Consider the following 55,800-nt stretch of genomic DNA (forward strand, 5'->3'; position numbering starts at 1 on the left):
TTAGCGGGAACTGCTGCTTTAAATCATGCATTACTTGGCGCCAAAAGGCCTCTGGCAGGGCATCGTCACGCGCAATGCCGAGCTGGCTTTCAACACCCTGCAGATGCTGGTGGCAGTGCTTTTTGATCCTGCTGGCGCTGGTTAATAGGCGGTAGCAGTCGGGCAGTACGCTGTCTCCAACGGCGCTAAGCGTTAAGCTATTACCTGAACGCTCAAAGAGCGCCACGCCGAGGCTGTCTTCCAAGGCATTGACCGCGGCGCTCAGCGTACTTCGCTTTACTCCCGTGTGTCGGGCCGCAGCGGCAAAAGATCCATGTTCGGTAACATCAACAAAGGCCTGCACCTGTTCAGCACGCATAATCGTCTCGTTTAAAGGTGTTAGCGCCAATAAAGCTAGCGCTGAGCGATTGGTTATTCATACAGCCTCCTTCTATTATGGCGCAAAATTTGCCCAATGTGATGGAGTTATCCGCGTGACCCCCTTTGTAGCCGAGCGCCGTGCGCTAAGATTTTCAGCCGTTTCAGCCAGCCTCTTTGCATCCACTGGCCTTGTTTTAGGGATCGCCAGTGGCTCGATAACGATTCTTTTTGACAGCGGCTATTCCTTACTAAGCCTATTGCTAGCATCGCTATCGCTCTATGCGCTTCACCAAGCGCGTAAGCCTGCTGATGATCACTACCCCTTTGGGCGGCTAACGGTTGAGCCGCTAGCGGTGCTGCTCAAAGGCGTAGTGATCGCCATGGTATGTGTCGTGTCGCTTGTGTCAGCACTTTGGAGCCTATCGGCAGGAGGGCGGTTAGTGACGCTAGATTTAGCCTTAATGTTTGGCGTGGTCAACGTGACCGGCTGCTTGTTGACCTGGTGGTGGCTGGCCCGCTATGCCCGCGTGGCACGCTCGTCGCTGCTAGCCGCGGAATTGCGTCAGTGGCAGATGGATACTTGGTTAAGTGCTGCAGTGATGCTGGGCTTTGTGCTCACTTGGGGGGTAATGCAAACGCCATGGGCGAGCTACGCACGCTTTGCCGATCCGATCATGGTGCTGGTGATTGCAGGCTACTTCCTACCGATGCCAATTCGCATGGTGAAAGGCGCTCTACGTGAGCTGATGTTCGGTGTGCCGAGTAACTGCGTGCGTCGCGATGTCATGAAAGACGTTGCTGATTTTGATGTCACCGATGACGATGTGCGCCTGGCACAGGTAGGCAGTTTCTTGATGGTAGACATCCAGCTCGATAAGCAGCAATTTCACGATGCCCAGGAAATAGTTGATAGCGTGGAGCAGCGCTGCAAGCGATTAAATCTGCGCCCAATCACCAGTCTTACCCTGATTGCCGGCTAAGCGGCGTTAAAAAAGATTGACGTTATTTGTACAGCGGTGCTATTTAGCGCTACCGACAAAAAGTGTCGGGCTAATGATCGCTACGTTGAGGGTTGTAATAACATGCCATTGTGCCGCTGTTTACCCGCACTGCTGCTGACTGTTCTGGTCGCTGGCTGTGCAAGCTCTACCATTGCTCCCCGCTATACTTCCGATAACCCAGACGTGATGCGTATTGGCGGAGAGCGTCCGGCTAATCGCGATACAAGCGTTGAAAGTGCCGGTTCTTTCTGCTTGGAAACAGCCGAGCGCTGGAACGAGCACGGACGTACGCCCGATGGGCAAACCCTTTGGGCGAAAGACATCATGCGTAAAGTAGTGTCTTGTCAGTAAGCGCTGATATTTTAACTGTATAAACACTAACGCCAGCTTTGTTAAGCTGGCGTTAGTGTTTTAGTTCCTAGCAAAAAAAGAGAGCGACATGACGCCGGCGATTAATAGCGCAAAACATGCAGGGGTTGCCTTCCAAGTTCATGAGTATCATCACGATGTTGCCGCGCAATCCTATGGTTTAGAAGCCGCTGAAAAGCTGGGTGTGTCTGCCGAGCAGGTTTTTAAAACGTTAGTTGTGAAGTTGGATGGCAAGCAGCTGGCAGTCGGCATCGTGCCTGTTACGGGGCAGCTAAGCTTAAAGAAAATTGCCAAAGCGGCCGACGTTAAAAAAGCCGTCATGGCCTCGCCAGAAGAAGTAGAGCGCACCACAGGCTATGTGTTGGGCGGGGTGAGCCCGCTAGGCCAGAAAAAGCGCCTAGTCACGTTTGTGGATTCGTCAGCTGAAGCATTCGCTACTGTGTATGTCAGCGCGGGCCGACGAGGGCTTGAAATTGAACTGACGCCGAGAGACCTGGCCACCCTGAGTGAGGCCACTTTTGTATCCCTGGCAACGTGATGGCGGCGCAGATCGAGGCACTTTCTGGTATGGTGCGGTAACGTTTGTGTGCGTCGACTGCCCTCCAGAGGGCGCGCACTGTATTTATGATGGCCGCACACCTGTGGCCCAAGCAAGGTAATATCGTGTCTGACTCTTCTTTCTCCTCGTTAGCGTTGCCGAAAGCTTTGCTGAGCAACCTTGCATCTCTTGGCTACCATGAAATGTCGCCGGTGCAGGCACAAAGCCTGCCGCCGATGCTGGCCGGGCGCGATGTGCTAGCGCAGGCGAAAACGGGTTCAGGTAAGACGGCGGCATTCGGTTTGGCGCTGCTGGCGGCGTTGAAAGTAGAAAGCTTTGCTGTGCAGGGGTTAGTGCTGTGCCCAACCCGTGAGCTCGCTGACCAAGTGGCAGAAGAGCTACGTCGGTTGGCCCGCGGTATGGCTAATGTGAAAGTGCTGACGCTTTGTGGTGGTGCGCCGTTCGGTCCCCAGCTTGGCTCTTTAGAACACGGCGCGCACATCGTGGTGGGTACGCCCGGACGCATTGATGAGCACTTGCGCAAAGGCTCGCTGACGCTGGATTCCCTTGCCATGCTGGTGCTGGATGAAGCGGATCGGATGTTGGATATGGGCTTCCAGGCAACCATCGATGACATCATTGCGGACACGCCCGCTTCGCGCCAAACGCTGCTATTTAGCGCGACGTTCCCGGACGAGCAGGCGTCCGGCGGCTTAACCGAGATGACCCGTGGCATTATGCGCGACCCGGTGACGGTGAAAATCGCCGAGGTGCACGATGCGCGCACGATTCATCAGCACTTTTATACGGTGGCAAATGAAGAGGCGCGATTTGATGCGCTTCGCCAGCTGCTGCTGACCTATCGACCCACCACCAGCGTTGTGTTTTGCAATACCAAGCGCGAGACTCAGGCAGTGGCTGAGCAGTTGACGGACGCCGGGTTTAGCGCGGTAGCTCTCAACGGTGATTTAGAGCAAAAAGACCGCGATCGCATACTGATTTTGTTTGCCAATCAAAGTGCTTCTATCCTGGTGGCCACTGACGTGGCCGCTCGTGGCTTAGACATTGCACAGCTGGACGCCGTATTTAACTACCAAATTGCTCGTGAGCTTGATGTGCATGTGCATCGAGTTGGACGCACCGGGCGCGCCGGTGCCAGCGGCATTGCCTGCACGCTGGTGACCCCGAAAGAAAGCTACCGGCTGGAAAAGCTGGAAGTGTTACTGCAGCAACCGCTTGCCACTGAGCCACTCCCCAAACCTCAGCTGTCGGTGCCGTTTGAGCCGCTGATGGCGACGCTGCAGCTAGCTGGTGGCAAGAAAGATAAGCTTCGCCCTGGCGATATTCTGGGCGCTTTGACCAGTGAGGGTGGGCTGCGCGGTGATCAAGTGGGTAAAATTAAAGTGCTCGCCCGCAGTGCCTATGTCGCGGTTGAGCGCAATGTGATTCAACAAGCTCAGGCCAAGCTTGAGCGTGATAAATTAAAAGGGCGGGCTTTCCGCGTTCGTCGTATTCGTTATTGAGCCAATAATCACTGAACGTAGATGGCAACGATACAGAGAGTAAAGAGGAGCCGACGCAGCTAACCATGAAAATCCCTAAACGATTACAGCCGCTGGTCGATGATGGAATGATCGATGAGGTGCTGGTGCAGTTAATGAGCGGCAAAGAGGCGCAGGTTTACGTAGTGCGCTGCGGTGACGATGTGCGCTGTGCGAAAGTGTTTAAAGAGGCCAAGCAGCGTAGCTTTAAACAGGCGGTACAGTACCAAGAAGGGCGTAAAGAGCGTAACAGCCGCCGCTCAAGAGCGATGGCGAAGAAAACACGTTACGGTCAGAAAGAGCAGGAACAGGCATGGCTTAACGCGGAAGTTGACGCGCTTTATCGCCTGGCGTCAGCGGGCGTGCGCGTACCCGAGCCCCACGGCTTTGTAGACGGTGTGCTGCTGATGGAAATGATCAGCGATGCCGACGGTAACGTTGCCCCGCGCTTAGATGAAGTCACGCTGACTCCAGAGCAGGCCGAAACCTACTACGCCAAGGTTATTCAAGACGTAGTACGCATGCTGTGTGCGGGCTTAATTCATGGCGACTTGTCGGAATTTAACGTGCTAGTGGATGCCACCGGCCCGGTGATTATCGATTTGCCTCAAGCCGTTGACGCCGCCAGTAACAACAGTGCCGCTGCCATGCTTTATCGCGATGTCGATAATATGCGCAACTATTTTGGTCAGTATGCCCCCGCGCTACTGAATACCCATTATGGCAAAGAGATGTGGGCACTGTATGAATCAGGCGAGCTGCATCCCGATAGCAAGCTGACCGGCCACTTTGATTTCGATAATCACATTGCCAACGTGGATGAATTGATGGAAGTGATAGACGATGCCAAAGAGGAAGAGGCCGAGCGTCAAGAACGTATGCGTGATGACGATGATGACGAGTATTGAGTGATCATATTTACAGAGCTAAGACGTAACAGAGCTAAGACGTTGAAGTGGGCAGCCCTATAAGGCTGCCCAGCGTTTTCAGGCCAGAATGTTAATAGGCGCTGTGTCCTACGCTAGCTCATGAATTTTGCGATGATTATTGAGCGTCATCACCACTGCATCAGCTGCTTCCTTTCCTTTGGCGCGGAAGTGGGAGTGGAAAAAGTCGTAGTGGGTGGCGTGCTCATGAAAATGATGCGGCGTCAGCACAACAGAAAGAATTGGTATTTCAGTTTCCAGCTGCGCGTGCATCATGCCTTCGACTACGGCTTGAGCGACGAAGTCGTGGCGGTAGATACCCCCATCAATAACAAATCCCGCGCCTACGATGGCCGCGTAGCGCTTCGTTTTGGCTAATAGTTTTGCCTGCAGCGGAATTTCATAAGCGCCTGCGACTTGGAAGGTCTCTACTTGCTCTGCGGCAAAACCATGCTGGCTCGACAGCTGAGCAATAAATGCGTCTCGGGCTTGGCTGACAATATCGTGATGCCAGGAGGCTTCGATAAAGGCAATGCGAGGTGATGAAAAAACACGGGTCTGATTCATGGTTATCCTTTTGGATTGTTTACCAGAATCAAGGCATTAGGAATCCAACGGCACACGTCCAGGCCTATTAAAAATAGGCACTGTCATACGCACAGCATGGAAACCTTCTCTTTTATCCGGACTATGACCGTCGGCTCCGGAATCTCACCGAATCTGCTGACCTCAGCCACTAAAAGCGATTAGCTGGCTGAGCGCTCGTGGGCTTATCCGCAATGACGATTGAAGCGGCATTACCACCGGTGGGGACTTGCACCCCGCCCTGAGAAAGTTTGCCATTAATGGCAGCTGCTTATTATACGCGTGCTGCACGGTGTGTGTAGATGGCATCGCCAAAAATTACGTTTTGCATCCGCTTATGCGGGCGTAAAAGGGTGGTTCACGCGCGATCCTGAAGCCCAAAATGGCCTTGTCGGTGGTAAACTGGCGGTTACGCTTAGCAGGTTAATGATTGCGTAGCGATGAGTAACGTTTTGGAACCAAGGGAGTTGGCGTGAAGGATATCCAGATAAATGCAGGGAGCGTCAAAGGGCTGGCAGTATCGTTAGCGGTTGGCGCGGTCGGCGGCACCGCCTTTCAACTGACAGGGCTACCCCTAGCCTGGATGCTGGGCCCGCTTATTGCCAATTTACTGGTCTCATCTCAAGGTGTGAAAGTCGCAGTACCTGAGCCGGTCCGCAATATTTTCTTAGCTGTCATGGGCATGGTGCTAGGCAGCCAAGTAACGCCGCAGTTGGCGCATCGGGTGGTCGATTGGCCAGTGTCCGCTGGGCTACTGCTATTGGGAGTCGCGGCTTCTACGGCAGTGGCTGCCGCCTGGTATAGGCGCTGTGGATTTGATCCTGTCAGTGCGTGGTTTGGAGCTGCCCCCGGCGCTATGACGGCGATGATACTATTGGGTGAAAAATGCGGTGGAGACCCTCAGCGTATCGCGGTCTCGCAGTCGCTGCGTATGATCCTGGTTATTCTTTTTTTACCGCCACTGTTTTGGGCCTCTGGCGATGGCGGGGAGGGCGTTGGTCCAGTCCATAGCGGCTTAGAACATGGCTGGATGCTATTGACGATACCGCTTGTGCTGCCGCTAGGTCGCTTTCTGCGAATCCCTAGTTCAGCGCTGCTGGCACCGCTGCTGCTGGCTGCTCTATTGTCCGGTTTTGATATCGCCAGCCTTGTGTTACCGGGCTGGGGAATGAATGTAATGCTCTGGGTGCTGGGCAGTGCTATTGGCTCGCGCTTTCAAGGCATGACGCGCAAGTTGCTAGCGCGCTATTTGTGGCAGTCGGGCATTGCAACCCTACTAGCATTAGCCGTACTGGCATTATTTGCCGAGCTGATTCATCAAATATTGGGTGTGGGACGCGACGTAGCGCTGTTAGCGCTGGCGCCGGGGGGAATTGGCGAAATGGCGATTTTGGCCTTCGCGCTCAATATTGATCCAGTATTCGTTGCTTTCCACCATCTGCTGAGAATGGTGACCCTAATGATCATTGCACCCTTTTGGGCGCGCTGGTTAATGCGCCGATCCGCTTCTTAAGACATCAGCAAAGACCGTTAAAATCAACGTCAGTAACGTAAGGAAGACTCATGCTATCGCGTGTTTTAAAACCGCTATTTCGCTACTTCGAAACGCGGATTAATCCCTATCCTGAAGGCGACGTTAAAACACCGCCCAAGGGCTTAATGCCCTTTATTGTGCATTTTTCGCGCCCAATGCTGCCGCTGCTGCTGCTGATGACACTGTTTACGGCGCTGGTGTCGGGTGCCGAAGTGGTTTTTTTCAGCTACATGGGCCAGCTAGTGGATTGGCTGGGTAACGTTGAGCGAGCGGGCTTTTGGGCCGAAAATGGCCTGTGGTTGGCAGGCTTAGGGCTTTTAATGCTGGTCGGTTTGCCGCTGCTCGTGCTGCTGCAGTCGCTGGTGACTCATCAAAGTATTTTCGGGAACTACCCGATGATTGGCCGCTGGCTTTCGCATCGCCATATGCTTAGCCAAAGCCTAGCGTTTTATCAGGATGAGTTTTCTGGGCGGGTGTCGCAAAAAGTCATGCAAACAGCGCTGGCGATCCGTGAAACGGTCACAAAGGTGATGGGCCTGCTGGTCTATGCCATTGTGTATTTCACCGGCGCCGCCTTTTTGCTCGGGCGGGCAGACCTTTTGCTGCTGATACCGCTTGGCCTTTGGCTAGTCGGCTACTTAGCGATTATGCGTTTCTTCGTGCCCCGCCTGCGCGACATTTCGATGGCTCAGGCCGATGCTCGCGCGCAAATGACCGGCCGTGTGGTCGACAGCTACAGCAATATTCAAACCATCAAACTGTTTGCCGACACTCAGCGCGAGCAGCGCTACGCGCGTGATGCGATGGAAGGCTTTATGGTGACGGTGCATGATCAAATGCGCCTGGTCACGATTATGAGTGTCGGGCTGACGCTACTGAACACAGCACTTTTGGTGGGCACGGCGGCCATGGCTATTAGTGCCTGGTACATGGAAGCTATTTCCCTGGGGGTGCTGACGATCGCGATTGCGCTGGTGATGCGTATTCGCTTTATGTCTGATTGGATTTTATGGGAAGTGGCGGGGCTGTTTGAAAATATCGGCACCGTACAAGATGGCATGAATACTATCGCCCAGGAACCAACGGTGCGCGACGCGCCTGATGCACCGTTATTAGTAGTCCCCCAAGGTGAGATTCGCTTTGAAGTGATGCGGTTTGGCTACGACCAAGCTAAAGGTGAAAGTAAAACCGTGTTTGATGGGCTAAATCTCACCATTGCTCCGGGTGAAAAAATCGGCTTGATTGGCCGCTCCGGTGCGGGCAAGTCAACGCTTGCTAACCTGCTGCTGCGTTTTTATGACGTACAGGGTGGGCGTATTTTAATTGATGGGCAGGATATTGCCCAAGTAACCCAGACGTCTTTGCGCCATCAGATTGGCATGGTGACACAGGACACCTCGCTGCTACACCGCTCGCTGCGCGACAATATTCGCTACGGCAGTCCGCAGGCTAACGATGAAGATGTTTGGAACGCGGTATGCCGCGCCCATGCCGATTCCTTTATTGATCAGCTGGTCGATCCGAAAGGGCGTCGAGGGTTAGATGCCCACGTGGGTGAGCGGGGCGTTAAGCTGTCAGGAGGCCAGCGTCAGCGGATTGCTATTGCCCGAGTGCTGCTTAAAAATGCGCCGATTCTGGTCCTTGACGAGGCAACTTCTGCATTGGACTCAGAAGTGGAGGCCGCCATTCAAGAGCAGCTGGATACGCTGATGGAGGGTAAAACGGTCATTGCCATTGCCCATCGCCTGTCCACGATTGCCATGCTTGATCGATTGATCGTCGTGGATGAAGGGTGCATTGTCGAAACCGGCACGCATCAGGAACTCCTGGAGAAAGACGGCATCTATGCAAGCTTATGGCAACGTCAGTCCGGTGGCTTTTTAGGCCTAGACGTGTCGGAAAGTGATGCGTCTTAACGTGTGCTTTACATCAAATCACTAGCAGCGAGCGCTGCAAGGGAGGTAGACGATGCAAGTCATTACACTGCAGCAGCCCGGTGGGTTAGATAACCTCAACGTACAGCAGATGGATGCGCCCGGTGAGCCGATGGCAGGTGAGATTCGCGTGCGTCTGCACGCAAGTTCGCTGAATTTTCATGACTACGCGGTTGTCGCTGGCATGATTCCCACCGAAGATCAGCGCATTCCCATGTCGGATGGTGCGGGCGTTGTTGAGGCGGTCGGCGAGGGCGTGACGGAGTTTGCCGCGGGCGACCACGTGGTGTCTACCTTCTTCCCTTACTGGCTGGAAGGCCCCGCGCGAGTCGGCGATTTCCGTACGACGCCAGGCGACGGCGTGGACGGCTATGCGCGAGAGCAGGTTGTACGCCCCTTTGAGTGGTTCACTCACCAGCCTAAGGGCTATAGCCATGCTGAATCGGCTACCTTGACCACCGCAGGTTTAACCGCTTGGCGGGCACTGGTGGTCGATGGCAATATCAAAGCGGGTGATAGCGTTCTGGTGCTTGGTACCGGCGGCGTATCAATCTTTGCCCTGCAGTTCGCGCGCATGATGGGCGCGCGGGTCATCGCCACCTCATCGTCCAACGAAAAACTGGCACGGCTGAAGGAAATGGGCGCTGAACACACTATCAACTATAAAGAGACACCTGACTGGGGTAAGCGCGTTAAAGAGCTCACCGACGGGGAAGGCGTTGACCATATCGTTGAAGTGGGGGGTGCCGGTACGTTGTCTCAGTCGATCGATGCGGTAAAAATTGGAGGCAAGATTGCGCTGATTGGCATATTGACCGGCCGTGAAGGTGAGGTTCCGACCGCCAAGTTAATGGCCAAGCAAGCCAGTCTTAAAGGGCTGATCGTAGGCAGTCGTCGGCATCAAATTGAGATGATTCGTGCGCTGGAAGCCCTGGATATGCACCCTGTGATTGATCGCGAGTTTCCGCTGGCTGACATCGCTGACGCCTTTCGACATCAGGCATCAGGAAAACACTTTGGGAAAATTTGCCTGACGTTTTAAGATATTCTGATGTTTTAAAACATGCTGATGTTTCAAAACAGTAAGGCTCGCTGAGATCCTGCACGCCTTGCTACTGGCTCAAGGCGTGCAGGAACGGGTATTAATCTAATAAACGGCTGTAAACGACGCCTTTTACTTCAAGCTCAAGTATGTCTTCATAGGCCACTGTCATCCCTTCCACATCGCCGGATGACTTGTGGCTATTTTTGATCTCGGTGTCTGGGATCACCTTCACGCCTGCTGCCGTAGCGTGCTGTATTCGGGCACTAAACCGATTGCCATTCTGCTCAATCAGTAGCCGTTCCCCAGCAATACACTTGCCTATTTTATCGTGCAGCTCTTCTTCACTGACATGAACGACACTCATCGCTTGCTCCTTTAGCTCGCAATCGCTATGGCAAAACACATCCGTACGCTAGGTACCTTAATGGCCTGTCTATGAAGACTTTATTTTAGACCATAAGTTCGTGTGCCGTTAGAAGCTGAGTGCATCGTGCTAAAGTGATGACTTACGCAGCCATAGGGAAAGTGTCATGGGGGAGTACTCATCAACAGGCGTCTCGCCACTGTGGGAAGTGGTCGCGCTGGATCAGTTTTGTCCCCCCGAAAAGACGCAGGCGAGCCAGTGGCGACGTAGTTGGCGTTCCGCTTCAAAGTGGTTAATCGGTAAAAAAGCCTCAGAACAGCAGGTAAAAGAGGAGCATGAGCTGCGCTCCTTACCCGAGATTAGGCTGGCTCATTTAGTGCCTCCGGTCGACTGGGCGCCCGCTGCTAGCATGTTAGCGCAGGCACTTGACGCTCAGGACGCGCCGGTCACGTTTTTTATTACGCCGCCACATGGCGGTCACGCCTCTGTGGTCACCCATTGGGCTAAGCAGCATCATGCCGTTTGCGTCGAGCCTCCAACGCTTAGTGAGCTTGCCAAAGGCGATACGCAGTGGATAGCGCATTGCGTGAACCAGAAAAGCTGGGCAGTGCCTGCATTAGAACGGCATTTTTTACGCCACACGCAGGGTATTCAAAGTATTCGTGAATTTCTTGAGCGTGCCTTAAGTGGTCGCTTAGGACACGGTGTGATTGGGTGCGATAGCTGGACCTATGCCTATCTTCAGCAGGTGATCGGGATCGACGGGGCGCCGGTATTTACGCTGCAGTCGCTGCAAGGCGAGCAGCTAACACGCTATTTTTCCAATATCAGCGCAAGCGATGGCCAGTATCCGTCTGTCTACAGCACTCGGACCGGCAAGCAGATATTGCCGGCGCTAGAAACAAAGCGCCACCAGGCTGCGCATAAAGAGCTACAGCGCTTGGCAGCCCATTGCCGCGGGCATTTAGGCATTGCTTGGCACTACTGGCACGAACGGCTGCGTGAGCCATCGTCAGGTGAGACACAGGCGCTGTGGCTGGTGGATGCGCTGGCCGATGCGGAGCTGCCTGCGGATACTGGCGATATCGCAACGCTCGTGCTGCATGCGCTATTGATTCACGGTGGTCTGGATGATCAGTCATTGGGAGAGGTGCTGCCGTTCTCACATCACGAAGCGCTGAATGCACGGCTGGCGCTGCAGCGTAAAGGGATCGTTTCAAGCTGGGAAGGGCGTTGGCAGATCGCCCCACTTAGCTACGCTAGCGTTCGCCAATTATTAGAATCGCGCAATTATCTGGTCGATTCGCTTTAAGCCGGCTCTCGCTAAGCGGCAGGCCCACGGAGGGCTCCATGGACGACCAAAAAAAGTACGCAAGACTGTTTAACGATATCGATAGCCAAGCATTAATTACCGTTGGGCTAGTGCTGTTAAGTGCCATTGTGCTGATTATTGTCAGCCAGCGTGGGCTCAACTGGCTGGCTTCGCGCTTACACGGACAGGTCCGCTTTCGAATATTTGCATTAGTGCCGCTAACGCGCCTGTTTGTGCTGATCACTGCGCTGGCGATTGTCACGCCGATTATTATCGAGCCGTCATTACGCAACATGGTAACGCTGCTGGGTGCGCTGGGTTTAGCCATTGGCTTTGCTATGAAGGACTACGTCAGTAGCCTAATTGCGGGAGTCGTTTCGGCCATTGAGCTACCTTATCGCCCTGGGGATTGGGTCAACATTGAAGGCACCTATGGCGAGGTCAAGCACGTAGGGCTGCGCACTGTCGAGATCCAAACGCCCGATGATGATTTAGTCGCGGTGCCGCACTTAAAGCTATGGGATCACGCCATTTATAATGCCAATAACGGCGGCACCAGTTTGCAGTGCGTGGCGAGTTTTTATCTTCATCCTGAGCATGAGGCGGGCTGGGTGCGCAAAGCGTTGCGCGATGTAGCGCTCACCAGCGCCTACTTGAAGTTCGACCAACCGATCATCGTCGTGGCTGAAGAGAAGCCCTGGGGCACCCACTACCGGATACGCGCCTACCCGGTAGACCCACGTCAGCAGTTTCTGTTTATTACCGACCTAACCGTGCGCGGTAAGACAGTGCTCAGTGCGGCAGGCGTCCGGTCAGCATTGTTACCACCTGATGCTACCCTGGATGCCCGCAACGCTGCGCAGTCAACGTATTGACTGGCTGGCTAACGCTTAAGCTTCGGTGGGCTCTGGCAGCTCGCCGCTGTGGAAGACATTTTGGACATCATCCAGCTCGTTCAACATGCCTAAGAACTTTTCAAACAGCGCCACGTCGTCGCCTTCAACCGGCGTGGTGGTTTGCGGCAGAAATTGAATTTCGTCAACTTCAAAGTCAATCTCACCGAAAGCGTCTAACAGCGCCTGTTTGGCCTTGGCATAATCAGTGTGCGGGGCAAAGACGGTAATGCGTTCGGCTTCTTGCTCAATGTCAGTGACATCAACATCTGCTTCCATAAGCGCTTCCAGTACGGCTTCTTCATCGCTACCGCTAAACGAGAAAATAGCGCAGTGGTCGAACATGTGGCTCACGCTGCCGGGCGTGCCAATTTTGCTCTTGGTTTTGGTAAAGCAGCCGCGAACATCGCCAAAGGTGCGGTTAGGATTGTCGGTCAGGCAGTCAACGATCACCATGACATTGCCTGGCCCGAAACCTTCATAGCGCGCGGTAGAGAAATCTTCGCCGCCTGCACCGCTGGCTTTGTCGAGCGCTTTATCAATAACGTGGGAAGGAACCTGATCTTTTTTGGCACGCTCCATCAAGCCGCGCAGTGCAAGGTTGCCATTAGGATCGCTGCCACCCGCTTTAGCGCAAACGTAAATTTCACGTCCATATTTGCTATAGACCTTGGTCTTCGCATCGGCCGTTTTGGCCATGGATTCCTTACGGTTCTGAAAAGCCCTACCCATGTTGCCGTCCTGTGTTAGCCATACCACGCGCATTGAACGGGCGGTATTTTGAAATGTGAAAAGAGCTCAAAGAGCAAATTTTACCCAACAGCGTACCATGCTAACAGCGTTATTTAAGCCGCTCGCCAAAGAGCAGGCCTCACCTGTCGTATACTCGTGGTTTGCCCCCATGGGCTGACATTTGATCTCAGGAATAAAACGGTATGCCGCTGACACTCTGGTTATCATTAGCCGCTATCTGCGCCATGGGGGCGATGTCGCCAGGACCAAGTTTGGCATTAGTGCTACGCCATACGCTAGGCGGCGGGCGGTTGTTTGGCGTGATCGCGGCCATCTTTCATACGCTCGGCGTGGGGTTTTACGCACTGCTGACAGTATGGGGGCTAGGCGCGTTGATTGCCGGTTTTCCGATGCTGTTCCAATTGATCACCTGGTGCGGCGCCGCTTACTTAGCCTGGCTAGGGTTTCAAGCGCTGCGCGCCGGAAAAGCAGGCGCTTTGCATCCGGCTGCCATGGCTACGAGCAGAGGGCAGGCGGCTAAAGAGGGCGTGCTAGTCGCGTTAGGAAACCCTAAGCTGATCCTGTTTTTTGTTGCGCTGCTCAGTCAGTTTGTTAGCCCAGACATGAGTGCGTTGGCGAAAGCGATTATTGTGCTGACCGCGATGGTGATTGACGGTGGCTGGTACGTACTTGTTGCGGTGGTGCTTTCGCATTCAAGGATTCTGCCTTGGCTGCAAAAGAACGCCCACTGGATTAATCGTATTACCGGCGTTCTGCTCATCGTGCTGGCGCTGAGAGTGGTTGCCGGGCCGCTGGTGTAAACAGAATAGCCGTGGCATGGTAATCGCTATGCCGTTTAAGGTGTTTGTAGGGCCTATTTAATGACGATTTACGACCAAGACTGTTATACCCACCAAGGGAAGCCGTTCAATCTGCGGGCGTTGCGTGGCCAAGTGTTATTGGTGGTCAACGTGGCTAGCCAATGTGGCTTCACGCCACAGCTGAAAGAGTTGGAAACCTTTTATCAGCGCTATCGTGATCGTGGTTTTACCGTGCTGGGATTTCCATGCAATCAATTTGGGCGCCAATCCCCGGAGAATGCCCAGGCGTTCTGTCAGTTTGGCGAACAGCAGTATGGGATCAATTTTCCGCTACTAGAGAAGGTGCATGTGAATGGCGGTCGTGCTCATCCGCTGTTTGTGTGGCTAAAACATCAGGCGCCAGGCGTACTGGGGACGCCAATGATCAAGTGGAATTTCACTAAGTTCTTGATTGGTCGCGATGGAAACGTCATTGCTCGCTTTGGCCCGCGTGACCACGGGCGCCCATTGCGGTTGGCGTTGGAAAAAGCCTTAGATGAATCTTACCCGTAGCGTGGCGGTATAAATGCGTTAAACCTGTTCGCCCCGTACAACGGCAAGTCGGTTCATTAGCGCATTCAGGCGGTGGCGCACCATCATGGTGGTCAATCCTGAAAACAACGCCCAGCTTTTACGCCGCCAGCCTTTTAGGCGCAAGTTGTGGTTGACCAGCTGCTGCATGAGCTTGCGGTCGTTAAATTGGCGCCATTCGCTAGCAATGGAAAGCTGATGACGCGACATGACCGGCGCCATTTCCAAACGAAACATCCACTCCAATTCTTTAAGCGACATCTCGTAGCGTTGCACGACGTCCAGCATGCGCGAGTAGTCCCGTTCGCTGGGCTCACGGTCAAGCCACAGCGGCGCTAACGCTAGCCAAAGATCGCCGCGTTCGTCTACTAGCTGCTGTGCATTCATGGTGGCCTCGTATGGGGAGTCGTTGCTGGCATAAGGACGTTAACTGATATCGTGACGCGAAACTCTGGTGATCTCAAGCGCGGACAATAGCGCAAGAGCGGACAGCGCGCACGGAGACAGCTAGAATAACCCCATCAAGCCACGACATCGCGATGTCGATAGCCAAATTAATCTGATAACGAGGTTCGAGATGATTATTAAACCCAAGGTGCGCGGCTTTATTTGTACGACTACCCACCCGGTGGGCTGTGAGAAAAATGTTCTTGAGCAGATTGAGGCTACCCGTGCCCGTGGTTTAGATAAAAGCGCCGGCCCGAAAAAGGTGCTCGTGATTGGTGCATCGAGTGGCTATGGTTTGGCCGCGCGTATTACCGCAGCGTTTGGCTATGGTGCTGACACGCTGGGCGTGTTCTTTGAAAAGCCTGCTACTGATGTCAAGCCTGGCACCGCGGGTTGGTACAACAGTGCTGCCTTCGATAAATTCGCTAAACAAGAAGGCCTGTACAGCAATTCCATCAATGGCGATGCGTTCTCACACGAAGCGCGGGAAAAAGCCATTGAGTTGATTAAGCAAGATATGGGCGAGATTGATCTGGTGGTGTACTCGCTGGCATCGCCCGTTCGTAAAATGCCGGATACCGGTGAGCTGAAACGCTCCAGCCTTAAGCCGATTGGCGAAACCTACCGCGCTACGGCTATCGATACCAATAAAGATGCGATCATCGAAGCAGAAGTGGAACCGGCAACACAGGAAGAGATTGACGACACCATTACCGTCATGGGTGGCGAAGATTGGGAACTGTGGATGAGCGCGCTAGATAAAGCGGGCGTGCTGGCGAAAGGCGCTCGCAGCGTCGCGTTTAGCTATATTGGCACCGAAATCACTTGGCCGATTTACTGGCACGGTGCGCTGGGTAAAGCTAAGGAAGACCTGGATCGCGCCGCGACGGCTATTGATAGCCACTTGAAGGCCAGCGGCGGCGGTGCCAATGTTGCGGTGCTCAAATCAGTAGTCACTCAGGCGAGCGCGGCGATTCCGGTTATGCCACTGTATATCGCGATGGTCTATCGCATTATGAAAGAACAGGGCCTGCATGAAGGCACCATTGACCAGTTGAATCGACTGTTCGGTGAGCAGCTTTACTCCGAGCAAGGTAAGCGCGGCGAGTTTGCCACCGATGAGGTCGGCCGCCTGCGGCTAGATGATTGGGAGCTGCGTGACGATGTGCAGCAAGCCTGCCAGGACCTTTGGCCGGAAGTGACGACCGACAACCTATTCGACATTACCGACTATGCGGGTTACAAACACGAATTCTTGAAGCTGTTTGGATTTGAGCGTAGCGATGTCGATTACGACGCCGATGTCAGCCCGGCAGTTAAGTTTGATGTCGTCAGTCTGTAAGCCTTAGGCCTTGTGACGTGTTTGCTTGATGCTGTTATTGCCGGGCCCTGTGCCCGGCAATTTGCATTGATGCGTCACTTTTTTGCAATAGGGGGCAGAACGCTGCTCTCCACTGCGTAATTGCGTAAGATAGACATTTCATCCAGTTGATGGCGGTTCTTCATGCAGCTCAGTGACTTATCATGCAGCCTAGCGCGCTAATGGCGCAGCCTAATGTGATCCGCAGGCGGGTCGCATTTCTGCTGCTGCCGGGCTTTTCGTTATTGGCCCACGCCAGCGCTATTGAACCACTGCAAATGGCTAACCAGTTGAGCGGCCAAATGCTTTACCACACCGCCACCTTAAGCATGGATAGTCAGCCGGTGCGCAGCGGTGCTCAACTTTCGCTGCTGGCTCAGCATGCGTTAAGCGAGGCGCCGGGCCCTATCGATCTGCTCTTGATCTGCGCGCCTACGCCGCTGCCCTATACCTTGCCCGCTAAGCTCAACGAATGGCTGCGAGGCCATCAAGGCCGTGGCGTATCTTTAGGCGGTTTGGCCGGTGGCACGGAAGTGCTGGCGCGCTGCGGGTTGCTAGAAGGATACCGAGCAACGCTTCCATGGCAGCGTTTTGAGGCTTTTTCCCAGGCATACCCACAGGTAACGCTCTCCCAGCAGCTGTTTGAAATTGACCGCGACCGGTTGACCTGTGCGGGCGGCACGGCTGCCATGGATATGATGCTCACGCTGATTGGCCAGCATCACGGGGCGCGACTGGCAGAACAGGTGTCTGAGCAGTTTGTTTGCGACCGCATTCGCTTAGCCGATGAGCGCCAGCACGTGCCGCTTCGCAGCCGCTTAGGGCATGCCCCGCAAAGTTTGGTCGATGCCGTGACGCTAATGGAAGCCAATATCGAGGAGCCGCTTTCGACTCTTGAACTGGCTGAGCATTTGGGTATTTCTCGCCGCCAGTTAGAGCGGCTATTTAAGAAATATCTCCAGGCAGTGCCCAGCCGCTATTATCTGGATTTGCGTTTGCAAGAGGCACGCAAGCAACTGCGCGAAACCGATCGCGCGATTGGCGATATCGCCTTTGCCACAGGATTTTCATCCGGCGCACACTTCTCAACCGCCTATCGCAACCATTTTGGCATGACGCCAAGAGAAGAGCGTTTGGCTTAGCGTGCATAAAACCAAGCGTGGTTATTCATAATTCCCTGTCACATTGCTGAAAGCAGATAACCACGTCAGCGCCTTATACTGTTTTTACCCCATTATTCTATTGGAGAGTTTGCCCCATGAGCACCATCCCAACTCGGCAGGATTTTGATCAATACATGACGCCTAACTATGCACCGCAGCAGATTATTCCGGTGCGTGGCGAAGGTAGCCGACTATGGGATCAGCAGGGGCGTGAATACATCGATTTTGCCGGCGGTATTGCGGTGAACTCGTTAGGCCACTGTCATCCTGTGCTGGTTAACGCGCTTAAAGAGCAGGGTGAAAAACTTTGGCATCTCTCCAATATCTATACCAATGAGCCAGCCCTTAAGCTTGCTAAAAAACTGGTAGAACGCACGTTTGCTGACAAAGTCTACCTTTGCTCTTCAGGAGGGGAGGCGAACGAGGCCGCGCTGAAGCTGGCTCGTCGCTACGCGGTAGATCACCACGGCGAAAAGAAAGACAAAATCATTTCCTTCAATCAGTCCTTTCATGGCCGCACTCTCTTTACGGTTAGCGTTGGCGGTCAACCCAAATACTCGCAGGGCTTTGGCCCGATTCCTGGCGGCATTTTGCACGCTGAATTTAATGACCTGGAAAGCGTTCGCGCCTTAATGGGCGACGATACCTGCGCGGTGATGGTTGAGCCAATGCAGGGCGAGGGTGGCATTCTGCCGGCGAGCCCCGCATTTTTGAAAGGCCTGCGCGAACTGTGCGATCAGCACAACGCCCTGCTGATTTTTGATGAAGTGCAAACCGGCGTTGGTCGTTGCGGGACACTTTACGCCTACGAGCGCTATGACGTGACACCGGACATTCTCACTAGTGCTAAGTCGCTAGGCGGTGGTTTTCCGGTAGGAGCGATGCTGGCAACTGATAAAGTCGCCAAGTCATTAGCCTTTGGCACCCATGGCTCAACCTACGGCGGTAATGCGCTGGGGTCTGCCATCGCGTTGGCGGCAGTTGAATTTATCGATACTCCAGACGTTCTAGCAGGCGTGCAAGCGCGCCACGATCTTTTCCGTGAGCATTTAGAAACCATTAATCGCAAGCATGGCGTGTTTAAAGAAATACGCGGCATGGGGCTGTTGATCGGCGCCCAAATGTCGGATGCTTTTGAGGGCCGCGCTAAAGAGATTCTGCCGCTGGCCATTGAAGAAGGCTTAATGGCGCTAATCGCTGGGCCTAACGTACTGCGTATGGCGCCTTCGCTGGTGATTCCTGAGGCAGATATTGTTGAAGGTATGGCGCGCTTAGAGCGTGCCATTGAGCGGCTTGTTACCACAGCATGAGTGAGCCACAGGCCGCGTTAACCGAGGGGGCGTCGAGAATGCTGGTAGTGCGACCCGTTAAGGCGACGGATCTCAACGCATTGGAGCAGTTAGCTGAGCAAGCCGTGCCTAAGCTAACCAACCTGCCTGCTAACCGTGAGCGACTTGAGGAGCGCATTGCGCGCTCTTTGGATGCGTTTAGTGGTGACGTTGAGTTTCCTGAAAATGAGCACTATACCTTTGTGTTAGCGGACGATAGCCGGGAGGAGGTGCTGGGTACGGCCACTATTCGCGCCCAGGCTGGCGCCAGTGAAGCCTATTACACTTATCGTCAAGAAACGCTGATTCACGCCTCCCAGCAGCTCAACGTGCGCCGTGAAGTGCAGACACTCGCGCTCTCTCATGAAGTGTCAGATGCCACCTTGCTGTGTGCTTTTTCGCTTAACCCACGCTACAAGGGCACCAGTGCAGAAAGCCTGCTACGCCGGGCGCGGTTGATGTTTATTGCTCAGTACCCCGAACGCTTTTCGCGCATTCTAGCCGTGGCATTTCCAGGCTATTTGGATACCCACAGCGAATCGCCCTTTTGGGAGAGTGTAGGACGGCACTTTTTTGCCCGTAGTTTTCAAGATATTAATCACGTGGCGGGAGTGCGCTCGAAAAGCTTTATCGCTGAGGTGATGCCTCAATTTCCACTTTATTTGCCGCTGCTTACGCCTCAAGCGAGGGCCGCGATTGGTCGCGAACATCCGGCTCATGAAGAGGCGCTACAGGAGATGTTGGCGGAAGGCTTTGTGCGCTCTCGTCACGTGGACATTTTCGACGCCGGGCCGATTGTAAAAGCGGAGCGCGAGCGGCTGGAAACCTTTCGTAGCGCCGCTTGGCACCCGGTACGCATTCGCCCTGAACATGCGCTGCCCGATGCTGAGCCGGCGATGGTCGCCAATCAAAAACTCGGCGAGTTCCGCTGCATTGTGTCGCGCTATGCGCTCTCGCCGACGGGTCAGCTAATGCTGTCTCCTGAGCACGCTGAGCGGCTGGGTGTCACCGAAGGGCGAGCGGTGCTTGCCGCGCCGTTGACATTACCCACCGCGGTAGACGCGCTTGATGAAGGAGAAATGTAATGCGCATTCGACCCATTGCCCGTGAAGATTTGGATGGGCTTCAGGCGCTTGCGCAGCAGGCAGGCGTTGGCTTTACCTCATTACCGGATAATCGTGAATTCCTCGCCGGTAAAATTGAAGCCGCCGCCAGCGCATTTGAAGAACGCACGCCGGTAGACGATCGGCTCTACTTCTTTGTATTAGAAGACGAAGAAAATGGCGAACTCGCCGGCTGTTGCGCGATTGAGGGTCAGGTGGGTCGTGAAGTGCCGTTTTATAACTATCGCCTAGGTGCGTTGGCACACTCATCCATCCAGCTTGATTTGCATCGCACTATCGATACGCTGTTTTTAAGCTCCGACCACACTGGCGATGCAGAGGTTTGCTCACTGTTTCTGCGTCCTGAGTATCGTGGCGAAGCGAATCGTCACTTACGCAATGGCGCGCTGCTTTCCAAGGCTCGGTGGCTGTTTATCGCTCAATTTCGTGACCGCTTCCCGCAAAAAGTGCTGGCGGAAATGCGCGGCGTGTTCGATGAGAACAATACCAGCCCTTTCTGGGAGAGCCTGGGTAAGCACTTTTTCCCGATGGACTTCAGTGAAGCTGACCGCTTAACCGGTTTGGGCCAGAAGAGCTTTATCGGCGAGCTGATGCCACGGTTTCCTATCTATACAACGTTCATGGCCGAAGAGGCGCGAGCCTGCATTGGCCAGGTGCATCGCCATACTCGACCTGCGCTAGAAATGCTCAACAAAGAAGGGCTGCGCTGGGAAGGCTATATCGATATTTTTGATGGTGGCCCGACGGTAGAGGCGTATATCGACGACGTGCGAGCGGTCCGCAACTCGCGGCTGTGCCAGGTAGACGTTTCATCTGGCGCCCCGCAAGAGAGCGTCAGCCGCTGGCTGGCGTCGACTATCCAAATGCTCAATTTTACTGCCAGCTGGATAGGCCGTGCGCCCACGCATGACAACATCATTGTGCTTAGTGAGCAGGAAGCAAGACGACTAGGCGTCACCACCGGTGACTTCGTTCGCTTACTGGAAACCTAAATCCTACAAAAATAAGCACGGCATAAGTTTGGTAACGTTAGGAGAGAACGATGCACGCTCAACAGCAGCAATTGATCAACGGCGCCTGGGTAGCCGGTGAAGCAGACACGTTCGCCAAGCATGATCCCATCTCGGCTAAGCAGCTGTGGCAGGGCGCATCGGCATCTAGTGAGCAGGTTGGCGCCGCGATTAACGCCGCACGGGGAGCGTTTCCTAGCTGGGCGCGCACGCCCGTTACTGAGCGTCAGGCACTGGTCGAGCGGTTTGCCGAGATTTTAAAAGCGCGTGGTGAAGATCTTGCCCTGGCGATTGCCTCTGAAACCGGCAAGCCGCTCTGGGAGGCCCGCACCGAGGCCGGAGCGATGGTGGGTAAGATTGCCCTGTCGATCAGCGCATACCACGAACGCACCGGTGAGCGTGAAAAATCAGTGGGTAGCGCTAAAGCCGTTCTACGCCATCGCCCCCACGGTGTCATGGCAGTATTTGGCCCGTACAATTTCCCCGGTCATTTACCTAACGGCCATATGGTGCCTGCGCTGCTAGCGGGTAACTGCATCGTTTTTAAACCTAGTGACCAAACCCCGCTAACGGCTGATCTCACGCTGCAGTGCTGGCTAGAAGCCGGGCTGCCTGCGGGCGTTATAAACTTGGTGCAGGGTGGCGTGGCAGTCGGACAAGCGCTGGCTGCGCATCCCGGCATTGATGGCCTGCTGTTTACCGGCAGTGCCAACGTTGGGGGCATGCTACACAAGCAGTTCGCCGGGCAGTTGGATAAAATTCTCGCGCTGGAGCTAGGCGGTAATAATCCCCTGGTGGTTAAGGATGTGCCCGATCAGCGCGCCGCCGTGCTGGCTATTCTACAGTCGGCCTACCTTTCCGGTGGCCAGCGCTGTACGTGTGCTCGTCGATTGGTGGTGCCCTTGGGTGACGTTGGCGACCGCTTAATCGAAGCGCTCTCAGAGGCTATTACCAAGCTGCACGTGGCGGGCCAGTTTGACGAAAATCCTGCGCCATTTTACGCCGGTTTGGTTAGCGTGGCTGCCGCGGACGGGCTGCTAAAAGCTCAGGACGCGCTGGAAGCACTGGGCGCCACGGTCATCAATCGTATGCAGCGGCTTCAGGAGGGCACCAGCTTGCTGAGCCCTGCGCTTATCGACGTGACGGGACTGGACGTTCCTGATGAGGAGCACTTCGGGCCGCTACTCAAGATCCATCGTTACCACGATTGGGATGAGGCACTTGAGCTTGCTAATAATACCCGTTATGGGCTCTCTGCCGGTCTGATTGGCGGTGATAAAGCCGATTGGGACGACTTTTTACTGCGTATCCGTGCCGGGATTGTGAACTGGAATCGCCAAACGACCGGGGCTTCTGGCGATGCACCTTTTGGAGGCGTGGGCGACAGCGGCAATCATCGCCCCAGTGCTTACTATGCGGCGGACTACTGCGCCTACCCCGTCGCGTCCATGGAAGCTGACACCTTGGAGATGCCCGATACCCTGCCGCCGGGAGTCATCCTATGAGCACCGCTGCCATCAGCAATGTCAGAGAAGTCAATTTCGACGGTTTGGTTGGCCCTACCCACAATTACTCTGGGCTTGCGGTAGGTAACGTTGCCTCGATGAGCCATGGCGGCTTGGTGTCGAACCCCAAAGAGGGCGCGCTGCAGGGCCTGCTGAAAATGAAGTCGCTGATGGATGCAGGCTACGCTCAGGGCGTATTGCCACCTCAGCAGCGGCCTGATATCGGCGCGCTGCGTGATTTAGGCTTTAAGGGTAGCCACCGTGAAGTGTTGGCTCGCGCCGCCACCGAGGCCCCGCATTTGCTGCGCGCCGTTTGCTCCGCTTCCAGCATGTGGACGGCTAACGCAGGCACTATTACGCCCAGCCGGGATGCATGGGACAGCCGAGTACATTTCACTCCGGCGAATCTGCAGTCCAGCTTTCATCGTTACCTCGAACCACAAACCACGGGCCGCGTACTGCGGGCGATTTTTCACGATGAGCAGTATTTCGCCCATCACCCGGTGTTGCCCGCCACGCCTGATTTTTCCGATGAAGGCGCGGCCAACCATACGCGCCTTTGCGGCGAGCATGGCGAGCCGGGCGTTCATCTGTTTGTCTATGGCCGCCAGGCGTTTGGTGGCGAGCGTCAGCCAGCACGCTTTCCGGCAAGACAGACGTTAGAAGCTAGCCAAGCGGTGGCTCGCCAGCACGGCCTGACGGAAGCTCAAACGGTGTTTGCTCAGCAGCACCCGGACGCCATCGACGCAGGCGTTTTTCACAATGACGTGATTGCCGTCGGCAATGGCCCTGTACTGCTGTATCACGAAATGGCGTTTTTGGACGAAGAGGGGACGCTAGATGAGCTGCGCGCCAAAATGTCGACGCCCTTGATTCCCATACGCGTACCTCTCGATGCCGTCAGCATGGAAGATGCGGTAGCTTCCTATCTGTTCAACTCACAGCTGCTGTCTAATCCAGACGGTACTATGACGCTGGTCGTACCCAGCGAGTGCCAGGAGCGAGAAGCGGTCTGGTGCACGCTGCAAGGTTACCTGCTGGCGGGCAATAACCCGATCAGTGACGTGATCGTGAAAGACGTCAAGCAAAGTATGCGCAACGGCGGCGGACCTGCCTGCCTGCGTCTGCGCGTGGTGTTATCAGAAGCAGAGCGAGCAGCGCTTACCAGCCGCGTGCTGCTGACCGATGCGCTGTACGGCGACCTTACTGCTTGGGTCAATTGTCATTACCGCGACCGATTAGCGCCCGATGATCTTGCCGACCCGCAGCTTGCAGAAGAATCGCTAACGGCATTGGATGAACTGACGCAACTGTTGCAAATTGGCTCGGTTTATCCATTTCAGTTGGGGTAGGAAGAACGCTGTTAACAGCAAGCCGAAACGCCAAGGCGCTGCCTTGGCGTTTTTTATTGATGTACTTGGATACGGTTAAAATACTGCTTTTAGGTAACCGTTTTTTGTAAATAAAGAGTTGATTTTGTTTGTTTAATAATAGATATTGCGCATAAAATTTTTAGCAGAAAAGCACTGACGAATCTTGGGCTAAAACCCTTTCTACTCTATTTTGTCTGGGGCTGTATCCCAGCTGGAGTTGGGGCGCTAATCTCGTGCGCTTTACAGCTCTCATATTGCGTATGTTCACGCACTCATCGCCAGAATACATTGATCCTCTGAGCTAACGTCACTCGCTGCTCGAAAGAGCCTCGCGCTGCGTACACGATATGCTTTCAATCCATTAGGAGAAGAATAATATGGAAAATATGGGGTTCATTTCTCTCATTCCTCCAATACTGTCCATTGTGCTAGCCGTCCTGTTTAGAAATGTCATCGTCTCCCTTTCTGTAGGCATCTTTGCGGGATTAATGATGCTTTCTGGTGGAAACCCGATTGCTGCCACAACAAGCACCATTCGTGATTACGTAACGCCTCAGCTTACCGATAGCTACAATGCTGCTGTTATTGTCCTGTTATTTTTCATCGGAGGATTCGTTTCACTAGTCGAGCATTCGGGGGGCGGCGCAGCTCTTGCTAGCCGGACTATTCACTATATTAATACCAAGGCAAAAACTCAGATCTCAGCGTGGATGGGGGGGTTAATAATATTCTTCTCAGATATGGGTACACCTTTAATTGTGGGCCCTGTTTTCGAAAAAATATTTGATAAAGTCAAAGTCTCACGAGAAAAACTGGCCTGGATTCTTGACTCTACTTCCTCCCCAGTCGCCATCTTGATTCCCTTTATTGGCTGGGGAGTTTACGTTATGGGGCTCATTCGGGAAGAGTTTAATCATCTCGGGATTAATACCTCTGAATTTACAGCATTCGTGCAAACGATACCCTTCCAGTTCTATGCAATTTTGACGGTACTGGCCGTTCCGACGGTTGCTCTCGCGCGTATTGATTTCGGTGCCATGAGACAGGCGGATCAGCGCGTTAGAGAGACAGGCCAACTATATTGGCCCGGTTCAACTCCCTTACGTAAAATTGATGCTCAGCTTAATAGTACGGGTGTAGAAAGCCACCCATCTCTTATCTGGCTTCCTCTCAGCGTACTGTTCGTGACTCTATTTAGCCTTTTGGTGTCAGCTGGATTTCCTTTCGAGTCGGTCCCTGGCAGTGACTTTAGAGTCGCGCTGAGCACGGCCTATTTGTTTGCCGCTGTCGTGCTTATGAGTTTGATGATTTATTTCAAGGTAAAACGTCTTGGCGATATTTTTGATATCTATATTTCAGGTATGCAGAAAATGGTCAGTGTAGTACTAATTCTAGTGCTTGCATGGGCACTAGGATCGCTACTCAAAGAGATGGGAACCGCCAACTATATCGTTGATCTTATGAAAGGCAACGTACCGCCCTTTATTGTTCCGGCTGTTATTTTTCTCTCGGCCGCAGGCATGTCCTTCGCTACTGGAAGCTCTTGGGGAACCTTCGCTATTATGCTTCCCCTGGCGATTCCTATGGCAGCTGGTTTAGAAGCACCCATTATCGTAAGTATTGCTGCCGTCTTGTCAGGAGGCATCTTTGGCGATCACTGTTCGCCCATTTCGGACTCGACCATTTTGGCATCAACGGGCGCTGGTTGTGATCATATCGACCATGTCAGAACACAGCTTCCCTACGCATTAACTAATGGTGGTATTGCCCTGGTTTCATTTGTAATAGCAGGTCTCACTGAGAGCAGCTTGACCGTATTAATCAGCGTGTTTGCAATGATTGCTACCTTTTATACGTTATCTCGGGTTCAAAAAAATCTTGTGCTAAAGCATTAAGCCAATAGGTCGTGCCGCTAATTGGCCAATACACGCTACTGCGCTGACAATAAGTCTTGGCTCAGGTGCGCTCTAAAGTGGATGGTGACTTCGAGGTTACTGCCTGACCTTGCCAATATTAAGCAGGGCAATTCCGGTACCAATCAATACAATGCCTAACAGCAAGCCTTCGGGGGCAGTTTCGCCTTGCAAAAAAATTGCGACCGGTACGCCTACTACGGCACCCACCGAACCCAGTAAACTGAGTAGCACCGGTCCGCCGCTTTTCTGAAGCAAAAAGAGCAGTAAGAACTGGCCTGCGAACACTACGGATTGAAGCGCGATCAGTAGAAACGGAAGGCTTTGCTCGGTGGGTATGCTAAGCGAGAAGCCGGGCAGCAAACCGACACCGAATAGGATAACAACTGCGGCGATTAACATGCCGGGGGCCAGCGCATCGCCAGAGACACCCGCTGGCCAGCGCAGTGTCCTATAAAGATTGCCGATCGCCAACAGTACTGGCCCCGCTAGCGCCAGGAGAATCCAGAGATAATCGGCATCCGGCGTGGAAAGCTTGTGAGCCGCTAAGGTGACGGCGCCTGCAAGGGCTGACAGCACGCCCGCCGCCCGCATTACCTGAAAGCGTTCCAGCTTTAAAATCAGTGCGCCAATGTAGGTGAGCAGTGGCGGCAGAGTAATGGTTAAGGCAACGAATCCTGCGCCGATATGCGGAATGGCGGAGAAAAAGATCAGGTTAGACCCCGCTACCCCCACAAACCCGGCCACGAAGTAATACTCAAGGGTGCGTCCCGTGATAGGTGGCAAGTTGCGGCGGAGTGCGGAGATTGTAATTAATATCAGCGCTGCGCCGATGATCGACCAAAATAAAAAAGCGAGTGCTGATAGCTGCCTTTCACCCGCCAGCTTGGCTAAATTGGTCGATAGGCCCAGCAAGGCACCGCCGGACAATAGGTATGCCAGTGGGGCTAGCCAAGCTTTTTTGGATTGAGTCTTGGGATCTGTAGGTGATGTCATTCGCATATTCTCAACGTTATATCTTGATATCAAGATATTTGTGAAGAGTCTTGACGTCAAGATAAAAAAGCGCAAAATGCAGACATGGATCATGTAGACAGCATTCTCAAACAGTGGCAGAAAGAGCGCCCCGATCTCGACGTGGTGCCAATGGGTACGCTTGGGCGGATTAAGCGGCTGAATCACTACTTAATGCGTGCCATGGAAAAGACATGGTCGAGATACGATCTGAATGGTGCCAGTTTCGATGTAATGGCAACGCTTCGCCGTGCGGGCGCGCCCTACGCGCTATCCCCCGGGGATTTGATGGCGTCCACGATGGTGACATCGGGCACCATGACGCACCGTATTAACGTGTTGGAAAAAGCTGGATTAATAAAACGGGTCAAAAACCCCGACGACGGGCGAGGGTTTTTGATCTCGCTTTCCCGGCAAGGGCTCGAAGTGATCGATGAGGCCGTGACTGCCCACGTAGAGACGCAGGCACAGCTAGCCGCTGCCTTAACCGATGAGCAGATCGCTCAACTTGATCGCTTATTGAAGCAGTTCTTAGTGGGTTTTGAGCAGCAGTAATAGCCAACATATTCGTATGCTAATCGTTATTTAATGTGAGCGTTAAAGTAACAACTTCTATCACGCTCCATTGCTTTTAAGTGCCTAAAGATGGCGTCGCTTTACCTCGACGATGGCGGCTAAGCTGACCTCGTGTAGACTCTTCACTGTCTACACAATCGATCAGCAAAAGGCCCGACCAGCGCCATGACCCATTCGAACCACCATTTTTCCGATGCTGAGCAGCGTGGGCTGTACCGCGCTATACATGAGCGGCGCGATGTACGCTCGCAGTTCCTGCCTGATCCTATCCCACCAGAAATACTCGCGCGTCTTCTTAAGGCCGCCCACCATGCGCCTTCAGTGGGATTTATGCAGCCTTGGGATTTCATCGTGATTGAAAGCCGAGACGTTAGAAAATCGGTACTGGCGATGTTTGAGCAGGAGAATCAGAAGGCTGCCGAGCAGTTTGAGGGGGAGCGCAATGAACGTTACCGCGGTCTTAAGCTACAGGGCATTATGGAGAGTCCGCTTAATCTTTGTATTACCTGCGACCGCAGTCGGGGCGGCCCTAATGTGTTAGGACGCAATAGCATTCTAGAAACCGACTTATTTAGCACCTGTTTAGCCGTGCAAAACCTTTGGTTGGCGGCGCGGGCCGAAGGGGTTGGCGTCGGTTGGGTGAGTATCCTCGATCAAACGCAGCTGAGTGCTGCCCTCAAACTTCCTGATCATGTGTATCCAGTGGCGTACCTTTGCCTTGGCTATGTGAGCGAGTTTTTAGATCAGCCAGAACTTGAAGCGAAAGGGTGGCGCTCGCGACTGCCGTTAAGCGAGTTAGTGCACAGCGATAGCTGGGGCCAGCCGCTGACGGATAGCCAACTTGACGCAGCGCTGAGTGAACCGTGATAGCGCTGGTGATCGCTGCTTGGCTCTCTCTGTACTCTGACCTTGGCTTCCTATAGCGGGGTGTCTCATTAGCCGCTATTGTATTCGTTCTTGCTTAATAAGGTAGAGGCAGCTAATGCACGATATTACTCTTCAGCGTCTCAGCGCCGACGACCCCAATATTCCGATCGTGGCAAGGTGGACCTTTGGCGCCTGGGGGCATTTGCACCCAGGGCTTACGTTGGAAGAGGCTATCGAGCTGACAAAAGCTGAATGCGGTAGCGCAGCGGTACCTTCTATTTTCGTCGCGATGAATGGGGAGTTGCCTGTCGGCACGGCCAGTCTGGTTGCCGATGATATGAGCATTCGCAGTGAACTGACTCCGTGGCTAGCCTCCGTATTTGTGGTACCCGAATGGCGGGGTAAGGGGATTGCTTCTGCCTTAGTGCAACGCGTAGAAGCCGAGGTGCTTGAGAGCGGTATGGAGCACTTTTATCTGTATACCCCTGATCAGCAGGCGCTTTATCGGCGTTTGGCTTGGCAAGAGGAAGAAACGCTTGAGTATCGAGGTGAAACCGTCACGCTGATGTCACGGCAGCTTGCGCAGTGACATCGCGACAGTTTTATAACAACAGCAATAGGTGATGCTATGCCTGAATTACATCAACTGACGGCGACGCAACTTTTGGACGGCTACCGAGCCCGTTCCTTCTCCCCAAGCGACGTGGCGGGTGCACTGATTGAACATATCGCCACGTGGGAGCCGCACATTAATGCGCTCTATGCTTATCAACCTGATGCATTCATTCGCGCCGCCAAGGCTTCTACTCAGCGCTGGGCCAAAGGCCAGCCAAGTGGGCATCTGGATGGTGTGCCAGTCACCTTAAAAGAATTAATTGCAACGCAAGGCATGCCCGTGCCCGGAGGCACAGGGCTTGGCGAGCAGGCGATAGCTACCGAGGATGCGCCAGCAGCGACACGCTTAAATGAAGACAATGCTCTGCTGCTGGCAAAAACGACATGTCCTGACTTTGGCATGCTCTCATCAGGTCTTTCGTCATTTCATGGTTTAACCCGCAACCCATGGGATTTAGCCTGCAATACCGGCGGTTCTAGCTCAGGTGCCGGGGCAGCCGCTGCCGCGGGGTTTGGCCCGCTGCATGTGGGGACTGATATCGGTGGCTCCATACGCCTGCCTGCAGCCTGGTGCGGCGTAGTGGGGTTTAAGCCCACGCTAGGCCGTGTGCCCATTGATCCGTATTATGTGGGCCGCTGTGCAGGGCCAATGACGCGCAGCGTAGAGGACGCCGCGCTAATGATGACTGTGCTCGCTCGCACAGACCGTCGCGATGCAATGCGCTTGCCCCCAGAAAAGATCGATTGGGCCGACTTAGCGTTAGACCTTCATGGCCTGCGCGTGGGTGTAATGATGGAGGCGGGCGGTGGGCTGCCTCTGGATGAAGAAATTCGCAACTACGTAGAGCAGGCTGCAAAGCAATTAGAAGCCGCTGGCGCAACGCTGGTTCCCCTCGCGCCAGTGCTGACACGTGAAATGCTGGATGGACTAAATCACTTTTGGCAGGGTCGTCAGTGGGGCGAGTTGATGAAGCTCTCGGCTAAAGAACGTGAGCAGGTGCTGCCCTCGATTCTCGCCTGGGCAGAGGGAGGGGCTCGCTTAACGGGTGTCGACGCGGTGCAAGGTTTTCAGCAAACCATGGTGATGCGCCGCGCGACAGAAGCCGTGTTTGATAAGGTAGATGCGGTGATTTCACCCACGACGCCCAATATCGCATTTCCAGCAGAGTGGTCATCGCCTACGAATGATCCATCCCAGCCGTTTGAACACATTTTCTACACCGTGCCATGGAATATGGGCGAGCAGCCGGCGATCTCACTTAATGCCGGGTTTAGCCGGGCAACGACTTCCTTCAATATGCCTATTGGCGTTCAACTGATGGGCCCCCGTTTTGCTGATCATTTTGTTTTAAAGCTAGCGAAACAGTTGGAAGACCGATTAGCGTTACCCATGCGGTGGCCAACACTGCCGGCCGTGAATTGATGTCATTCAATAATGAATAAGGGGATATCGATGAGACGCTTGATTGTGCTGCCTACCTCCAGGGCGGGCTGGTGGCTGTTAGTCGCTTTTGTGGCGCTGGTGTTAGCGGGCACATGGCCAGTGATTGGCTGGGTGAACCGCGCAACGCTGGTGATGGGGTTGCCGCTCATGGTGGTGTGGAGCTACCTGATTATTTTTGCCTGCGTGGCCGTCATGCTCGTTGGCAATCATATTGTAGAGAGAGACGATCATGAATAGCGTTTGGCCTCTGCTGATTACCTTAACGTATGTGGCTATCGCGATGATCATTGGCCTGCGTGCTCGCAATGGGTGTGCCAACAATGCCGATATGAACAGCCTAGAAGAGTGGGGCGTGGCAGGACGCAGCATGGGGCCGGTCACGTTATATCTGCTGATTGCCGCCGGGAGTGTCAGTGCTTACACCTTCATGGGCGCGCCAGGATGGGCCTATTCCAAAGGCGTGGCGGTGTTTTACGTAGCGATCTACCTCGCTTATTTGGCGCTGATAGCCTGGTATTTCGGGCCCAAGGTGTGGCAGTTCGGTGAGCAGTTTGGCCACGTAACCCAGGCAAGCGCGATTGCTGACCGTTATCAAAGCCCAGCGCTGGGCGCTTTAGCGGCGTTAGTGATGGCGATTGGCTCTGTCGCTTATGCGGTACTGCAAACGATCGGTTCGGCGTACATTTTGTTCGTAATGAGCGGAGGGATGATCCCCATTTGGCTGGGTGTGCTGTCAGTGCTGGCCTGTATTGCGGTCTACCTTTACGCCAGCGGACAGCGGGCGATTGGCCGTACCAATGCGTTTCAGGGCGTGCTCATGCTAATCGTTGCCTGGGCGGTTGGTTTGTGGGCGGTTCATAGCGCTACCGGAGGGCTGAGCTTTGCGGGCGTATTCGAGCGCATTCAAACTGAACACGGTGAGTTTTTAACGCTGCCGGGGGCGGGCGGCGATATGAGCTTTAGTTTTTGGACGACCTCAATCATCGTTTCAATGTTCTCGTTTATGCCGCCGGTATGGACCCAGTGGATGAGTGCTTCATCAGCGCGCACTATCCGCCGTAGCGCGACCTGGCTGCCGACCTATTATGTGGTGATATTGCCCATGGTAGTGGTGGGCTTTATCGGTATTTTCTCGCTGCCAGAGTTGGCCCGCGCTGATACGGTTGCCCTGGAATACGCGATGCAGCACCTGCCCGTTGTACTAGTCGGATTACTGGGGGCAGGCACCTTGGCGGCATCGATGTCTTCAAGCGAGCCGTTTATTCACTCGGTGTCGCTGTCACTTAGTAAAGATGTGCTTCAACCGGTGTTAAAACTCTCTGAAGGGGCGACTGGCAAGCTCGCACGGCTATTAATTCTACCCATCATGTTTCTGGTGGTTGCCCCATTGGCTATTGCTGAGCCGGGTAGTTTGGTGATGATTCTGTTAGTGGGGCTAGGGTTTGCCTCCCAGGTATTACCGGCGTTCATTGGTATGTTTTTCTGGCCGCGGGCTTCTCGTCTGGGTGTGATGGCTGGCATTGTGGCGGGATTTTTAGTCACCGTTGCGTTTACAACGCTATGGCCGCATCCGCTGGGCATTCATGCAGGCTTCTGGGGGCTAATGATCAACCTGCCAGTCTTTGTGGCTGTGTCTTTAATCACCCCAGCGACCAATGCCGAGATAGTTGAGCGCTTTTTTCGTATTGCTGCGCCGCGTGGTTTTACTAGGCTTGGGGGCGCGAAAAAATAGCCACGGGCAATGGCATTTACCATGATGAATGCATCCGTCAAATGATGGCGCCAAAGTCTCACCGGTTTGGCTATAACCCTTCATACTACCAACAAAAAGCCGGTTCACTCGTGAACCGGCTTTGCAGTATTTCTAAAGGATTTTTTTAATCATCTCGTGATGCAAAAATCAATTAACGCCTGCCGCGCCGCCGACTATGCCGCTACGAAAGTCGTTGTTACTGCCACTGCGGTTTTTGAGATGATTAGACACGGTGTCTTCAGGTGAGCCTGCCATTTCCCGGAACATGCCCATCGAGCCCAGCAGCGCCGACGATTCATAGGGTACGAATACTCGCTCGCCGTCTTTTGCCATGTTGGGTAATACTTTGATGTAACTCTGGCCGAGTAGATAGCCTACTACGGTCCGCTTGTTTTCTTCACTGTCGCCAATGGCGCTAAGTACCAGCTTGATCGACTCCTGCTCGCCCTGGGCGCGCAAAATTGCTGACTCTTTATCACCCTGAGCATTGAGGATGGAGGACTCTCGCTGCCCCTGAGCCATGGCAATCGCCGCTGATTTTTCACCCTCAGCTTCGGTGACGGTAGCACGGCGTTTACGCTCAGCGGCCATTTGCAGGCGCATGGCGGTTTCAACTTCTTCCGGCATGGCGATATCCTGCACTTCAACACGAGATATTTTTATACCCCACTTAGAAGCGGGTTCTTCCATTGCCGCTTGAATCTCATTGTTCACTTCCGCGCGGGATTCGAACAGCTTATCCAGCTCCATCTTGCCGACGACTGAACGCAGCGTTGTCTTGGCCAGTACCTCAACCGCCTGGCTCATATTGACAACCTCGTAGACGGCCCGTTTAGGGTCGATAATCTGGTAGTAGAGCGCGCCATTAATACGCACCGTCACGTTATCTGTCGTCACCACCGGCTGGCCTGGGAAATCCATGACCGTTTCGCGGCGGTCGATCCGGATTTCGTCGGTGGTGATCGCGGTGTATTCATCACCGAGTTTGCGATAGCGCAGCATAGTGATGGCGCGGGGTTGTTCGATAAACGGGATAATAATGTTAATACCACTTTCCAATACGCGATTGAACGACCCAAGCCGTTCCACCACCATTACTTCAGATTGGCGGATAATGATTAAGCCTTTAGAAATAATCACGACCGCGATCGCAACAACAATTAGGCTTATTAATAAACCTGGGCTAATAGGTAAATCCATTGTTAGGGTTCCTTGCGTTGTGAGTTGTCTTCTTGAGGGGCAATGTCTGCAGGCTGATATAGCGTGACCAAAGCGGTAGTACCTTCAAAGCGCCTAAATACTACCGTTGTGCCGTTGGGGAACTCGATTTCACCAGTATCAAGATCGCGTAACCGGTAGAAATCGCCGTTTACTTTAATGCCGGTGGCATCATCAAAATCACGGCGCAGGGTCGTATAGTGATTGCCTTTCTCTACGCCAGTTCCTGTTGTCCCGTAGGCGACTCCGCGGGGTGAAAAGCGCGGACGAATGACCATAACGCATAGCGGTAGCAGCACCCCGGTAAAAATAGCCATGCTAAGCAGTTGCCAGGGGAGCGTTAATCCCAGTGCTGTAACGGCCGCCGTTAGCGCCGCGGCAATACCCAGTGCAAGCAGCACCATCGCGCCAGAAGTAAGCTCTGCCAAACTTAATAGTAGGGCGAGTACTAGCCAGCTGTAAGCCGGGTTCCAGTCCATGTGCTCTCCAATGCTATTTATCGGTAATGCTATACAGGGTAACCCACTTGGCACATATTGACCTGTGGGCAGCCTTTAGGTTTTAAACTTTAATTACCACTATTGCCCAAAAGAGCATTGCTATGCCGATTTATGCGAACACCCCATCGTCCACATCACGACCAGTCTCTGCCTTCAAAATGGTTCCAAGCCTATGTGTTGTAGCCGGGGTGCTGATGGCGCCGTCTATTTATGCCCAAGAGCTAGGTCACCATGGAGGCCACGGCGACCAAAGAGATGCTGCTCACGCCCATCAGGACAATCCTGCTATAGCTGCTTATAAAGCCGCCAATGATCAAATGCATGAAGATATGGCTATGTCGTTTACTGGCGACCCAGATGTGGATTTCGCACAAGGCATGATTCCCCACCACGAAGGCGCGATCGCCATGGCTGAAATTGTGCTGGAGTACGGCGAAGATGAAGAGATTCGTCAACTGGCCGAGGAAATTATTGCCGCTCAAGAGAGTGAAATTGCGTTCTTAAAAGAGTGGCTTGAGGAAAACGGGCAGCAGTAACAGGCACTTTAAACATCGCGGCAGATCGTTAATTCAGCCATGTTGCTATCAGATGTCTTTGGCGGCCTGGGCTACTTCATCCAGCGCCCAGGCCGAAGGCAATAACAGCGTAGCGAGTGTCAGTCCTACCAGTGTGGTCAGTAGATTTGGTCGTTTTTAATACCGTTAGGGCCCAAAGAACTTCATTGGAAAATAGGAGAGAGGTGGTTCGCGATTGAGCCACTCTCCCATCATGCGTTCACCTTCTTCGCGCTGTTCCGGGGTTATCTCATCACTGTCGCCGAAATAGCTTAGTGCGTTCTCGATATGTATGTTCGGCGCTTCTTCATTAACGGCAAGAAGAATGGCCCAGCCTTTAGCGGGATTTCTCTCCGTCTGGCACATGCCGTTTTTCTCTTCATCAGGCTCTATATAGCAATAAGCAAGCCATTGTCTAGCATTGATATGCCCAGCCTCAGAAGCCCTCACCATCCACTGCCAAGCCTCGTCATCATGGCCCTGGTCATGTAGAAAACGCGCCAAGCTACTCATGGCACGTGGATAACCCAATTCCGCTGCCCTACGATATAACTGCTCTGCTGCGTTCAGGCGCTCAGTATCGTCTGGATAGCCTGCACGGCCATCGCGGACTCGCCCTGCCAGCTTGAATTGTGCTTCCACGTTTCCTGCTTCAGCCGCTTTTTCCAGCCAATACTGAGGCTCAGCATCGTACCCTTGGGTGGCATAAAGCGGGTAGAGCGCAAACATTGCATTTGTGTTGCCTGCTTCTGCTAGAGGCAGGGCATCTGCAATTGCTGCTTCGACCCAGTCATCACCATCGTCTGGGCATATTTGTTGCTTTTCACATGCATCATGTAAGAGCAGCATGGAGTAGAGTTCGCCCTGCTGCGCGGCACGGTAGTACCACTCCTGCGAGTGGCTCGCTTCACCAAGATAAAACATTGCGTCTATGTCGCCCGCTTCTGCCGCTATTTCTAAATAAGGAATGCTCTCTTCGCGCTGAAGGGCATTGTAGAGCCTCATACCTTCATCTTTAGCAGCTTGCGCTTCTTTGTCCAATGCCCAGGCGGAAGATAACGTTAGCGTAGTTAACGTTAATCCTACCAGCTTAGCTAGCGTAGTTAGTCGCATAGTTAACACCATCATGCCTTCACCCTTCTTCACGTTGTTCAGACTCGATTAATAGAGCGCTTGCTATTTAATTTAATCTTGTGGGTGAATCCAGTATGAAATAATCCGGTCTTCTTCATAATCATAACTTAATTTCATTTCATAGATTCTGTGAAATCTGTCTAATGACCAAAACCATACCTTATTTGAATATTCACATGTCAATTTTTGTCTAGATTGGTAAGATTCTTTACACTCCTTTATATGCATTTTTTTCCAGTTAATGCGAAGGTTTTTGGCCATCCAGTTAAGCTGTATTATTTCATCTTCAATCCACTCTCTTGGGTCAGTGGTAGTTCGGCTAGTTTCCGAATAAGATGGCCATGCACCATCAAAATCCATTTGGAAAGGCTGATCGTTTTCATCGAATTCGTTTTGTTCCAAATAAGCCTGACGATATATCTCCCTATTGTGAGATGAAAGCAAGTACAATGTCGCTTGCTCATGATCCTGATCCTTAATGGCTTCTATGAAACTGACCATGGTGGGGGGCGGGGGAGGTCCTTTCGGTTGCATGTATAAAAATATTGATACCAAAAACGCCGCTAATATGGAAAAAGTAATGGCTTTGACTTTCATGTTTTAAAGAGCTCGCTTGTTAAGCGCCAATCAGAAGTGGTTAGCGCAAGATGCTTTACGGTGTTATGATGAATAAAGTTCTATTCTAAATCGACGTAATTCAGTCTCTACAAGCCTTTTTCTTGCTTCCTCATTATCACAGCTTACTGTACTGCATATATTCTCATTTAAATTATACTGAGAAATTTTGTCATGAGCTTCTAATGAGATGCTTTTGGAGGCTTCGATATCGTCTTCATGATAATATGCTTTAGCAATTTCAAGCTGGACGATTGCTTTGCTGAGAGAGTTAAGGAGATCAGGAAGGATTGCCTTTGCTTCTTCAATATTCCCTTGTCTAGCCAGAGAAATTCCATGACTTTCCAAGCGATGATTTCGAATTTCTGGTGTAGAAATAGCACTAATTATAATAAGTTTTACTTGGTTTTCAGAGAGCTCTTCAGATGCTCTATCCTCTAGTGAAAGTGCCTCTGAAAGTATATCTTCGGCCGATTGACCAGACGAAAAAGTAGGATTTTCGAGAATCTCTTTCCCTTTCTTCGTAGCCGCATACCGCGTACGAATTCTTTCAAGCTTGTACCTCGCTTGGCTATAAACAGCAAGTTTGTCGCTGATAGAAGCGTCATTTTCCAGCGCGTCTATTTCCGTTATATCCTCCATTAAAGACTTATAAAGACGGTTTGCTTCACGCTCCTCCTTTGAGCATCCTGACAAAAGTAAAAAAAGAAATAACATGATGATAAATTTTATCGAAGCTTTCATTTATTTCACATCCTTGATGCTGTCTATGTTTAGAGAGTTTTAAGTAACAATTGACATCTCAACATGTCCTTGCTCAGGTTCAGTTTGTGTATACTTGCATGCTTTCAATACTTATATTGCTGCTGTGGATTCTGGGGGGGGTTATAAACCCGCCTCTACAATTCGTCGAAGCGATACTTCAGCAGAACACAAATACCCACTTCATCACCGTTTTCTGCTGCGATCTCAAGCGGAGGTTGCATCTTTTCCCACTGGTGGATACCTCACAGTTGCATGCCTTCCTCTTTGGCGGCTTGTGCCTCTTAATCCAGCGCCCAAGCCGCAGGCAATAACAGCGTCGCGAGTGTTAGTCCTGACAGTGTGGGCAGTAGGTTTGATCTTTTCGGTAACATTACGGGCCAAACTTCTCGGGGAACTGCGATAGCGAAGGCTCTTTTGTTAACCACTCTTCTTTAATAGCTTCGGCTTCATCTAATTGATCTTTGCTAAGTTTAGACTTAAAGTTATCTAGAAGTCCTTTCACCATTTCAAGATTCGCTTGTTGCCTTAAAGCAGACAAAATCCCTACACCTTTGACAATGTCTTTATTATTCTGACATAGCGCATCCCTTTCAGGCTCTAGATAGCACCAGCCAACTCCTAAACGTGCATCAACATGTCCTTTATCGGATGCTAGCTGCATCCATCTCCATGCCTGCTCAGGTTGTCCTAACTCCATAAAATTAAGAGAAAGGTTGTGAATGGCGGGCACGTAACCAAGCTCAGCTCCTTGGTTAAACCAATACTCCGCAGCTTCCAGGCGCTCAGTATCGCTGGTGTAACCCTCTTCGTCGTTGCGGGCTATCTCTCCGAGCAAGTTCATGGATTCCACATGGCCCGCCTCGGCGGCGCGCCGTAGCCATTTCATCGCTTCGTCTTCATCGGGGTCTTCAACGTAGTAATAAATATCGTACAGCGCGGCCATGGCGTCGGGGTCGTCTGCTTCGGCCTTGGGCAGCGTGAGCTCCAATGCCGCCTGGGGCCAGTCATCGCCATTTTCCGGGCAGACGTCACCCAGCTCGCAGGCCCCACCATCAAACAGGCGCAGCATGGCGTGGGGGTCACCATGTTGGGCGGCTTGGTGATACCACTCTAAAGCTGCTTGGTTCATCCCCATATGCCGTAAACGGTTCACTTCGCCTAGGTAGTACATCGCTTCGACATCACCCGCTTCTGCTGCTTGCTCTAAAAAAGGCGTACTGATAGAGCGTTGATGAGTATTGTATAAGCGCATCCCTTCATCTTTGGCGGCTTGTGCCTCTTCGTCCAGTGCCCACGCAGAAGGTATCATAAGCGCTGTGAGTGTCAGTCCTGCCAGTGTGACCAGTAAGTTTGATCGCATAATCTCATTCCTTATTTAGCGGCTTTCTGCAGTAGCACACACTTCCGTTGCAAGTCCTGCGACGTAGCCGCGGTAGTTAACTTTTGCTAAAGCAGCTTGCTGACTCCTTGTGCCAACCCGCTCCATAAATCCCTCCAAGTCACGTTTACGGCGCTGGTAGGCATGGCTCGGGTCGTCATGCCATGGCTTGCCGGTCTCGCTCATACAAATAAGCGCTTTGGCAAACAGATATTGTGAGGGCGTGGGGGCTTCTCTGCTAAAGCGACACAGTGTCCCATAAACGCCGGTCGTGACACCCTCTACAATCCAGCCTAAGCAGTTAGCAATGGCGATTTGCTGATAGTCCAATGCTTCATGAGCATTAAAGCTTTGGCTGTTGCCACCACTTCTTCCTCTACCGGGCTCTTCTACCTCAAACCTTCTTGGATCGCTAACGAGCAGGTATAGCAGTGCTCCCAGCGAATCAGGAGTGAGCTGCTGCACCCAAGCTTTCATCTGATCTAAATCCTCGCCATCGCGCGTTGCGAGTACATATGCAATCGGCCCCGCGTTCTGCCCACCGATCATGGCACTATAGAGCCGCTCGATACCTGCTTGGCCGCGAGCGGCAAGCAGACCGACATTCAGCAGGGTGGTGGTGGCGAGATAGCCCAGCCGGCCCATGCTTTGGTAGGCGTCATCATCGATCCAATCGGGTTGGACGTAGTTGTTATCCACCATGGCGCGATGGAGCATCACTAGCCACAAATCCAGGCTGTCGATATCCAGTTCGACGGAAAAACTGCCCCCAGCTCCTTTGCCGATCACGACGCGTGCGGCCATACGTAACACGAACTTGCCGTTCTGCATCCCCAGTGCTAAGCCAAGCCTTCCCCCTAAGCCTTCAGCCACTTCCATCGCAAGGGTGGCGGTGCCAAGTTTGCGCCACCCCGTCAGTGACTGACTGGCGCGCTGCATGTTCATCTCGGAGCGCGCCGCCCGGTTGGGGAGGATGCGTTCTAGGTTAGCGGGTGGCTCCCAGCTTAATGCGCAGCGGGTTTCGATACTCAGCCGGGCACCGGCAAAGGCCTCGATGGTTGCGCCTTCGGCTTCCCGTTTTGCCCAATCGACACCGCTCACGCTGAGGCCTTCCTCGCCAAGGGAGATGCCCGTCTCGGCCGCCAGTGCTAGGCTGGCACCCGCAAACCCTTTGGCAACTGCGTCCACGACTAAGACATAGCGGCCTAATGCGCGCTGTTCATCAACCTCGGAGAGAGTGGCGACCACCTGCTGAGCCTGCTCTTCTCGCGGCAGGACTAGTCGCCCCAGTGGCAGCTCCCCCCGCGCCAGGCTAAAGGTGCCCTTGGTTTCCCAGCGATAGGTGGCCTCGGCAGAACTCTTGTTTGAATCACTATCATCGAGTTGCCACATACCATTGGAAGGCCGCTTGATGGCAAGCTCGTCGCGCCGTGTGGTCTTCAGCCCGTTACTTCCGCCACTGCTCATTTCCAGTTCGCCGTCTAAGAACGTCAGTGTGGATTGCTGGGCGACGACATCCCAGGGGGTATCGCGGTCGCCGTCACTGCGTGGTTCGTTGAGATCAAACCTGGCCATGCCGACCAGCCGCATCATCTGGGCCTGAGCGCTGGCGTCGAACAAGCGCAGCCGTTCACGGCTCGGGCCGGTGAACAGAATTTTCTGCAGCGCGGCTCCCCACTGTTCTTTACTGGCGCCGTCGAGAGAGTCAACTTCATGCCCCTGCTCCTCAAGGTAGGCGAAAAAGCTTTCAGGCTGGAAAAAACCCAACGGCTCTTCATGCCAGTCGAAACGATGCTCTATTGGCTCACAGCCACGCCCTTGCAGCCATTGGGAGAGCGCGCTTTCAGGCGCCTCCCATAACTTTGCAGGCAATACCCCGTCCGCGCCCATGGAATTATCCAGCCGTTGCCGCTCGGTTCGGGTCATGGCGGGCATCAACTGATAAAGGCTGAGGTGACTGAGCGACTGGCCTGCCTGGGGGGAGCTAAACTCGCGTAATGGGAAATCACGGCGAACCAGCAGCTCGATCTCGCGCTTCTGGTAGCCCATAGCATGGCGGTCGTCTTCTATATCGGTATGCCAGATAAGGACGCGACCGGGCTCCATCTTGCTGACGGCGTCATCGGTCCGTGTGAACAGATCGCTTAGCGTCTCCTGGAGGTTTTCATAATGTTGCCGTTCTTGTTCGAACAAAAAGATAGGCAGTTTGGCATTGCCGGCGGTGCCGCTTTCCCATTCGCTGAGTTTTTCCTCAACCGCCTGGTGTAACTCGACGCTTTGCTTGAGCACTTTGCAGTAAGTGTCGAAGGCACTGACACCCTCGTCCAGCGCCTCTGTTTCGACGTTGGCTGCCGATAGCGCCAGTTCGGGGGTGGCGATACCGAGCGAAGCAAGGGTGAGGATACTCTCCAGATAGTCGCTATACTTGCTTTCCTGCTGCTCAGAGAGCTGCTGGACGTGGCCCACAAAGTTACATTGCTGCGCTGCCTCGTCAGGCGGCATGGATTCGCACAAACCAATGAAGGTTTGATACTCGGCGAGCACCTCTTGCAGCGAGAAGGGAGTGGCTTCTCCTTCGCTTCCAGGGTTGAAGTGATACTCGCGCTGAGCCAAGGCCCGGCACGAACGGTAGGTTTCCAACGCCTGCTCGATTTCTGTTTCCCAGGGACCATAGTAGTTTTCACCTTCGATACTATAGCCCGCTTCCTGCGCGCGATTTAGGCCCGCTTGGTAAAGGTCACGCAGTTCGTCTTCCAGGCGCACAGCGCTGGGGTCTCTGAAATGTCGCGCTAAGTGATCCAATAACGCGGGCGTCGTGAATTGCCAGAGCAAAGAGCGTTGGCGCGCAATGCGATCTTCCAAGCTCTCTTGGTCAACAGAGGTAATTTCAATTAGCTGTTCGAAACACGACTTATAACGTGCTCTTTCGCTGTCGTCGAGGAAGTTTTCGGCGCGGGTCGGCAGTAGGCACTCCATTAGTCCGGCTTCTTCGTTGAGTACCCGAAGTCGCTCGGTGGCATCCTCTTCTTGTGTCCACGCCTTAAGCTGTTCTGCGGCTTCCAGTAAGATGTCTGAGACCTCTTCCGTCAGCAACCAGAACGTATGCGTTCCTGGCAGATACAGAATATCGGCCCAGCATTGCTCTTTGCAGACGTGCGCTGCGCTTTTCCCGGCGCTTTCGCCGTCAGATTCCGGTGGCTCAAAGATGTTGACCACCATCGGGTCAAGATGGCGCTCTGAGGTTTGCTCAGTACTCATAACAGGCGCTCCAACTGCTGTACTTTTTGGCGTGAAGAAAGGGGCGTGTTCAGAATGTCGTCTATCTGAATATGCAGCCTTTCGCCTACGTCCGTAATAATGGGCAATAGCCGCTTTAAATGATCCGAGCGGCTGATGCCTGCCTGCATCGCTATTTTCATCCGTGCCAACCAAGCATTGGGTAAAGAAGCTAGCGGTGTCTTCGTCATTCGGCTCAACCACCACGCCTGTTGGCTTTCGTTCAACGCAGATTCCATATCAGCAGTAAGCTGCCAGCGTTCCGGTGCAGAGGACGTTGGCGCATCGGCCTGCCAAATAGACCACTGGCCCTGAGGTGTGGGGGTTGCCACTTGATGCAGAGGAGTTAACCAGTGTAAGTAAATGCTTGCGGGGGCGCTGGCGAGCAGTGCGATCCAGGCCGCAGGCTGTTGAAGGTTGATCAGTGATTTGCCGCTGTGGGGGTCATCCAGTACAAAAAGGGCCCGCAAGTGGTCTGCAATGCTATGTAGGGCTTGATTTGCTTGTGGCTGGCATACCCATCCCAAACCTTGCTGGCAGAGATTTTTGGCGTAATGCCAAGCTTCACTGCCTACTTCAACATCCAGTAGCCAGGGGCTGGCATCCAGTAGAGGCGAAAGCGGCGTGCCCGCAAATAGCGTGACAAAATCACGTTTGCCGGTAAGTGATAGCAGTAGTCTGCATTGCTCAGGCGACCGGCGCTGGTCAAGTACCACAAATCCGCGCTGCCTATTCTCCATCTCAGATAGGTTATCCACCGGACGGCACCGTTCTGCTAGTTGGTTTAACCAGCCAGGCATGGGCAATCCTCGCGCGAGCATTGGGTGTTACTGATCTTGCCGCAGAGAGGCATGATGGCCGCTTCACTTAGCTGGTAATCCTTCAGCTTGGGCAGCGAGGTGGGCGGTATCGCCTCATGCACCTCAGCCATCGCATGCCCGGGCAGTAGGGGAGCCTCCACCGCCTGCCCGCTGCCATTGCCAGGGCTTCCGCCAGCGTTGACGCGTACCTTGGGGCCAGCGATGGTAATGCCGCTACCATCTAACTTAAGAAAACTGCCGCCTGCGTTCAGGGTGAGTTCGTCACCCGCTTCAAGCACGACTTTGTGACCTGCTTTGATGTGCAGCTCGCGGCCGCTTTCGCTTAGCCAGGCCTGGCCTGCGTTGATATGTAGCGTGCCGTCAACGCGGAAGTGTTGCTGGCCTTCGGTGTGTTCGAAACGGTTGCCGTGCACCGTGTGGTGGTCGTCGTTGTCGATTTCGCTGATGCGGTCGTTCTTGACCTTCAAGAAGCTGTCGTTGCGGATCTCTTCGATACGGTCGTTAAGCGTTAGCAGCTCTAAGTCTTTCTGGGCGTGGAGCCAGATCTGTTCTTCACCCGCTTCGTCTTCAAAGCGCAGCTCGTTGAAGCCTTCGGCTTTGTGGCTCTGGGTACGGATGACCGTGCGGGTTTTGTGCTCTGGCAGCGGGTAAGGCGCGGTATTCACCGCGTGATAGGTACGACCGGTGACCAGCGGCTGATCGGGGTCGCCCTCTAAGAACGAGATAATCACTTCGTGGCCAATACGCGGAATGGCGATACTGCCGTAGCCGCCGCCCGCCCAGCCTTGGGCAACGCGCACCCAGCAGCTGGCGTCTTTTCCAGCGGCTTCGCCGCTAGCCCCGGCGGTATTAGGTTCTGCGTAGCGGTCCCAGGGGAACTGTACTTTGACCCGGCCGTGTTCGTCGCAGTGAATCTCTTCGCCCTCGGGGCCCACTACAAAGGCCACCTGTGGGCCATCGACCCGGGGCTTGGGATTAGGGGTGGCTCGCCAAGGGGCATCACCGGGAATTAGCGTGACCTGGTTGTAATAACGGGTCATCCCGTTGGCATCACCCTGAGTCATGCCGTCTTCTTCCAGCGCCTGGGGCTGCTCGCCGTGGTGAATAACACTGATTGCCTGCCAATCACGGTTGAGGCTGTCAGTATCGTGATCAGTGAGTGTAAAGCGCAGGCCAGGCGCGAGCTCGGGTAGATCACTTTCGGCACTGGCGGTGATGGTCTCGCGGCGCAGCTGCTCCAGGCGAATGCGGGTAAAGGGCTCGCCGGAGGCGTCCTGCTTATAGCGGCCGGGGTAATCAAAATGTTCGTAGTCAGACTGCTGACCGTGGGCCTCAATATCGCGGCCCAGATGTTCGTGCAACTGGGCGTAGGCGGGGTTCTTGAAGCTGTAGTCTTTCAGCGTGGCGGAGGCCGCGGCGACGCGGGCCTTTTGGCTCAGCTTGCGTACGTGGCGGCTGGGAGCCGTGCCACCGGCTCGGCTGTGATAAGTGCGCTCGCCAAGGCTTGTGAGCACCTGCGGGTCGTCGGCAAAGATCAGCCGGTGGGCGCCGCCATCGCTGCCTTCACCTTGTTCAGCAAATTCATGAAAGTAGAACAGGCCTTCTTCGGCGGCAAGGCGCTCGATAAAGGCGAGATCCGTCTCGCGGTATTGAACGCAGTACTCGCGTTCAGGAAGTGTGCGATTAACCGCAAAGGCCACGTCGGTGATGCCGCGCTCATCGCACAGAGTATTGATGATAGTGAGCGGGTCGGTCTTCTGGAAAATTCGCGAGTTCTGGCGTAGCGAAAGCCGCCAAAGAGCGGGGCGCAGTACTAGAGAGTAAAAGGTGTGGCGGTGGCCTCTATCACCCCGGCCAAATTCGCTAACAATGCCGTGCACTCGGCGCAAGGCCTCACCGTCCTGCCAAATAGTCAGGGTGGCTTCGCGGTCCAGAAGGTCAGCGGCGTCTAGGCTGCCATCGCGGCTTGCCAGATTCAGGGCTAATTCAAAGGGTTGGGAGAGTTCTTCGCGGTGGGTGAAATCGATCACCGCGACATCATTAACGCCGGGTAGCGTCACCGTGAATTGCAAACCGGTGCTGAGCGTCATGCCCCCTCCAGGGATAATTGACAAGGGTAATCTAAACAAATGAGAAACGATCAGGATAACGACCTGACTCCTCACAGCAACCCTTGGTCGCTATCTAGCGGCAATGTCTTACAAGCCGTGTAGGCAATGTCTTACAAAATCAGCATTTGATGATTAAAAAGTAAACAACGTTGCCCTCATGAGCTGTGGTAGAGGTGTTATTCTGCCTGCCTTAGTCGCAGGCAAACAAAAGGAGAGGGGCGTGTCGGGGGTGATCTACTGGCTGGACATGGCGGGGGTTATTGTTTTTGCGCTTTCAGGCGTTATTTTGGCATGCCGGTCAAAAATGGATCCGATGGGGATGCTGGTACTCGCGGCGGTAACCGGGATTGGTGGCGGTACCATTCGTGATTTAGTCCTGGGCGTACGACCGGTATTTTGGGTGGCGGATCCGACGTATTTATGGGTGATTTTAGCCACCGTGTGTGTGTCCCTGGTAGGGTTTCACTATATCCATCGCCTTTCTCGCGGCTTTTTACCGGTGGCGGATGCGTTTGGGCTGGCGTTATTTACGGTGATTGGCACGCATAAAGCGCTGTTACTCGGTAGCTCCGGCACGGTGGCTGTATTGATGGGCATGATGACCGGCGTGGCGGGGGGCATGATCCGTGATGTGTTGGCCCAGCGAGTTCCGATGGTGCTGCGCGAAGAGATATACGCCACTGCCGCCATGGCCGGTGGGATTGTTTACGTGGCGCTAGACGCCTTGAACGTACCGCTGACGATAACCATTGGCGCCTCATTAAGCGTGACGCTAGGGCTGCGCTTAGCGGCAATTCACTGGCATTTAGCGCTGCCGGTGTTTGCCTGGGTCACCGTGCCGCCAAAAACCCATGATGAGAGCACAACGCCGCTGTCTAGCCCGCAAAAAGCCAAGGAGCGGGTCAGAATGATTCGTCGAGAGCGTAAAAAACGCTAACACTATCATTCTGGTTGGTGAGTTTTTTGCCAATGATCAAACCACCGGCGCGGTTGTATCACGCGTAGAGTAGGTTCGCTGTCGACTAGTTCTACGCCAACGCCCAATGGGCCGATGCGGGCATAAAGTGCCCCGTTAGCGCGCTTGTCTTGCAGAGTAACGTCGGAGAGCAGCAGCAGCGGCCCGCCGGTAAGCGTAAGATCTTGTAGCCGAATACGCTGGTCGTCGACCTGGAGTAAAGCCGTGCCGTTGATATCATGCACGTTTAACAATCTGCCTAGCCAGTCACTTTCACGGGCACGGGCTAAAAACAGCCGTGCCAGCAAGCCCGTATCGCGCATTCCCAAACGCAGCTGGCTCGTTAGGCGAATAGGGTCATCCCATTCAAGCTGCGCTTGCTCCATGCTGAGTTGTACCCACCAGCCGGCGTCCGGCGCACCTTGCTCACTTAGCCGAAACACGTTTTCTAAGCGTAAAAACGAGTCGTTGGCGGTGAAGCGCCGCGCTTGTAAATCGCCTTCGGTTAGATTTAAGTAAAATTCAACATCGCCACGTAACCGCTGATCAAGCAGCTCCATGTCAGCACCAAAGGCACGAAGCGTGATTTCTCCCTGGGCCTCTAGCCCATCAAGCCTCCATTCGCTGGCAAGATTCGCTTGCCCGCCTAGCAAGCGAACCCCGGCATCCTCGGGCAGATAGCGGTTGTAGCGAGTAAAGTCTGGCACATCGATAATCGGCATAGCGATGCGGGTGACGAAGTGCTCTGGCTGCGGCGACTTAAGCACCTCGCTAAAGCGGTCGGTTTGAGTGGTAAGCGCAAAGTGGCGGCCTTCAAGGTGGGGGCGGTCATCGTTTTGGCGCATCAGCGCGAAGTTAGGGATACCCAGCGATAGCTGAGCCTGCTCAGCGCTGTCCAACTGAGCAGTGAGTTCGCCGCGCCCGGTAGCCAAGTAGTCGAGAAAGGCGACCTCAAGCTGATTAGCATTAACGCGTAGCCGGGTAGGTGCTAGGAGCTGTTTGTCGCGAAAGGCTCCTTGAGCAAAAAGCTGGCCGCTGCCTGCCAGCGATAGGCCATGAGCATCGGGAAGAAAAGTATTTAAGAAGCCCAGCTGTTGCACGCTACCTTCAAGGGAAAACTGCCCGCTAGGCACGTTTTCGCGGCGTTGAAATCGGCCGTCGGTGAGAATCAAAATACTTTCCAGCTGCTCGTCAGGTTGCTCTAGGTTGGCCACTTGCCAGCTCAGCCGAGTGCCGCTGATATTCAACGCGGAGCCATCCAACGCCGCTTGTCGAATAGGCAGAAAAAGCTGCATATCACTTGTGAGAGTGCCGGTGCTTTCGCCGTGCTGCCAACGGGTGGTCATTCCTTCGCCGGATAGATGCACTTGCCCAGTCGCCTGCTCAGACGTTACCTGAAGCTGGCCGTGGCTGCTGGCTTGGCCGCTCAGCAGTTGAAGCGGGGCGGGCTCAGCTAATACCGCCCCCAGGTACGTTTGAAGCACGCTAATATCGGGTAGCTGTGCCGCTTGCCAACTGAGGGTTGCCGTTGCTTCTTGGCGCGCCCTTTGTGTGTCTAGCGGGATCTTTGCCGTTAACTCGATGTCAGCATCGGCAAGCAATGTTCGCTGATGGTGCGTTAGGGTCGCATTGGCGAACGTTAAGCGGGCGTCAATGTGTTCGTCAGGCGTGAGTCGTGCAGTAAGTGAGCCGCTGCCCTGTGCTTTAAAATCTAGCGTCTCGGCAGCAAGCAGCGGTGCCTGAATGGCCAGCGACGCCTGCTGAGGGCTAGCATCAACCAGCGTGGCGCTCGCCTCTATTTGTCCATTGCCGGAAAGCCGTATGCCTTTGCCGTCAAGCGTTGGCGCTAGATAGCGATCAAACATGTCCAAGCGAATCACGCGGCCCTGTAAGGCGAGCGTGACATTGGTGGGGAGATCAAGCCGGTCTAGCCGCTGATTGGGTATCTGAGTGGCAAGGCGTAGCTCAGCATTTTCAGCATAGGGATGAGTGTCAGCCAGCGTTACGTCAGCCAGTTGCGTCGAAAAATGTAGCTGATCATTCTCAACCGCCAAGCGGACTTGGCCTTTGCCGGTTGCCGTGTGGCGCGGGGGTGGGTTGTCTGCAATGAGCCAGCGCGGTGAGCCACTGGGTGTGCGTAGGCGCTGTTCATCGACCGCTAAACGCAGCGTAGGGGAATCCAGCGTTAAAACACTGCCGTGCTGTAACTCACCAGCGGTTAGATCAAGTGCGCCTGCTAAAGCCCCGCGCCCCTCAAGAGTCAGCCAGGGCAGGGCGTTGAGGTAAGGCATGAAAACATCCCAGGCATCTGCCTGCGCCTCAATCTGTAGCTGGGCAGAAAGCGCTGACAATAGATCGGGATTCAGTTCCCCCGTCGCAGCGGTCACGGGTGTCACGCTGGTTAATGTTGCATCCGCGTTGAGATTGATATCGCGTACTAACGTGGCTTGATCACTTAAACGAACTAAGCGGCCGTCAGTAATGGCCAGTGAAAAGTCGGGGATCGCTAAGGTGTCGCGCGTTAACGTGGTATCCGCCACGTGCAGCTGGCCCTGCGCCTCAAGGGCAATATCACCTACGGTGAGGCGGCGGATGCCTTCGGCATCCAGCGCTTCGATATGCAGTTCTCCGCGTAATAGGGCGAATAGAGAGAGCGAAAGAGTCGCCCGCTCGGCTTCAATGCTGATGGGCAGCGCCGCATCTTCGCGTGCTAAATACAGACCCTCTACTTCCCAGCGGCCGGGGTGGCGGCTGGCGCCCTGCTCCCAACGTATTTCAATGCCATCAAATTGAGAAATGCGCTCGGGCAGCCACTGGCTGTTGAGCAGCCAATAGCTGCCTGCCACCCAGATAGCGATGATAAACAGTAGCCCAATCAACATACTTAATAGCAGGCGTGGTAAGCGTTTTTTACGCGTGTTGGCATTTGACATAGTGGCTTCCCTAGCAGATAACTCCTGTTGAGCCGTGTTTTATGGCATTATGCGCGACGTTGGGCACTGACGGGTTTTCGATTTCAACGCTAGGCAGGCAGCTAACGCCATGTTTAAGGATTTTTACGCGCAGCGCGGAGAGTATGTAGTGATCTCTGCAGAGCAGGCCAGCCGTTTCGCTAAAGGCGTGGCTGGCGACTACAACCCTATCCATAATCCGGGAGCACGCCGTTTTTGCGTTCCTGGCGACCTGCTATTTGTACTGGTACTGACAAAGTTCGGTTTGTCGCGGCAGATGGAGTTTCGTTTCACCAACATGGTGGCGGCGGAGACGCCGCTTAAATTTTGCGAAGCGGATAATGGCTCCGTTCATGTTTGCGATGAGAGCGGGAAATGCTACTTACAAGTGCTGCGCAGTGGTGAAACCACTCACGACGTAGCCGCAGTGGAAGCCTTTGCGCGCTGCTATGTAGCGTTTTCGGGCAAAAACTTCCCGCACTATTTAAAACCGCTGATGGAGCAGCATGGGGTAATGTTCAACCCTAAACGCCCACTGGTAATCTACGACAGCATGGGCTTTTCACTCAAGCGCTTAGATGGTTTTTCACCGGGTTTAACGTTAAATCAATCGTCGCTGAGTGTTCAGGGGAAACGCGCGGATGCGCTGCTGGAGTTTTCCATTGAATCCGCCGGCGAAGCGGTCGGGGTCGGCTCTAAAAAGCTCGTGGTTAGCGGGCTTTGCAGTTACGACGCAGACGAAATGGCCGCGATTGTAGAAGAGTTTTATCGCCTAAAGGCCGCTTACGAAACGGCCTAGGCGTCAATGTGGTTGATGGCTGCTCTTACTTACTGATTAGGCTTTTCCTGTACCGTTAAGCCTACCGTGGTAATGCGACCACCGAGCGTTTCTAGCACTGCCAACGTCAGCCCTTCAATCTGTATCGAGTCGCCAGCATTCGGCTGGCCGGCTAAGGTATTGCGTAGCAGCGAATCCAGCGTCATATGCTGGTCCTCTTCTTGGATCAACAGGCCATAGGAGTGGTGTAAATCGTCTATCTTAGTGCTCCCCTTAAGCTTCAGCTCCTGATCCGGTAATTCGCTACTGATGTCATCCACGGCATCAGAGAGCACGCAGTCAATAAAGGGACGCGTTTCAGGACGAAGCACGACAAACAAATGATCGCCGGCCATTAACGTCGTTGAGCCTCGCGGTGGAATGACATCTTTACCACGGGTAATCATGGCGACCACGGTGGTATCCGGTAAGGCCATTTGTGAAAGCCGCCGTCCTGCCGCTCGCGGGTGTTCGCTCAACGTGTACTCAACGATATCAGCATCGACTTCTTCAATTGCCGTGATTTCAATACTGGCTGCTGACAAGGCGGGCGGTTTTTCAGTGAGCCTAAGCCGGCGCGCCACTAGTGGAAGCGTGGTGCCTTGGATAGTGGCTGAAATAAGCACCACGAAAAACACCACGTTGAAGATTAACTCCGCTCCTTCAAGCCCAAACATCAGCGGAAAAATAGCCAAGATAATCGGTACCGAGCCCCGCAATCCGACCCAGGCGACTAATGTAGTTTCGCGGGCGTTGAAGCCAAATAGACGCATAATCGGTATAACGGCAATCGGGCGGGCAACTAGAATCAGCACGGCGGCGATGATGAGACCTTCAAGCCAGACATCGAGTAGCGAAAGGGGATTGATCAGTAGTCCGAGCACCACAAACATCATGATCTGACTTAGCCAGGCCAGCCCGTCGTGAAATAAGAAGGTACTGCGCTGGAAGACAATTCTATGGTTACCAATCACCACGCCGGTTAAAAAAATCGCGAGGAAACCGCTGCCTCCAACATTAGCCGAGATGCCAAATGAGAGAAAGCCGCAGGCCGCGACCATCACCGGATAAAGCCCCGATGCGACAAGATGTATACGATTAATTATTTTTACTGATGCCCAGCCGACCCCAAGCCCCACGAGTGCGCCAACCCCCATTTGAAGGACGAAAAGCTCCAGCAAGCCCACGCCTGGCTGCATACCGTTAACCAGTATTTCTAGCAGGCCAACGGTCAGAAAAATCGCCATCGGGTCGTTCGAGGCGCTTTCTATTTCTAAGGTGTATTTTAGTTTTTTGTTGATATGTATGCCGGCATTACGCAATAGCGAAAAGACCGCCGCTGCGTCTGTTGATCCGACAATCGCACCTAACAGTAGGCCTTCTAACAAGGGTAAATCAAGAATATAAGCCGCCGCTAACCCCGTAATAACGGCGGTGATTAATACGCCGAATGTCGCCAGTAGAGAAGCGGGTTTCCATACTTTCTTAATCGAGGATGTCGGCGTTTGTAGGCCGCCATCAAATAGAATCATCGCGAGAGCTAGCGTGCCGAGCGCATGTGCACCAGCGGGATTGTCGAAGGCGATGCCGCCCACACCACTCTCACCCGCTAACATCCCTATGACTAAAAACAGTACTAAAACAGGTAAGCCAAGACGCGCAGATAGCTTGCTTGATACGATGCCGACTAATATCAGTATCGCGGCAAGTAAAATGAGATGATCAACTTGAAACATAAACGTAGAGCCCTTTTAACTTCGCCCATAACACGAACAGGCAGTGAACTTTCTGCCATGTCGTGACTAATAAAACAACGGTTGACTAACCGACTTACGTGCTAGGCGGGGCTCTGCTGGGAGGAAGAGAGGCGCCAAAGTAATAACGATCGTTAGGCACAAAACCGTTAACGCCGCTTTGATGGAGCAGGGGCGGCATTAGCGTGGGGAAAACGTTGCTTAAGAATCCATCGTCTGAATGTAATTTAAAGATTTGTAGAGGATTATCATCCGCTTGCTGCTTGAGTGAGTCATTTCGAATCCGCAGCTTATCCGGGATATGCGCAACGCTCGCTTTATCCGAATGACTGTGCAGGTTTTCGTGAATCTGCGCCACGCCTGCTAAATGAGGTGAGTAGAGGTGTTTAGCGGCACCCAACAGTAAGATCGAAAAACAGCAAAGAGTGAGTAGGCGGGAAACCCATCGCGATGAATGCTCCTTGTGTTCGCAACGCCCATGCCGCATGGCATCTTCCTTGAAAAAGCCGTTTGTGAGGCGCCTTTTATACCTTAGGTGAGGAATATTTGCATCAGTCTGCGATGGGCAGGACATCAATATTTACCTCCAAGCAATGCTCACCACTGCCATTCATCACGCCTTTGAGCGGCGCTACGTCGGCGTAATCCCGGCTCCAGGCGAGCACGGTGCCGTCGGTAGGATCAGTTGTCTCAATTGGGAAAGGCTCATTGACGCCACGCCGAAGATTTTGTTTACTCATATGATACCTGATGACGTTAACGTCAACTTGCTGCTATACCCTGAGCACCCATTTATTATCGCTAACGTGTGTCAGCAACCGCTTTCCAACAATAAATATGCATTTTCAAGTAATAGGAGCAGCACTATGTCCGTTCGCCAAATCCCTATGGTTATCGATGGTCAGCCCGTGCAGTCACAAAGCCAAGAGTGGCACGACGTGGTTAACCCTGCGACGCAAGAAGTGGTCGCGCGGGTGCCGTTCTGCACGGCGGAGGAAGTGGAGCGCGCGGTTAGCAGCGCCAAAGAGGCGTTTAAGACGTGGCGTAAAGTGCCGCTGGGCAAGCGTATGCGCATTATGCTCAAACTCCAGGCCTTGATTCGCGATAACACGTCGGAACTCGCGGCATTGATTACCGAAGAGCATGGCAAAACTCTGCCGGATGCGGAAGGCGAAGTAGGTCGCGGGTTAGAAGTCGTAGAACATGCTTGTTCGATTACCTCGCTACAGCTTGGCGAGCTGGCAGAAAATGCGGCGAATGAAGTGGATGTTTACACCATGCACCAGCCGCTCGGCGTTGGCGCTGGTATTACCGCGTTCAACTTTCCGATCATGTTGCCCTGTTTCATGTTTCCGCTGGCCATTGCGACCGGCAATACCTTTATTCTAAAGCCGTCGGAGCAAGACCCAAGCTCTACCATGCGCTTGGTGGAATTGGCCCACGAGGCTGGCATCCCGCCGGGGGTACTCAACGTGGTGCACGGTGGCCCGGATGTCGCCAATCAAATTGCTGATCATCAAGATATCAAAGCGCTTTCATTTATTGGCTCAACCCACGTAGGCTCGCTGCTCTATAACCGCGCGGCGGTGGCAGGCAAGCGGATGCAGGCGATGATGGGCGCTAAGAATCATTGCGTGGTTATGCCCGACGCTAACCGCAGCCAGGCCATTAATAATTTACTGGGCTCGGCATTTGGCGCCGCAGGCCAGCGCTGTATGGCCAACTCGGTGGTCGTGCTCGTGGGCGATGCTCGGGAATGGTTAAGCGATATTGTTGACGCCGCACGTAATATGAAAGTGGGGCCGGGTACCCAGCTAGATGCAGACTTAGGCCCACTAGTCTCACCCGCTGCGCGTGATCGTGTGTTGCGCTTAATCGATGCGGGTGAAAAAGAGGGTGCCAAGCTGATGGTCGATGGCCGTAACATTCAGGTAGAGGGTTACCCTAACGGTAACTTCGTTGGGCCGACGCTGTTTGCCGATGTGACCGCCGATATGACTATTTACCGCGAAGAGATCTTTGGGCCTGTGCTTTGCGTGGTTAGTGTTGAAACGCTGGATGATGCCATTGCCTTTATCAATGCCAACCCTAACGGTAACGGCACCTCGATTTTTACCAACTCAGGCTGGGTGGCGCGTCGCTTTGAAACTGACATTGATGTGGGGCAAATTGGTATTAACGTGCCGATTCCTGTCCCGGTGGCATATTTCAGCTTTACCGGTTCTCGGGCGTCGAAGCTCGGTGACTTGGGGCCAAACGGTAAGCAGGCAATCGCATTCTGGACGCAAACAAAAACCGTCACGGCACGCTGGTTCGAGCCGGAGAACGTTTCCAGTGGCATTAATAGCACGATTTCGCTGGGCTAAAAGAAACGCCGATTTTAGCTATATTAGGCCCCGCTTAAGCGGGGCCTAATGGTCGTAGGGCAAAGCAATTAACAATAAAGAGGTGATTATGTTGCCATCATTAAGTCGCTTTAACGTGCCAGAAACGCTCGAGGCGTTGCCCGACGATATTCGTACTACGATTCTGGCCGTGCAGGAAAAAGCAGGCTTTGTGCCCAATGTTTTCCTAATGCTGGCCCATCGGCCCGCTGAGTTCAGGGCATTTTTTGCCTATCACGACGCGTTAATGGAGCGGGAGTCAGAGTCGCTCACTAAAGCAGAGAAAGAGATGATTGTGGTCGCTACCAGTGCGCGAAACCGCTGCTTATATTGCGTGGTGGCGCACGGTGCGCTGGTGCGTATTTATAGTAAAGACCCGCTGTTGGCCGACCAGGTTGCGATTAATCATCGCGTGGCGCCTATTAGCGAGCGCCATCGTGTGATGCTCGATTTTGCTATGCACTGTGCGATAGATGTGGGTGAAATGACCGACGAGTGGTCTGCGCGGCTGCTGGCCGTCGGCTTCAGCCAAGAGGATTGCTGGGATATCGGTGCTATTGCAGCCTTTTTTGGTTTGTCTAATCGACTGGTCACGCTGGCGGGTACGCCGCCTAATGAGGAGTTTTATCTGATGGGGCGCATACCTCGCGAGGCATCAACTGGTAACGTTTAAGCGTTACTTACCTTCACTTTCCTTTACTGAGGCGCGGTTTTCAGTGAGGATAGCGCCTCCACTCACTGTCGCCAGGGGAGCCCTTATCAACGGGGCTGAGAATGCGCGTTGCGCAGACCCTGGAACCTGATCCGGTTCGTACCGGCGGAGGAAGCGCGACATGCTTTACCTAACGTCAGCCGTACTTGGCGCGGCGCTGTGCTGCTTTGCTTTTTTAGGCCTGCGGACTCGCAGGGTTGATGGCCCGCTTGATGACTATATGACAGCTCGCAATTCGCAGACGAGCTCGACTCTCGGGCTTTCCTTTCTCGCGTCAGGCATGGGGGCGTGGATTCTCTTTGCGCCCCCTGAAATTGGTGCCTTCGTGGGCCCGCTTGCGCTAGCAGGCTACGCGTTTGGCTCCACATTGCCCTTTATTATCTTAGCTCTTTATGGGCCTAAGATTCGCCGCGCGCTTCCCGAAGGGCGTAGCATCGCCGAATTTGCACAGGCGTGCTATGGCCTCGGCGTACGGCGCTGGGTCACGCTGGTGTCCATTGCTTACATGGCCTGCTTTTTGGCCGCCGAGCTAACGGCGATTGGTGCGATAACAGCATTGCTGTCTGATGTACCTCCCTCACTCGTGGTGATTGGCGTCGCGCTGACTACGCTTATTTACACGGTAGTGGGCGGCCTGCGCGCCAGCCTTGCCACTGACCGCTGGCAGGCCTGGCTGCTGCTGGTGCTATTGGTCGTGGTAGGCAGCATGGCGCTTTGGCGGCTTCCTGCATTGCCTAGCGAAGCGGCGATGCCTGCTATCCCTGTTACCAGCGCGCTCAGTGTGGCATTAACACTAGTGATTGCGGTAACGGCCGCCAATTTATTTCATCAGGGCTATTGGCAGCGCGTATGGGCTGCTAAGGATGACCACAGCCTGGGTCGTGGCGCATGGCTAGGCGGCGCTATGACGATGGTGGTGGTAATGGTTATTGGTAGTTTAGGCATTTTAGCAGCGATGAGCGGTGTTGCTCTGGGCACACCGCCTATGCCGTTTTTCGCACTGCTAACGGATGCACCCGCTTGGCTATCGCTACCTGCGCTGGTATTGGCTGTTACCTTGGTAGCTTCCAGTGTTGATACGCTCCAGAATGGCATTGCCTCGCTTATCGTCACACGCAGCGAAAAGCGCGGTGTTTCGCTGGAGGCAGCCCGCTGGGCGACGGTTGCATTAATGATTCCCGTGGTAATGGTTGCTTTACAGGGATTATCGATACTGCGGCTTTTCCTTATTGCCGACTTACTGTGCGCCTCCATCGTAGTGCCGGTGTTGCTAGGGCTATGGCAACGGATGACGCCAATAGCCGCCATCGGGGGCGGCGTTGCTGGGCTGCTCGGGGCTATTTTGCCCGGGTGGTTAAGCCAAGGCAGTGTCAGCGCAGGAGTGGTGGCGGCGAGCTTTCCTGACAGCATTCCAACGTTAGGCCCTTTTCTGGGCGCATTGGTTATGTCAACGTTAGTTAGCGTGGCGCTTGCCTATGCTATAAAAAAACAGCCTGTGTAGAAGGGAGTCGCCTAGCGTGGGCTTGGTGTGCCGGGAATGCATCGCTATAGTGGATAAGTACGTAGAACGATTTGCGCTTCTGAGCGCTCGCTAATCGCAAGGACGACTATGATTAGAGCTATGCTTACTACGCCCGATGGTGCGGTTCACGAAGGCAATGAAGACTTGCTGGCCATGTGGCAATCCACGCCTGACAGCCATATCTGGATCGATATGCAGGGTGAGACGCAGGACAGTGAACGCACCATTTTAGAGGCTTTCAAATTTCATCCCATGGCGATTCAGGATGCTCATAAGGAGCGCCATCCGCCAAAGATTGAAGAGTTCGATAATCACA

At 53.8% G+C, this 55,800-nt stretch carries 52 protein-coding genes and 2 riboswitches (2 of these 54 running past the window's edge); of the genes, 33 read left to right on the forward strand and 19 right to left on the reverse strand.

All coding sequences use genetic code 11. The features are described from left to right. A protein-coding gene (locus tag ACT3TF_RS01745) for a LysR family transcriptional regulator (RefSeq protein ID WP_096278675.1) crosses the window boundary here: on the reverse strand, positions 1–358 show its 5' end (the start). 527 nt of this gene lie to the left of the window's left edge; the window shows 358 of its 885 coding nt (coding positions 1–358); its start codon is at positions 356–358; its stop codon lies beyond the left edge, outside the window. Positions 359–473: 115 nt separating this feature from the next. Between ACT3TF_RS01745 and ACT3TF_RS01750 the strand changes: the two genes are divergently transcribed. From ACT3TF_RS01750 to ACT3TF_RS01770, 5 genes are all read left to right on the forward strand, one after another. Beyond that, positions 474–1,340, forward strand: a complete 867-nt coding sequence (locus tag ACT3TF_RS01750; protein WP_444671450.1) for a cation diffusion facilitator family transporter — start codon at positions 474–476, stop codon at positions 1,338–1,340. A 102-nt stretch (positions 1,341–1,442) separates the two neighbouring features. Next, the gene (locus tag ACT3TF_RS01755) at positions 1,443–1,712 is read left to right on the forward strand and encodes a hypothetical protein (protein ID WP_444671451.1); all 270 of its coding nucleotides are present in this window, start codon (positions 1,443–1,445) and stop codon (positions 1,710–1,712) included. An 88-nt stretch (positions 1,713–1,800) separates the two neighbouring features. Further along, the gene (gene ybaK / locus ACT3TF_RS01760) at positions 1,801–2,268 is read left to right on the forward strand and encodes a Cys-tRNA(Pro) deacylase (protein WP_096278681.1); all 468 of its coding nucleotides are present in this window, start codon (positions 1,801–1,803) and stop codon (positions 2,266–2,268) included. Between the two features lie 89 nt (positions 2,269–2,357). Beyond that, positions 2,358–3,791: an ATP-dependent RNA helicase DbpA gene (gene dbpA / locus ACT3TF_RS01765; RefSeq protein WP_444671567.1), complete on the forward strand. Its 1,434-nt coding sequence runs from the start codon at positions 2,358–2,360 to the stop codon at positions 3,789–3,791. Between the two features lie 65 nt (positions 3,792–3,856). After that, complete coding sequence (locus ACT3TF_RS01770) at positions 3,857–4,717, forward strand: PA4780 family RIO1-like protein kinase (protein ID WP_096278683.1); 861 nt, start codon at positions 3,857–3,859, stop codon at positions 4,715–4,717. 108 nt (positions 4,718–4,825) lie between these two features. On the opposite strand, the gene ACT3TF_RS01775 is transcribed toward ACT3TF_RS01770, so the two are convergent. Continuing rightward, positions 4,826–5,302, reverse strand: coding sequence for a 6,7-dimethyl-8-ribityllumazine synthase (locus ACT3TF_RS01775; protein ID WP_096278685.1), 477 nt, complete (start codon positions 5,300–5,302; stop codon positions 4,826–4,828). Between the two features lie 100 nt (positions 5,303–5,402). Continuing rightward, positions 5,403–5,573, reverse strand: a riboswitch (FMN riboswitch). Between the two features lie 219 nt (positions 5,574–5,792). Between ACT3TF_RS01775 and ACT3TF_RS01780 the strand changes: the two genes are divergently transcribed. The 3 genes from ACT3TF_RS01780 to ACT3TF_RS01790 are packed head-to-tail and all read left to right on the forward strand — an operon-like array spanning position 5,793 to position 9,830. Continuing rightward, entirely contained in the window at positions 5,793–6,833 is a 1,041-nt protein-coding gene (locus ACT3TF_RS01780; protein ID WP_441684495.1) for an AbrB family transcriptional regulator, read from the forward strand. 50 nt (positions 6,834–6,883) lie between these two features. Next, entirely contained in the window at positions 6,884–8,770 is a 1,887-nt protein-coding gene (locus tag ACT3TF_RS01785) for an ABC transporter ATP-binding protein (protein ID WP_096278689.1), read from the forward strand. A gap of 52 nt (positions 8,771–8,822) precedes the next feature. Further along, positions 8,823–9,830 carry a zinc-dependent alcohol dehydrogenase family protein gene (locus tag ACT3TF_RS01790; RefSeq protein ID WP_444671452.1) on the forward strand — a complete coding sequence of 336 codons (1,008 nt, stop codon included), beginning with the start codon at positions 8,823–8,825 and terminating at the stop codon, positions 9,828–9,830. Positions 9,831–9,930: 100 nt separating this feature from the next. Here ACT3TF_RS01790 and ACT3TF_RS01795 read toward each other — a convergent pair whose 3' ends face one another. Beyond that, positions 9,931–10,197 (reverse strand): hypothetical protein, encoded by a 267-nt coding sequence (locus tag ACT3TF_RS01795; RefSeq protein WP_444671453.1) that lies wholly within the window; start codon positions 10,195–10,197, stop codon positions 9,931–9,933. Between the two features lie 166 nt (positions 10,198–10,363). Between ACT3TF_RS01795 and ACT3TF_RS01800 the strand changes: the two genes are divergently transcribed. Together ACT3TF_RS01800 and ACT3TF_RS01805 are read left to right on the forward strand one after the other, a co-directional pair. After that, the gene (locus tag ACT3TF_RS01800; protein WP_444671454.1) at positions 10,364–11,509 is read left to right on the forward strand and encodes a hypothetical protein; all 1,146 of its coding nucleotides are present in this window, start codon (positions 10,364–10,366) and stop codon (positions 11,507–11,509) included. A 38-nt stretch (positions 11,510–11,547) separates the two neighbouring features. Beyond that, positions 11,548–12,384 carry a mechanosensitive ion channel family protein gene (locus ACT3TF_RS01805; protein WP_096278697.1) on the forward strand — a complete coding sequence of 279 codons (837 nt, stop codon included), beginning with the start codon at positions 11,548–11,550 and terminating at the stop codon, positions 12,382–12,384. A 15-nt stretch (positions 12,385–12,399) separates the two neighbouring features. On the opposite strand, the gene ACT3TF_RS01810 is transcribed toward ACT3TF_RS01805, so the two are convergent. Continuing rightward, positions 12,400–13,134, reverse strand: a complete 735-nt coding sequence (locus ACT3TF_RS01810; protein WP_096278699.1) for a YebC/PmpR family DNA-binding transcriptional regulator — start codon at positions 13,132–13,134, stop codon at positions 12,400–12,402. Between the two features lie 203 nt (positions 13,135–13,337). Here ACT3TF_RS01810 and ACT3TF_RS01815 point away from each other — a divergent pair, with 203 nt between their 5' ends. Together ACT3TF_RS01815 and ACT3TF_RS01820 are read left to right on the forward strand one after the other, a co-directional pair. After that, positions 13,338–13,955, forward strand: coding sequence for a LysE family translocator (locus ACT3TF_RS01815; RefSeq protein ID WP_096278702.1), 618 nt, complete (start codon positions 13,338–13,340; stop codon positions 13,953–13,955). 60 nt (positions 13,956–14,015) lie between these two features. Further along, positions 14,016–14,507 carry a glutathione peroxidase gene (locus tag ACT3TF_RS01820; RefSeq protein ID WP_441684488.1) on the forward strand — a complete coding sequence of 164 codons (492 nt, stop codon included), beginning with the start codon at positions 14,016–14,018 and terminating at the stop codon, positions 14,505–14,507. A gap of 18 nt (positions 14,508–14,525) precedes the next feature. Here ACT3TF_RS01820 and ACT3TF_RS01825 read toward each other — a convergent pair whose 3' ends face one another. Then, positions 14,526–14,912, reverse strand: coding sequence for a DUF7079 family protein (locus ACT3TF_RS01825; RefSeq protein ID WP_096278706.1), 387 nt, complete (start codon positions 14,910–14,912; stop codon positions 14,526–14,528). 190 nt (positions 14,913–15,102) lie between these two features. Between ACT3TF_RS01825 and fabV the strand changes: the two genes are divergently transcribed. From fabV to ACT3TF_RS01865, 8 genes are all read left to right on the forward strand, one after another. After that, complete coding sequence (fabV, locus tag ACT3TF_RS01830; RefSeq protein WP_096278708.1) at positions 15,103–16,314, forward strand: enoyl-ACP reductase FabV; 1,212 nt, start codon at positions 15,103–15,105, stop codon at positions 16,312–16,314. A 182-nt stretch (positions 16,315–16,496) separates the two neighbouring features. Next, complete coding sequence (locus tag ACT3TF_RS01835; RefSeq protein ID WP_192535954.1) at positions 16,497–17,474, forward strand: GlxA family transcriptional regulator; 978 nt, start codon at positions 16,497–16,499, stop codon at positions 17,472–17,474. A gap of 116 nt (positions 17,475–17,590) precedes the next feature. Continuing rightward, complete coding sequence (locus ACT3TF_RS01840) at positions 17,591–18,805, forward strand: aspartate aminotransferase family protein (RefSeq protein ID WP_096278710.1); 1,215 nt, start codon at positions 17,591–17,593, stop codon at positions 18,803–18,805. Positions 18,806–18,843: 38 nt separating this feature from the next. Then, entirely contained in the window at positions 18,844–19,908 is a 1,065-nt protein-coding gene (locus ACT3TF_RS01845) for an arginine N-succinyltransferase (RefSeq protein ID WP_444671568.1), read from the forward strand. Continuing rightward, positions 19,908–20,939 (forward strand): arginine N-succinyltransferase, encoded by a 1,032-nt coding sequence (gene astA, locus ACT3TF_RS01850; protein ID WP_444671456.1) that lies wholly within the window; start codon positions 19,908–19,910, stop codon positions 20,937–20,939. Before ACT3TF_RS01845 ends, astA begins: the two co-directional genes overlap by 1 nt. Positions 20,940–20,989: 50 nt before the next feature. Next, positions 20,990–22,462, forward strand: coding sequence for a succinylglutamate-semialdehyde dehydrogenase (astD, locus tag ACT3TF_RS01855; protein WP_444671457.1), 1,473 nt, complete (start codon positions 20,990–20,992; stop codon positions 22,460–22,462). Continuing rightward, positions 22,459–23,814: an N-succinylarginine dihydrolase gene (astB, locus tag ACT3TF_RS01860; RefSeq protein ID WP_444671458.1), complete on the forward strand. Its 1,356-nt coding sequence runs from the start codon at positions 22,459–22,461 to the stop codon at positions 23,812–23,814. Before astD ends, astB begins: the two co-directional genes overlap by 4 nt. A gap of 398 nt (positions 23,815–24,212) precedes the next feature. Then, complete coding sequence (locus ACT3TF_RS01865) at positions 24,213–25,730, forward strand: Na+/H+ antiporter NhaC family protein (protein WP_441684631.1); 1,518 nt, start codon at positions 24,213–24,215, stop codon at positions 25,728–25,730. A gap of 96 nt (positions 25,731–25,826) precedes the next feature. Here ACT3TF_RS01865 and ACT3TF_RS01870 read toward each other — a convergent pair whose 3' ends face one another. After that, positions 25,827–26,744, reverse strand: coding sequence for a DMT family transporter (locus ACT3TF_RS01870; protein ID WP_444671459.1), 918 nt, complete (start codon positions 26,742–26,744; stop codon positions 25,827–25,829). 84 nt (positions 26,745–26,828) lie between these two features. Here ACT3TF_RS01870 and ACT3TF_RS01875 point away from each other — a divergent pair, with 84 nt between their 5' ends. The 6 genes from ACT3TF_RS01875 (at position 26,829) to ACT3TF_RS01900 (ending at position 31,996) form a co-directional block, all read left to right on the forward strand. Further along, on the forward strand, positions 26,829–27,317 hold the full coding sequence (locus ACT3TF_RS01875; RefSeq protein WP_096278725.1) for a MarR family winged helix-turn-helix transcriptional regulator: 489 nt from the start codon (positions 26,829–26,831) through the stop codon (positions 27,315–27,317). Between the two features lie 186 nt (positions 27,318–27,503). Then, positions 27,504–28,205, forward strand: a complete 702-nt coding sequence (gene bluB / locus ACT3TF_RS01880) for a 5,6-dimethylbenzimidazole synthase (protein WP_441684636.1) — start codon at positions 27,504–27,506, stop codon at positions 28,203–28,205. 115 nt (positions 28,206–28,320) lie between these two features. Beyond that, positions 28,321–28,794 (forward strand): GNAT family N-acetyltransferase, encoded by a 474-nt coding sequence (locus ACT3TF_RS01885; RefSeq protein WP_096278729.1) that lies wholly within the window; start codon positions 28,321–28,323, stop codon positions 28,792–28,794. A 39-nt stretch (positions 28,795–28,833) separates the two neighbouring features. Continuing rightward, entirely contained in the window at positions 28,834–30,243 is a 1,410-nt protein-coding gene (locus ACT3TF_RS01890; RefSeq protein ID WP_441684640.1) for an amidase, read from the forward strand. A 30-nt stretch (positions 30,244–30,273) separates the two neighbouring features. Then, a complete protein-coding gene (locus tag ACT3TF_RS01895; protein WP_441684642.1) occupies positions 30,274–30,501 on the forward strand; it encodes a hypothetical protein in 228 nt (75 codons plus the stop codon). Continuing rightward, complete coding sequence (locus ACT3TF_RS01900) at positions 30,494–31,996, forward strand: sodium:solute symporter family protein (protein WP_444671461.1); 1,503 nt, start codon at positions 30,494–30,496, stop codon at positions 31,994–31,996. Before ACT3TF_RS01895 ends, ACT3TF_RS01900 begins: the two co-directional genes overlap by 8 nt. 168 nt (positions 31,997–32,164) lie before the next feature. Here ACT3TF_RS01900 and ACT3TF_RS01905 read toward each other — a convergent pair whose 3' ends face one another. After that, complete coding sequence (locus tag ACT3TF_RS01905; RefSeq protein WP_444625239.1) at positions 32,165–33,217, reverse strand: SPFH domain-containing protein; 1,053 nt, start codon at positions 33,215–33,217, stop codon at positions 32,165–32,167. Positions 33,218–33,219: 2 nt separating this feature from the next. Next, positions 33,220–33,714: a nodulation efficiency, NfeD-like protein gene (locus ACT3TF_RS01910; RefSeq protein WP_444625240.1), complete on the reverse strand. Its 495-nt coding sequence runs from the start codon at positions 33,712–33,714 to the stop codon at positions 33,220–33,222. Positions 33,715–33,836: 122 nt separating this feature from the next. On the opposite strand from ACT3TF_RS01910, the gene copM reads away from it, so the two are divergent. Further along, complete coding sequence (copM, locus tag ACT3TF_RS01915) at positions 33,837–34,271, forward strand: CopM family metallochaperone (RefSeq protein ID WP_444671462.1); 435 nt, start codon at positions 33,837–33,839, stop codon at positions 34,269–34,271. 165 nt (positions 34,272–34,436) lie between these two features. Here copM and ACT3TF_RS01920 read toward each other — a convergent pair whose 3' ends face one another. From ACT3TF_RS01920 to tssI, 7 genes are all read right to left on the reverse strand, one after another. Further along, a complete protein-coding gene (locus tag ACT3TF_RS01920; RefSeq protein WP_444625242.1) occupies positions 34,437–35,402 on the reverse strand; it encodes a tetratricopeptide repeat protein in 966 nt (321 codons plus the stop codon). A gap of 72 nt (positions 35,403–35,474) precedes the next feature. Further along, entirely contained in the window at positions 35,475–36,020 is a 546-nt protein-coding gene (locus tag ACT3TF_RS01925) for a hypothetical protein (RefSeq protein ID WP_444671463.1), read from the reverse strand. 63 nt (positions 36,021–36,083) lie between these two features. Beyond that, the gene (locus tag ACT3TF_RS01930) at positions 36,084–36,782 is read right to left on the reverse strand and encodes a hypothetical protein (protein ID WP_444625244.1); all 699 of its coding nucleotides are present in this window, start codon (positions 36,780–36,782) and stop codon (positions 36,084–36,086) included. A 391-nt stretch (positions 36,783–37,173) separates the two neighbouring features. Then, positions 37,174–38,163 carry a tetratricopeptide repeat protein gene (locus ACT3TF_RS01935; RefSeq protein ID WP_444625245.1) on the reverse strand — a complete coding sequence of 330 codons (990 nt, stop codon included), beginning with the start codon at positions 38,161–38,163 and terminating at the stop codon, positions 37,174–37,176. A gap of 15 nt (positions 38,164–38,178) precedes the next feature. Then, positions 38,179–41,439 carry a hypothetical protein gene (locus ACT3TF_RS01940; RefSeq protein ID WP_444625246.1) on the reverse strand — a complete coding sequence of 1,087 codons (3,261 nt, stop codon included), beginning with the start codon at positions 41,437–41,439 and terminating at the stop codon, positions 38,179–38,181. Beyond that, on the reverse strand, positions 41,436–42,257 hold the full coding sequence (locus ACT3TF_RS01945; RefSeq protein ID WP_444671464.1) for a DUF4123 domain-containing protein: 822 nt from the start codon (positions 42,255–42,257) through the stop codon (positions 41,436–41,438). The genes ACT3TF_RS01940 and ACT3TF_RS01945 overlap by 4 nt, the downstream gene beginning before the upstream one ends. After that, positions 42,242–44,368, reverse strand: a complete 2,127-nt coding sequence (gene tssI / locus ACT3TF_RS01950; RefSeq protein WP_444671465.1) for a type VI secretion system tip protein TssI/VgrG — start codon at positions 44,366–44,368, stop codon at positions 42,242–42,244. Before tssI ends, ACT3TF_RS01945 begins: the two co-directional genes overlap by 16 nt. 241 nt (positions 44,369–44,609) lie before the next feature. On the opposite strand from tssI, the gene ACT3TF_RS01955 reads away from it, so the two are divergent. Continuing rightward, the gene (locus tag ACT3TF_RS01955; protein ID WP_441684658.1) at positions 44,610–45,326 is read left to right on the forward strand and encodes a trimeric intracellular cation channel family protein; all 717 of its coding nucleotides are present in this window, start codon (positions 44,610–44,612) and stop codon (positions 45,324–45,326) included. A 5-nt stretch (positions 45,327–45,331) separates the two neighbouring features. Here ACT3TF_RS01955 and ACT3TF_RS01960 read toward each other — a convergent pair whose 3' ends face one another. Continuing rightward, positions 45,332–48,277, reverse strand: coding sequence for a hypothetical protein (locus ACT3TF_RS01960; protein ID WP_444671466.1), 2,946 nt, complete (start codon positions 48,275–48,277; stop codon positions 45,332–45,334). Positions 48,278–48,386: 109 nt separating this feature from the next. Here ACT3TF_RS01960 and ACT3TF_RS01965 point away from each other — a divergent pair, with 109 nt between their 5' ends. Further along, complete coding sequence (locus tag ACT3TF_RS01965; protein WP_441684662.1) at positions 48,387–49,094, forward strand: DUF3581 family protein; 708 nt, start codon at positions 48,387–48,389, stop codon at positions 49,092–49,094. A 29-nt stretch (positions 49,095–49,123) separates the two neighbouring features. Here ACT3TF_RS01965 and ACT3TF_RS01970 read toward each other — a convergent pair whose 3' ends face one another. The 3 genes from ACT3TF_RS01970 to ACT3TF_RS01980 form a co-directional block, all read right to left on the reverse strand. Beyond that, positions 49,124–50,848 (reverse strand): potassium/proton antiporter, encoded by a 1,725-nt coding sequence (locus ACT3TF_RS01970; RefSeq protein WP_444625250.1) that lies wholly within the window; start codon positions 50,846–50,848, stop codon positions 49,124–49,126. Positions 50,849–50,942: 94 nt separating this feature from the next. Next, positions 50,943–51,353: a hypothetical protein gene (locus ACT3TF_RS01975; RefSeq protein ID WP_444671467.1), complete on the reverse strand. Its 411-nt coding sequence runs from the start codon at positions 51,351–51,353 to the stop codon at positions 50,943–50,945. 64 nt (positions 51,354–51,417) lie between these two features. After that, on the reverse strand, positions 51,418–51,606 hold the full coding sequence (locus ACT3TF_RS01980) for a hypothetical protein (protein ID WP_444671468.1): 189 nt from the start codon (positions 51,604–51,606) through the stop codon (positions 51,418–51,420). Between the two features lie 126 nt (positions 51,607–51,732). Between ACT3TF_RS01980 and ACT3TF_RS01985 the strand changes: the two genes are divergently transcribed. The 4 genes from ACT3TF_RS01985 to corA all read left to right on the forward strand — a co-directional run. Next, positions 51,733–53,232 carry a CoA-acylating methylmalonate-semialdehyde dehydrogenase gene (locus ACT3TF_RS01985; protein ID WP_441684667.1) on the forward strand — a complete coding sequence of 500 codons (1,500 nt, stop codon included), beginning with the start codon at positions 51,733–51,735 and terminating at the stop codon, positions 53,230–53,232. An 88-nt stretch (positions 53,233–53,320) separates the two neighbouring features. After that, positions 53,321–53,923 (forward strand): peroxidase-related enzyme, encoded by a 603-nt coding sequence (locus tag ACT3TF_RS01990; protein ID WP_441684669.1) that lies wholly within the window; start codon positions 53,321–53,323, stop codon positions 53,921–53,923. Positions 53,924–53,986: 63 nt separating this feature from the next. After that, positions 53,987–54,094, forward strand: a riboswitch (TPP riboswitch). Beyond that, entirely contained in the window at positions 54,084–55,463 is a 1,380-nt protein-coding gene (locus tag ACT3TF_RS01995; protein ID WP_444671469.1) for a sodium:solute symporter family transporter, read from the forward strand. Its footprint overlaps the riboswitch before it by 11 nt. A 108-nt stretch (positions 55,464–55,571) precedes the next feature. Beyond that, on the forward strand, positions 55,572–55,800 hold the 5' portion of the coding sequence (corA, locus tag ACT3TF_RS02000; RefSeq protein ID WP_444671470.1) for a magnesium/cobalt transporter CorA. 740 nt of this gene lie beyond the right edge of the window; only the first 229 of its 969 coding nucleotides appear in the window; its start codon is at positions 55,572–55,574; its stop codon lies off the right edge, out of view.

The sequence above is a fragment of the Halomonas sp. AOP25-F1-15 genome, from assembly GCF_052378675.1.
In the GTDB taxonomy this organism is placed as follows: Bacteria; Pseudomonadota; Gammaproteobacteria; order Pseudomonadales; family Halomonadaceae; genus Vreelandella; species Vreelandella casei.

What these genes read in the sequence shown, in the direction of transcription:
- ACT3TF_RS01935 (WP_444625245.1), bottom strand. Translation starts at nt 38,163, where the DNA reads ATGCGATCAAACTTACTGGTCACACTGGCAGGACTGACACTCACAGCG.
- ACT3TF_RS01840 (WP_096278710.1), top strand. Translation starts at nt 17,591, where the DNA reads ATGAGCACCATCCCAACTCGGCAGGATTTTGATCAATACATGACGCCT.
- ACT3TF_RS01910 (WP_444625240.1), bottom strand. Translation starts at nt 33,714, where the DNA reads ATGGACTGGAACCCGGCTTACAGCTGGCTAGTACTCGCCCTACTATTA.
- ACT3TF_RS01965 (WP_441684662.1), top strand. Translation starts at nt 48,387, where the DNA reads ATGTTTAAGGATTTTTACGCGCAGCGCGGAGAGTATGTAGTGATCTCT.
- ybaK (WP_096278681.1), top strand. Translation starts at nt 1,801, where the DNA reads ATGACGCCGGCGATTAATAGCGCAAAACATGCAGGGGTTGCCTTCCAA.
- ACT3TF_RS01775 (WP_096278685.1), bottom strand. Translation starts at nt 5,302, where the DNA reads ATGAATCAGACCCGTGTTTTTTCATCACCTCGCATTGCCTTTATCGAA.
- ACT3TF_RS01930 (WP_444625244.1), bottom strand. Translation starts at nt 36,782, where the DNA reads ATGAAAGCTTCGATAAAATTTATCATCATGTTATTTCTTTTTTTACTT.
- ACT3TF_RS01980 (WP_444671468.1), bottom strand. Translation starts at nt 51,606, where the DNA reads ATGAGTAAACAAAATCTTCGGCGTGGCGTCAATGAGCCTTTCCCAATT.
- ACT3TF_RS01945 (WP_444671464.1), bottom strand. Translation starts at nt 42,257, where the DNA reads ATGCCTGGCTGGTTAAACCAACTAGCAGAACGGTGCCGTCCGGTGGAT.
- ACT3TF_RS01770 (WP_096278683.1), top strand. Translation starts at nt 3,857, where the DNA reads ATGAAAATCCCTAAACGATTACAGCCGCTGGTCGATGATGGAATGATC.
- ACT3TF_RS01985 (WP_441684667.1), top strand. Translation starts at nt 51,733, where the DNA reads ATGTCCGTTCGCCAAATCCCTATGGTTATCGATGGTCAGCCCGTGCAG.
- astA (WP_444671456.1), top strand. Translation starts at nt 19,908, where the DNA reads ATGCGCATTCGACCCATTGCCCGTGAAGATTTGGATGGGCTTCAGGCG.
- ACT3TF_RS01805 (WP_096278697.1), top strand. Translation starts at nt 11,548, where the DNA reads ATGGACGACCAAAAAAAGTACGCAAGACTGTTTAACGATATCGATAGC.
- ACT3TF_RS01905 (WP_444625239.1), bottom strand. Translation starts at nt 33,217, where the DNA reads ATGGATTTACCTATTAGCCCAGGTTTATTAATAAGCCTAATTGTTGTT.
- ACT3TF_RS01920 (WP_444625242.1), bottom strand. Translation starts at nt 35,402, where the DNA reads ATGCGACTAACTACGCTAGCTAAGCTGGTAGGATTAACGTTAACTACG.
- ACT3TF_RS01795 (WP_444671453.1), bottom strand. Translation starts at nt 10,197, where the DNA reads ATGAGTGTCGTTCATGTCAGTGAAGAAGAGCTGCACGATAAAATAGGC.
- ACT3TF_RS01820 (WP_441684488.1), top strand. Translation starts at nt 14,016, where the DNA reads ATGACGATTTACGACCAAGACTGTTATACCCACCAAGGGAAGCCGTTC.
- ACT3TF_RS01940 (WP_444625246.1), bottom strand. Translation starts at nt 41,439, where the DNA reads ATGAGTACTGAGCAAACCTCAGAGCGCCATCTTGACCCGATGGTGGTC.
- copM (WP_444671462.1), top strand. Translation starts at nt 33,837, where the DNA reads ATGCCGATTTATGCGAACACCCCATCGTCCACATCACGACCAGTCTCT.
- ACT3TF_RS01925 (WP_444671463.1), bottom strand. Translation starts at nt 36,020, where the DNA reads ATGAAAGTCAAAGCCATTACTTTTTCCATATTAGCGGCGTTTTTGGTA.
- ACT3TF_RS01890 (WP_441684640.1), top strand. Translation starts at nt 28,834, where the DNA reads ATGCCTGAATTACATCAACTGACGGCGACGCAACTTTTGGACGGCTAC.
- ACT3TF_RS01900 (WP_444671461.1), top strand. Translation starts at nt 30,494, where the DNA reads ATGAATAGCGTTTGGCCTCTGCTGATTACCTTAACGTATGTGGCTATC.
- dbpA (WP_444671567.1), top strand. Translation starts at nt 2,358, where the DNA reads ATGGCCGCACACCTGTGGCCCAAGCAAGGTAATATCGTGTCTGACTCT.
- ACT3TF_RS01755 (WP_444671451.1), top strand. Translation starts at nt 1,443, where the DNA reads ATGCCATTGTGCCGCTGTTTACCCGCACTGCTGCTGACTGTTCTGGTC.
- ACT3TF_RS01970 (WP_444625250.1), bottom strand. Translation starts at nt 50,848, where the DNA reads ATGTTTCAAGTTGATCATCTCATTTTACTTGCCGCGATACTGATATTA.
- ACT3TF_RS01995 (WP_444671469.1), top strand. Translation starts at nt 54,084, where the DNA reads ATGCTTTACCTAACGTCAGCCGTACTTGGCGCGGCGCTGTGCTGCTTT.
- ACT3TF_RS01845 (WP_444671568.1), top strand. Translation starts at nt 18,844, where the DNA reads ATGCTGGTAGTGCGACCCGTTAAGGCGACGGATCTCAACGCATTGGAG.
- ACT3TF_RS01790 (WP_444671452.1), top strand. Translation starts at nt 8,823, where the DNA reads ATGCAAGTCATTACACTGCAGCAGCCCGGTGGGTTAGATAACCTCAAC.
- ACT3TF_RS01870 (WP_444671459.1), bottom strand. Translation starts at nt 26,744, where the DNA reads ATGACATCACCTACAGATCCCAAGACTCAATCCAAAAAAGCTTGGCTA.
- ACT3TF_RS01835 (WP_192535954.1), top strand. Translation starts at nt 16,497, where the DNA reads ATGCAGCCTAGCGCGCTAATGGCGCAGCCTAATGTGATCCGCAGGCGG.
- ACT3TF_RS01810 (WP_096278699.1), bottom strand. Translation starts at nt 13,134, where the DNA reads ATGGGTAGGGCTTTTCAGAACCGTAAGGAATCCATGGCCAAAACGGCC.
- ACT3TF_RS01815 (WP_096278702.1), top strand. Translation starts at nt 13,338, where the DNA reads ATGCCGCTGACACTCTGGTTATCATTAGCCGCTATCTGCGCCATGGGG.
- ACT3TF_RS01975 (WP_444671467.1), bottom strand. Translation starts at nt 51,353, where the DNA reads ATGCGGCATGGGCGTTGCGAACACAAGGAGCATTCATCGCGATGGGTT.
- ACT3TF_RS01990 (WP_441684669.1), top strand. Translation starts at nt 53,321, where the DNA reads ATGTTGCCATCATTAAGTCGCTTTAACGTGCCAGAAACGCTCGAGGCG.
- ACT3TF_RS01960 (WP_444671466.1), bottom strand. Translation starts at nt 48,277, where the DNA reads ATGTCAAATGCCAACACGCGTAAAAAACGCTTACCACGCCTGCTATTA.
- ACT3TF_RS01800 (WP_444671454.1), top strand. Translation starts at nt 10,364, where the DNA reads ATGGGGGAGTACTCATCAACAGGCGTCTCGCCACTGTGGGAAGTGGTC.
- ACT3TF_RS01865 (WP_441684631.1), top strand. Translation starts at nt 24,213, where the DNA reads ATGGAAAATATGGGGTTCATTTCTCTCATTCCTCCAATACTGTCCATT.
- astD (WP_444671457.1), top strand. Translation starts at nt 20,990, where the DNA reads ATGCACGCTCAACAGCAGCAATTGATCAACGGCGCCTGGGTAGCCGGT.
- ACT3TF_RS01785 (WP_096278689.1), top strand. Translation starts at nt 6,884, where the DNA reads ATGCTATCGCGTGTTTTAAAACCGCTATTTCGCTACTTCGAAACGCGG.
- ACT3TF_RS01895 (WP_441684642.1), top strand. Translation starts at nt 30,274, where the DNA reads ATGAGACGCTTGATTGTGCTGCCTACCTCCAGGGCGGGCTGGTGGCTG.
- tssI (WP_444671465.1), bottom strand. Translation starts at nt 44,368, where the DNA reads ATGACGCTCAGCACCGGTTTGCAATTCACGGTGACGCTACCCGGCGTT.
- ACT3TF_RS01825 (WP_096278706.1), bottom strand. Translation starts at nt 14,912, where the DNA reads ATGAATGCACAGCAGCTAGTAGACGAACGCGGCGATCTTTGGCTAGCG.
- fabV (WP_096278708.1), top strand. Translation starts at nt 15,103, where the DNA reads ATGATTATTAAACCCAAGGTGCGCGGCTTTATTTGTACGACTACCCAC.
- ACT3TF_RS01875 (WP_096278725.1), top strand. Translation starts at nt 26,829, where the DNA reads ATGGATCATGTAGACAGCATTCTCAAACAGTGGCAGAAAGAGCGCCCC.
- bluB (WP_441684636.1), top strand. Translation starts at nt 27,504, where the DNA reads ATGACCCATTCGAACCACCATTTTTCCGATGCTGAGCAGCGTGGGCTG.
- ACT3TF_RS01885 (WP_096278729.1), top strand. Translation starts at nt 28,321, where the DNA reads ATGCACGATATTACTCTTCAGCGTCTCAGCGCCGACGACCCCAATATT.
- astB (WP_444671458.1), top strand. Translation starts at nt 22,459, where the DNA reads ATGAGCACCGCTGCCATCAGCAATGTCAGAGAAGTCAATTTCGACGGT.